We start from the raw sequence: 53,964 nt of genomic DNA on the forward strand, positions 1-53,964 counted from the left end.
CAAGCTCTTCCAGCATGCGGCGCATATGCTGGGCGGGCGTCACCATGAGGAGCGCATCGCCTTCAGCGGCCTCGGCAATATCGCCGGTCGCGCGGATTTCAGGGTCGAGCGGGATGCCGGGCAGGAAGGTCCGGTTCTCATGGGCGGTGTTGACCGCCTCGACCACCTCTGTCTCGCGTGCCCAGAGCACCACATTGCGGCCGGCCTTTACCGCCACCTGGGCCAGCGCTGTGCCCCAGGCGCCGCCGCCAATCACCGATATTCTTTCATATGTGGGACTCAAGATCGGTCTCCCGCCGGAAGGCTCATGCTGCAGGCGCTAACGATTGAACGATTCGTTGATTATTTACTCGGGCGCATTAAACTATCTGTATGAGCATTCAGGACGATACGCACCAGAAAATCCTCGACGCCGCCAAGCGGCGTTTCATGCATTACGGCTACACCAAGACGACAATGGCGGAGCTTGCCGTCGATTGCGACATGTCGCCCGGCAATCTCTACCGTTATTTCGCGGGAAAGCTCGACATTGCCGAGGCTATTTGCCGCGAGGCCTCGACCCAGACGGCAGAGGATCTGGGCCGCGTCCTCACCACGCCCAATCGTACCGCCTCGCAGCGGCTCCATGATTTCCTCTTCATGGATTTGCGTGAAACCTTCCACAAGCTGGAAGAAGACCCGAAAATCGTGGAAATGGCCCAGATCGTCACGTCCGAGCGGCCGGAATTCCACAATGAGGGGCTGAAGCGGGAGCGCGAGGTGCTGGCGCGCATCGTCGAGCTTGGCAATCTCTCCGGCGAGTTCAATGCGCCCGACCCGGAATTCGCCGCTGAGATGATCCAGGCGGCCACCCTCAAATTCTCCTATCCGCAGCTTTTCACCCGCCTGCCCCTGCCGAAACTCGAAAGGGAGCTTGAAGGCGTCTATCAGATACTTGTCGCCGGGCTTCGGGCCGGCTGCGCCTGTATCGACCCGGAAAAACAGGCCGTCATGGCTTGAATCGTTCCAGACTTATCCACAAGGCAATGTTTCTGTTGCGCTGCATCTGACCTCTAGATGCGGCGCATTTTTAATTCAAGTCATTGATAAAGCACAAATTTTCAAGGGGAATAAGGCATTCTGTGTTGCATTGCGGCAACATAAATCCTGAACGCTGAATATTTTTTGTTTTGTTCATTGTTTTTCGTTCAAGGCTCGCCTATCTCCAGCCTGTCAGCGGGAACCCCCGGAAAGCAGCCCCGCTGAGGCACAAGGAGACGAGCCATGACCAAGCTGAACACCAAGCTGACGAACCGCGTCCTGACCATCGCCGTGGCCGGCTATGCGGTCGCCTTCCTCGCCCAGATCGCGTCCCAATACGCGGTCTGAGCACCGGCGAGACCGAATTTCAGGCGGCAGCAGCCGCCATCCGAGAAGGATTATCGACATGACGCAGAACCGGAATTTCTTCCCCCTCGCGGAGCGCGTCGCCACCAAAGCCGCCGCCGCGTTGCTCGTGGTCTACACGATCGCATTGATCGTACAGACCTCGGGCGTCGCCCAGATCGTCTGAGCCGATCCGCACCAGGTTTTCTCGACCGGACTTCTTCCCTCCCCCTCGATGGAAGTCCGGCGATCCCCGAGCCCTCTCCCCCGGAGGGCGCTTGACCCCGCCGCCTCCCCCGCGGCGGGGTCCTTTTTTTCAGCTCAGGGCGAGGTGCTGGCGGGCAAAGCGGGTAATGTGGGTGATCGCCTCGCGGCCTTCGGGCAGCATGTCGGCATTGAGCTGCCAGACATGCCAGACCTTCGGCCAGACCTCGATCACAGCTTCGACGCCCGCCGCTCTCAGTTTCCCGGCCATGCGGGTCGCATCATCGCGCAGCATTTCGCGTTCGCCGACCTGGAAGAGGACCGGCGGGAAGCCCGCCACATCGCCGAAAAGCGGCGACAGGAAGGGCTCACGCTCGTCATGTCCGGCGTAATAGGCCGGTTTCAGCGTGTCGAACATTTCCTCGACGAACAGCGAATCGGCTTCCGCGTTTTCATGCCGTGAGGCGCCGCTGCCGGTCATGTCGGTCGCGGGCGAGAGGCAGACGAGAGCGGCCGGGAGGGGCACGCCTTCCGCCTTGAGGCGAAGCGCGAGCGCCAGCGTCAGGTTGCCGCCCGCCGAGTCGCCGCCGACGACAATGGATTTCGCGGCATAGCCCTTGTCGAGAAGTGCGCGGTAAGCGGCGACGCAATCATCGAGCCCGGCGGGGAAGGGATGTTCCGGCGCGAGGCGGTAGTCGATCGCATAGACGGGCACGCCGGTTTCCTTCGCAAGCCGCCAGGTGAGCGGGCGGTGCGTGCGGGGCGAGCCCGCGACGAAGCCGCCGCCATGGATATAGAGGAAGGCCTTTGAGGTGCTGGCGCCTTCCGCGGTGAGGCGCTCCGCGGGCACACCGCCCAGCGCGAGGTCTTCCACAGCAATGTCCGCGGGCAAGCGGGAGGTCCGCGCCTCCATCTGCTGCATCAGCGGCCGCAGCAATTGCACATCGGGGTTCTTGCGGAAGCGCCGCTTGATCTGCCAGCGGACCAGTTGGTTGAGGAGAACGAGCTGCAGGCTCATGGGCTTCCTTCCATCATGCTTTGACGCCGGCGCCCCTTGCGGGCGCGGCTTGCGGATCGAGCGGCCAGCGGGCGCGGGGCGCGGTGTCGATCGGGTCTGTGAGGCCGAGCGCCATGCGCTCCGCCCCCGCCCAGGCGATCATGGCGCCATTATCGGTGCAGAGCTTCAAGGGGGGGACAACAAATTCGTAGCCGAAGGCATGCGCCGAAACCATCAGCCGCTCGCGCAGCACCATATTGGCGGCCACACCGCCCGCCACGACGAGGCGGCGGTGACCGGGCGGGATCATGCCGTTGGCGGCGGCCATGGCGTTCTCGCAGCGGTCCGAGAGCACATCGGCGACCGCGATCTGGAAGGCGGCGGCGATATCGGCCTTGTCCTTGTCCGAGAGCGGTGCTTCGGCTTCCGCCAGCTGACGCACGGCGGTCTTGAGGCCTGAAAAGGAAAATTCGCAGCCCGCCCGGCCGAGCATGGGGCGCGGCAGGGCGAAGCGCGCGGCATCGCCCTCGCGCGCAATGCGCTCGACGGCGGGTCCGCCCGGATAGCCGAGCCCCATCAGCTTTGCCACCTTGTCGAATGCCTCGCCCACCGCGTCGTCGATGGTGGTGCCGAGGCGGCGATATCGGCCGACGCCCTCGACCACGAGGATCTGGCTGTGGCCGCCCGAAACGAGAAGCAGCAGATAGGGGAAGGGCAGGTCGTCCGTCAGTCTGGCGGTCAGCGCATGGCCTTCGAGGTGATTGACTGCGATGAAGGGAAGGCCGCGCGCCGCCGCGATGCCCTTTGCCGTCATCAGGCCGACGATCACGCCGCCGATGAGGCCCGGACCTGCGGTCGCCGCGATCCCGTCGAGATCGTCCCAATCCGTTCCGGCATCTTTCAGCGCGCGGGCGATGAGCCCGTCCAGATGTTCGACATGGGCGCGGGCGGCGATTTCCGGCACTACACCGCCGAAAGGCGCATGGGCCTCGATCTGGGAGAAGACGGCGTTGGAAAGGATCTCGCCCCTGCCGCCACCGGCCGGACGGCGCACGACCGCGGCTGCGGTTTCGTCGCAGCTTGTTTCGATGCCGAGAATGGTCAGGGGCCGGTTCATCGAGGCTTTTCCGCCGATTTTGCCCGGGAAATGCCGGGCTTTCCCTCTCCCCTTGCGGGCGAACGGGTTATAAGGAGCCCTAGGTACGAACCGCAGGCGGGAACTCCCGCTGGCATACAACTTCAGAGACCTTGAATGCAACGCCGCTACCGCATCGGAACCCGTGGCTCGAAGCTCGCACTTGTTCAGGCGAACGAGGTGGCGCGGCGGATCGCGCTTGCCGCCCATGCACCTGTGGACGAGGTGACGGAGATCGTCGTCATCAGCACGCAGGGCGACCGGGTGCAGGACCGCGCCTTGTCCGAGATCGGCGGCAAGGGGCTCTTCACGCAGGAAATCGAGGAGCAGCTTCTCGATGCGCGGATCGACGTCGCCGTCCATTCGATGAAGGACATGCCGACCGAGCTGCCGGACGGGCTCACGATCGATTGCCTGCTGGAGCGGGAAGACCCGCGCGATGCCTTCATCTCGTTGAAGGCGCCCTCGCTTGCGGCACTTCCTTCCGGCTCGAAAGTCGGCACCTCGTCGCTCCGCCGGGCGGCGCAACTCAAAGCGAAGCGGCCCGATCTCGAGGTGGTGCCGTTTCGCGGCAATGTCGACACGCGGCTGCAGAAGCTCGCCGATGGCGTCGCGGATGCAACCTTTCTTGCGGTCGCGGGGCTGAACCGCATGGGCCTGTCGGCACGCATCACCGCGCCCATCGCGCCGGAGGAGATGCTGCCTGCCGTTGCGCAGGGCGCGATCGGCATCGAGCGGCGCGAAGGCGACGACGAGGCCTTTCACCTGCTGCAGAAAATTCATGACGCGGAAACAGGCTTGCGCGTCGCGGCGGAGCGCGCGCTCCTTGCCGTTCTTGACGGCTCCTGCCGGACGCCGATTGCGGCGCTTGCGGAAATCTCGGGCGAGCGGATGCGGCTGCGCGGCATGGTGCTGACGCCGGATGGCAAGGAAGTCATTGAGACGGAGCGCGAGGGACTTGCGCAAGACGCGGTGGCGCTCGGGCAGGATGCGGGCGAGGAACTCAAATCCCGCGCGGGCCCGAATTTCTTTTCCGGTGTGTGAGTGAAATGCGGCTCCTCGTCACGCGGCCCGAACGGGAGAGCCAGGCGCTTGCCGCTGAGCTTCGTGCGCGCGGCCATGAAGTGACGATCGCGCCGCTGCTTTCAATCCGCTATCTTGATGGTGTCAGTTTGCCGAAGCGCGACTGGCAGGCGCTTCTGGTGACGAGCGCAAATGGCGCGCGGGCGCTCGGGCGGATCGCCGAGGCCGACTTGAAAAGGATTCCGGTGCTTGCGGTCGGCGAGGCCAGCGCGGCGGCGGCGCGTGCCGAAGGTTTCGCGAATGTCCGGGCAGCGGAAGGCGATGTCCACACGCTCGATGCGCTGGCCGCGCGCGTGCTCGACCCGGCGAAGGGCCCGCTCTTCCATGCGGCGGGAAGTGTTCTCGCCGGCGATCTGAAAGCGATGCTCGAGGCGCGCGGCTTCGAAGTGGAGCGGCTTGCACTTTACGAAGCGGAGAAACAGGATCTGCCGCAGGACGTGCTCGATGCGCTGAAGGACGGACAGATCGGCGGCGTGCTGTTCTTCTCGCCGCGCACGGCAGGGCAGTTTGCCGCGCTGATCCGGGCGGCGGGTCTGCCCTCGTCTCTTGGCGGGGTCACGGCCTATTGTCTTTCCGCGGCCGTGGCGGGCGAGCTTGCCGGGCTCGGCTTCCGCACGGTCCAGATCGCGGCGGAACCCTCGCTTAAGTCGCTCACGGCGCTTATTTCCGCCTGATTTTTCCCCGAAGTTCAGCCTGACCCGGCGCTTTGCCTTCTTTATAGTGTGGCCGAGCGGCGGACCCACCCCCCGGAAGGCCTTGCGATGAGCGATTCAGAGAACAGGAACGGCAACTCACCCGAAGAGGGCGAGGCCGAATATCTGAAACCGGAACCGGGCGCGCGCGACAGCCGCCCGCAGAGCAATCGCAAGGAGGCGCCGGTACTCGATGGTGTCGCCGAAGAAGTGGCGGATGAGGACAAGTCCGCGTCCGGCCAGAAGCCGGACGAGGCGAAGCCGGCGAACCGCACCATGCGCGGCAACTCGAACCTGCTTGTTGCCGGCGGTGCGGGCATTGGCGGTGCGGCGGCCATGCTGATCGGAATGTTCGCGCTCGGCGTGCTTCCGGCCGCAGAGCAGGATGACAGCCAGATCGCCGCGCTTTCCGAGCGCGTTGCGGAAATCGAGACATCGGGCGCTGCTGCCGCGCGGTCCGCCTCGGAACAGGCCGATCAATTGAGCCAGAGACTCGGCTCGCTCGAGGGTCAGCTTGCAGCCCTTGCCGAAGCGCCGGACAGTGCCGCGGCGACAAGCGAGCGCATCGACAATGTTGGCGGCGAGGTGAGCGATCTCAAATCGGTGCTTGGCGATACGCGCGAAAATGTAGCCTCGCTGCAGCAGGCGCTTTCCGCCCTTGAGGGGCGGTTGCCACCCGAGGGGCTCGGAGCGCGGGTGGAGGGTGTCGATGCGCTGGTGAAGGCGCTCGATATCCGTCTTGCGGCGCTGCTGCCGGAAGTCGAGAAAATGGAAGCGCGGGTGGCCGCGCTCGAGGAGAAGGAAGAAGACCCCGATGCGGCTGCGCGCGCCGCGCTCGGCCTTGCGCTCGCCAATCTCGCGCGCGCCGCCGAAAGCGCAGGCAGCTTCGAGACGGAACTTCTCGTCATGCGCCAGTTCCTTCCCGATCAGCCTGAACTTGCAGGGCTGACGGAAGCGGCAAGAGATGGCGTACCGACGCGCGCTGCGCTGGAAGCGCGCTTTCCTTCGCTGGCGCAATCGATATTCGATGCGGAGCGGCGCGCGGATGAAGACGGGCTCTGGGCGCGCTTCGTCGCCAATGCGAAATCGCTGGTGACGATCAGGCGCACGGGCGAAATTTCCGGCGACACGACGGAAGCGGTCGTCGCGCGCATGGAAGAACGTCTCAAGGTGCATGACCTTGGCGGCGCGGTGGCGCAAGCGGAAACGCTTGCCGGTCCGGCGGCGGAAGCGGCGGCGCCCTGGCTCGCCGATGCGAAGGCGCGGCTCGAAACCGACCGGCTGGTGCGCGAGCTGAGCGCGCGGCTTGCGGGCGAGCTTGCAGCGGCGAGGGGCTGACATGCTTCGTGCGCTTTACACATTTCTCATCATCGCGGTTCTGAGCGGCATCGCGATCTGGCTTGCCGACAATCCGGGCGAGCTTGTCATGCAGTGGCGCGGCTATGAGATCCGCACGAGCTTCGTGATCGGCGTGGCGGCGATGGCGCTTGCGGCCTTTCTCGCGCTCTTCGTCTACCGGATCGTGGTGAGTTTCATCGAAACACCGGCCAGCGTATCGGCCTTTCTCGAAAAGCGCCGCCAGCAGAAGGGTTTTCTCGCGCTGTCGCGCGGCATGGTGGCGGTCGCCGCCGGCGATGCGGGCGATGCGAAACGCTATGCCGCACAGGCACACAAGCTGCTCGATGCGCCGCCGCTGACGCTGCTCCTCGCCGCGCAGGCGGCACAGCTCGAAGGCGACGAGGCAGGCGCGACCGGATATTTCGAAGAGATGCTCGGTGCGCCGGAGACGGAGTTTCTGGGTCTTCGCGGTCTTTTCATCCAGGCGCGGCGCGCGGGCGACCGCGACAAGGCGCTTGGCCACGCAAGGCGCGCCTTCGAGCTGAGACCGCAGACGCCCTGGGCGGCGCAAGCCGTGTTCGAGATCGAGGCCGCGGAAGAAGACTGGGACGCTGCGCTGAAAACGCTAGACCGGACTGTCAGCGCGAAGCTCATGCCGCGCAACGATGCGCGCCGCCGCCGCGCCGTGCTGCTCGCGGCAAAGGCGATGACGGCGGAGGAAGCTGCGCGGATGCAGGCGGGCGAAGCGCGAGACGCCGCGCTTCAAGAGGCCGCGAAGCTTGCGGCGGAAGCCGTTTCGCTCGAACCGCAATTCGCGCCTGTGGTGGCCCTTGCCGCGCGGCTTCATGCAGAGACGGGAAAATTCCGCAAGGGCTTGAAACTGATCGAGGATGCCTGGCGAAGCGAACCGCATCCCGATCTCGCCGATGTCTGGCTCGACATGATCGAAGGCGAGACGGGCTATGACCGGTCGGCGCGGGCGGCAAGCCTCGCAGCGCGCAACCCCGATCACATCGAAAGCCATATTCTTGTGGCGCGGGGCGCCATCGGCGCGCGCGACTGGAAGGCGGCGCGGTCGGCGCTCTCGGCCTATGTGGGACCGGCGGCGAGCGAAGTGCCGACGCAGCGCATCTGTGAATTGATGGCCGAGATCGAGGAAGGCGAGTTCGGCGACCGGGGCGCGGCGCGCGGCTGGCTTGCCCGTGCGCTGCATGCGCCGGAAGACCCGCAATGGACGGGCACCGGCTACCGCGCGCATCGCTGGTCGCCGATCAATCCGGCGACGGGCGAGTTCGACGGGCTCAGCTGGATGGTTGTGGCGAGTGCGCCTTCGGCCACGCTGGCGGCTGCTGCGGTGCCTCATTCCGCGCCTGTCCCGGCGGTGGAGGCTGGAGAGGATGCCGTGTCCGAAGCCGAAACAGCCGTGGAGAAGCCGGGCGAGGTGCTTGTATTCCGGCCGCCGCTCCCCGATGATCCGGGGCCTGACGATGAGGCGGGTGATGGGGCCGGCGAGGCCCAGGGGGAACGCAAATGGTAAAACGTCTGCTGGCGGGCACGGTCACGCTGATCGTGCTGGCATTTCTGGTGATCGTCATTTCGGTCGTCCGCTTCGACGTGCCGCGCGAACAGCTTGTCGGCAAGTATGCGGGCGGCGCCTCGCAATTCGCGACGCTGCCTTCGGGCGCGAGTGCGCATGTCCGCGACGAGGGCAATGCGGATGGGCCGGTGCTTGTGCTCATTCACGGCTCGAATGCCTCGCTCCATACCTGGGAGCCCTGGGTGGCGGAACTCGGCGGCACATACCGGATCGTCAGCATGGACCTGCCGGGCCACGGGCTCACGGGCCGGGTGCCCGGCGACGATTATTCGCGCGAAGCAATGGCCGCTTTCGTGATCGAGATCATGGATGCGCTTGATATCGACCGTTTCGCGGTCGGCGGCAATTCGATGGGCGGTGGCGTCTCGGCCATGATCGCGCTTGAAAACCCTGAGCGCGTCTCTGCGCTGCTGCTTGTCAATTCGGCGGGTATTCCGGTCGAGCGCGATGCGAATGACGTGCCGCTTGCCTTCCGTCTCGCGGGCATGCCGGTCATCAGCAAGGTGATGCGCTATGTGCTGCCGCGCTCGGTGGTCGAGGAGGGGTTGAAGAAGGTCTTTGTCGATCAGTCGAAGGTGACGGACGATATGGTGGCGCGCTATCTCGACCTCGCCCTTCACGAAGGCAATCGCGACGCAACGCGGATCCGCTTCTCGCAGAATGCGGCGCGGGACGAGGCGGCCTTCGCGGCCCGGCTTGGCGAGATTTCGATGCCCACACTCATCATGTGGGGCGACCAGGACGGGTTGATCCCGGTGGCGGCCGCACATGAGTTCAAGGCGCGCATTCCCCATGCCGAACTCGTGATCTATGAAAATGTCGGCCATGTGCCGATGGAGGAAGTGCCGGAAGAGAGTGCTGCCGCCGTCGCCGCCTTCCTCGCCGGGGCGCTGGCACCTGCCGCCGGAGCGCCTGCCCCCGCCGAGGAGGCGCCGGCCGAGGCGGCAGAAGAAGAGGTTGGCGAGGAGGCCGGGGCCGAATAAGGCTCCGGCGCGGGTTTGCCCCTTTTCTCCCTGTTGCCAAAGGCATCAGGGCGGGGTATCTGAGGGGCCCTTGCGGACAGGCGCCTTGCCGCCTGTCCCGGCGCCGCTTTAGCTCAGTTGGTAGAGCACCTCATTCGTAATGAGGGGGTCAGGTGTTCGAGTCACCTAAGCGGCACCATTTTCAATCCATGAATCGCGATGTGTGCTGGTTTCGGGCCGCGGCGGACCTTAAAGTCCGCGCGGGCTCAGGGGCGGTTGCAGCCGGATGCCGGCTTGCCCTCGATGTGAGATGAGGTTTTCCGATGAGCGATATTCCGTCTGGCAAACTCGCAGGCTTCAAAGGCCGCATGGTGATGGTCGGCTTCGGGAGTATCGGGCAGGGCGTGCTGCCGCTGATCCTCCGGCACCTCGAGATCGCGCCGTCGCAAATCTCGATCGTCACGGCCGACGAGATGGGCCGCGAGGAAGCGGAAGCCTATGGCGTCTCGTTCACGGTGACGCCGCTCCGCCAGGGCAATTATCTCTCGGTTCTCGACCCGCTGCTTGGGTCCGGGGATTTTCTGGTCAACCTCTCGGTCGATGTGTCGAGCCTTGCGCTTGTCGAGTTCTGCCGCTCGAAGGGTGCGCTCTATCTCGACACCTGCATCGAGCCCTGGAGCGGGCAATATACCGACACCAAGCGCCCGCCCTCGCAGCGTTCGAACTATGCGCTGCGTGAAGCGGCGCTGGCGCTGAAGCGGAAATATGAGGGCGGGCCGACGGCGGTTCTCACGCATGGTGCCAATCCCGGCCTCGTCTCGCATTTCGTGAAGCAGGCGCTGATCGATATTGCGCGCGATACGGGCGTGAAGGCGGAGGTGCCGAAAAGCCGCGCCGAATGGGCATCTCTCGCGTCGCGGCTCGGCGTCAAGGTCATTCATGTCGCCGAGCGCGACACGCAGGTTTCGCCAATTCCTAAAGCGATCGGCGAATTCGTGAATACATGGTCGGTCGACGGCTTCGTCGGCGAAGGCTGCCAGCCGGCCGAGCTTGGCTGGGGCACACATGAGCGGCAGATGCCGCCCGACGGCCAGTCCCATGCCGAAGGCTCGCGCTGCGCGATCTATCTGACAAGGCCCGGCGCCTCGACCCGGGTCAGAAGCTGGACGCCGAATGAGGGCCCCTATCATGGCTGGCTCATCACGCATGGCGAGTCGATCTCGCTTGCCGACTATCTGACGGTGACGGAAGGCGGCACGGCGAAATACCGCCCGACCGTGCATTACGCCTATCACCCCTGCCATGTCGCCGTGCTGTCGCTGCATGAGCTGGCGGGCAAGAACTGGAAGATGCAGAAGCACAAGCGCCTGATGATGGATGAAATCTCGGAGGGCATGGACGAGCTTGGCGTGCTGCTGATGGGCCATGCGAAAGGCGCCTACTGGTATGGCTCGCAGCTCACCATCGAGGAGGCGCGGGCCTCGGCACCGCACAACAATGCGACGAGCCTTCAGGTAACGGTGGCGGTGCTGTCGGGCATCGTCTGGGCGCTGGAAAACCCGGACCGCTGGGTGACGGAGCCGGAAGAAATGGATTTCGAGCGCATTCTCGAGATCGCCCGGCCCTATCTTGGAAAGATGGTGGGGGCCTATAGCGACTGGACACCGCTCCTCGACCGCGGGCTGCTCTTCCCGGAGGTTATCGATGAGGACGATCCCTGGCAGTTCAGGAATTTCCGCGTCGTCTGAGGGCCGCTCTCATTTCATTTTGTAAACAGAAAGGCCGTGCCCCGCGGAGGGTACGGCCTTTCGCCTTTGGGTGGTCCGCCGCCTCTGTTCGTACTGGGGAAGGCAACCCTCAGCAGGCGTGGCGGCGGGCCGCCCTTAGAGTCTTGCCGCGTTTCCTGACGGCGAACCGGATTTCATTTCATCCGGCACTTCTCATCCGGCACTTCGCCTGGAATCGCTCTAGCGCTGCGGCACACCGCGATAGCGAAGGCCGGCGCGGTTCGCCTGCGGCTTGCCCTTCGGGGCGCCGGCGGAGTGATGGCTCGCGCCGCGATAGCTGAGGATTGTGTCCTTGGCGGGGGCTTCATGCTTGCCGCCCGCGTGATGCGCGCCCCTGTAGGTGAGATCGATCATGGTTCTGTTCCCTTGTGTCCGTTGGCCTTGTCTGCCTGTGCTGTACCCGTCTCTTGATGTTCAAAATGCGTAACATGTGTAAGTTTGTCAATACGCTCAAACGGAGCAGTTACACATTTTTTGGACAGGGCTCCGGGCGGCTGGTACAAAGGGTCAAATTCTTCGGTTTTCTGCCGCTTTTCGGGGTCTCAGGGCGCGGGCAAGCAGCAGGGCAGTATCGGCTGCGAGGTTGAATATGGAAAAACTTGACCAGCGAATTCAGCTCGTGGCGTCGGTCGAGTTCAACAATCTGGTGGACCGCTGGCGCCGCGAGCAGGCGGACCTTCCCTCCCGCTCGGAAGCCATCCGCCGCCTCGTCCTTCACGGTCTCGAATATGAAAAGAGCTATCCGATGCGCATGATCACCGCGATTATCCGGCCCCATAAATATGAGGAATTGCGCGACGCGCTGGTCGCCATCGGTATCGAGGGCATTACCGTGACCCAGGTGCAGGGCTTCGGCCGGCAGCGCGGCCATTCGGAAATCTACCGCGGCGCGGAATACCGGGTCATGGAAGTGCCGAAAGTGCGGATCGACGTCGCGGTGAGTGCGGAGCTCGTGGAGAAGGCCGTGCGCGAGATCGAGCGCGCCGCCCAGACCGGCAAGACCGGAGACGGCAAGATTTTCGTCCAGCCGCTCGAGCAGGTGGTGCGTATCCGAACCGGCGAAACCAATGAATCGGCCATTGGCTGACGCCGGAACTTCCTAAACGAAACAGTGATTTTCCCTAACGGCGCGTTTACCTGCCCGCAAGGAAGCGGCGGCTATCTTCCGTCAGGAAACTGGCAGAAAGACCGCAAATTCCGATGCTCGGGCAGAGACATTCAGCGCGCAGCCGCCGCAAATCGCTTCTGGCGGACTACTCGACCAATCTGGGCGAACTCATGTCGCGCCGGCAGTCGGAAGCCGCGTTGCGCTCCGCCAGGATCGAATCCGACATGGCGAGCCGCACCAAGTCCGAGTTCCTTGCCAATATGAGCCATGAGCTCAGAACGCCGCTTAACGCCATCATCGGCTTTTCGGAATTCATCCAGCACATCGCGGCAAGCGGCAAGCCGTCCGACAAGACGGTCGAATATGCCGAACATATCTCAGGCGCGGGACGCCATCTCCTCAACATCATCTCCGACATTCTTGACATTTCGAAAATCGAGAGCGGCACGTTCCAGCTGTCGCGCGAGGAATATGACCTGCGCGAACTGATCGATGCCTGCACGGTGCTGATCGAACCGCGCATCCGTGAAAAGCGGCAGGTGCTCGAGGTGAAGGCCGATCATGTGCTGCCGGCGGTGCCGGTCGATGTGCGCCGCATCAAGCAGGTGCTGCTCAACCTTCTCTCCAATGCACACAAATTCACGGGCGTGGGCGGACGTATCGTGCTTGTCGCGACGAGAACGCCGGATGGCGGCGCGACCATCGCCGTCGCCGATACCGGCATCGGCATGACGAAGGAACAGATGGACTATGCCATGACGCCGTTCGGCCAGGTGCAGTCGAGCTACGCACGCGGGCATGAGGGAACGGGCCTTGGCCTGCCGATTGCGGCGGCGCTGACGAAGCTGCATGGCGGCGAATTCCAGATTCACAGCGAACCGGGCAGGGGGACAACCGTGTTCTTCACCCTGCCGCCGGCGCGGCCCGGCACGGCCGGTTCGTATGACCGGGGCGAAAGATCATGACGACACCGCTCACAAAAGCGACCTCGAAGGTCGCCGAAGGACCGGAAGCGCCGCCCTTCATCGAGCGCCGGGGACTGCCGGCCGCACCGACGAAGCGCATTGCACATATCGTATCGGTATCCGGGTCGCAGGCGATCGCCGTTCTCGAACGGGATACGGGCGCCGATGCCGGTTTCCATCGCGTCGAGATCGGGCAGCTCGTCAAGATCCCGACACCAGACACGGCGGTCATCGGGCTCGTATCGGCGGTCAGTGCGCCTGCGCCCGCAAGCGGCGGCGGCATGGAAGATATCCGCCTCGTCGAACTCAATCTGGCCGGCGAAGTCGTCGAGGATCTCGCGACCCGGCGGCTCGCCTTCCGGCGCGGTGTGTCGCATCTGCCAGCCATCGGCGATGGCGTCATGGTTGCCGACAGGCACGATCTCACACGCGTCTACACCCAGCCCGATATTGCGACGGTCGAAGTCGGCTCGCTCTATCAGGATCCGGCGGTGCCGGCGCGCTTTATCGTGGACGATCTCCTCGCAAAGCATTTCGCCGTTGTGGGCACCACAGGCTGCGGCAAGTCCTGCGCCCTGACCGCGATCCTGCAGCGCGTGCTCGAGGCCCATGCCCATGCGCATATCGTCATGCTCGACGTGCATAATGAATATCCGACGGCCTTCGGCGAGCGCGCCGAACTGATCGATCCGGGCAATCTGCATCTGCCCTTCTGGCTGCTCAACTTTCAGGAACTTGCGGCGGCGCTGACCAGCGGCGATGCGCATCACGATGCCGAGGCCGAAATCCTGTCGGATGCGGTGGTGGCGGCGAAGCGGCGCTATTCCGATGCCTCGTCGAACCGTCAGCTTGCACGCCGTCCCGGCGATACGGGCGGCATGAGCGTCGACGCGCCGACACCTTTCCGGCTTTCCGATGTGCTGTCCTTTATCGACGACCAGCTCGGCAAGCTCGACCGCACACAGGCGACACTTCCCTATCGCCGCCTCAAGAACAGGATCGAGACGCTGGCAAGCGACCAGCGCTATTCCTTCATGTTCGGCAGCCTCACCGTCCAGGACACGATGACCGATATTCTCGGGCGTTTGTTCCGTGTACCGAATGATGGACGGCCGATCACGGTAATCGACCTGTCGACCGTGCCGCCGGAAATTCTCGACGTGGTGATTTCCGTGATCTCGCGCCTTGCCTTCGATCTTGCGGTCTGGAGCAAGGGCGGATTGCCGATGCTGCTTGTCTGCGAAGAGGCGCATCGCTATGCGCCGGCATCGGGCAACGGCTTCGAACCGACACGGCAGGCGCTGTCGCGTATCGCCAAGGAGGGCCGCAAATATGGCCTGTCGCTCGCGCTCGTCACCCAGCGTCCATCGGAACTCGATGCGACGATCCTCTCCCAGTGCAGCACCGTCGTCGCCATGCGTCTCTCGACGGAACGCGACCAGCAGGTGATGCGGGCCAATACGCATGACGGGGCGCTCGACCTTCTCGACTTCCTGCCGCTGCTCGGCGACCGGGAAGCCATCGTGCTCGGTCAGGGCGTCGCCATGCCGATGCGGATCAAGTTTGCCGATATCGCATCGAAGGGCGTGCCGCGCAACCACAATGGCGGTTTCTCGCAATCCTGGAGCAAGCCCAATCTCGACCGGGCGGGGCTCGAGGCCATCGTCTCGCGCTGGCGCCATTCCGGCCGCGAGCGCCATCAGGGCTGAGGGGTCCTTTTCCTTCTCGTTCTTGCCGGGCTCTGCCAAAAGCACATTGTCACCCCGGCACTCGTTGCCGGGCCCACTCGCCTATCCATTCAGTTTGACGTAGAGATCGTCCCATTCGGGATTGTCGATCTCGATCGCGCGAATTTTCCACGCGCGAGGCCATTCCTTCATCGTCTTCTCGCGCTGAATAGCGCGTTCTATCTCCTCATGTGGCTCTGTGTAGACGAGGCGATGGACTCGATATTTCTTCGTGAATTTGGATCCGATGCCTTCGCGATGTTCCCAGACGCGGCGGGCGAGATCGTTCGTCACGCCGATATAGAGCGTTCCGTGCTTGCGGCTGGCGAGTATGTAAACGAAGTAGCTCATCTGCCCGTGTCGGCGTGGATTGGGTCCCGGGGACAAGCCCCGGGATGACACCGAATGATACACTGATGGCGAAAATCGCGGTGGTATATGCAGCATGTTGCGGGCGCGCTATGTTGCGCGTTCTCTTTCGCCCATGCGAGGTTTGCCCATGTTCCGCCGCACCGTTCTTTCCCTTGCCCTGATCGCGCCTCTTCTTGCCGCCTGCGGCGAATCCTCGACGGCGGCGGGCGGGCTCGATATTCGCGATGCCTGGGCGCGGGCGAGCGCCACGCAGACAAGTGCTGCCTATCTCACCATCGGGAACAAGAGCGGCGAGGACGACACGCTCCTCGAAGTGCGCTCGCCGGCGGCCGAGCGCGTCGAGATCCACGACATGACGATGGAAGACATGGTCATGCGGATGCGCAGGCTCGACGACCTGCCGGTGGCGGCCGGCGAGAGCGTCGCGCTTGCCCCCGGCGGCAAGCACATCATGCTGATTGGCCTTTCCGCTCCGCTCGAAGAGGGCAGTTCGGTGCCGTTGACGCTGGTCTTTGAAAAGGCCGGCGAAATCGCGATCGAAGCCCCGGTGCGCGCTGCGGGCCACAGCGGGCATTGAGGGCGCTCGCTCTTTCCGTCATTGCCGGTCTATGTCAAAAACACTTTGTCACCCCGGCACTCGTTGCCGGGGCCCACTCGCCTAGCCATTCAGTTTGTCGTAGAGGTCGTCCCACTCGGGGTTATCGCGCTCAATAGTGCGGATTTTCCACGCGCGAGGCCATTCCTTCATCGTTCTCTCGCGCTGGATGGCGCGCTCGATCTCGTCGTAAGGCTCTGCGTAAACGAGCCGATGGACGCGATACTTCTTCGTGAATTTGGATCCGATGCCTTCACGATGCTCCCAGACACGGCGGGCGAGCTCGTTCGTAACGCCAATATAGAGCGTCCCGTGCTTGCGGTTGGCTGGCATGTAAACGAAGTAGCTCATCCGCTCGCATCGAAGTGGATTGGGTCCCGGGGACAAGCCCCGGGATGACATAGTGGAGTTATAGATGGGCTCCGGATCGAACCATCAAAAGACTGCACCCGGCAACTGATTCGGATGCGGAATTGTTGCGGCGCACATAGTCAGTGTGCGGTGCAACAATGTTAATGAAATTTGAACCAGGTCGCCGTAACGCATTACAGCCGTGTCATAATTGCCATACCCCCCGCGAATGTTGCATCCGGAGCCGGGCTCCGCATATGCGCAGCCTTGACTCAACCCCGCAATAAAGGTGGGCTAGCCGTTGAGGGATGCTGACTGGCCGGGGGGGAACAGTCGAATGCTTTCATATTCATATTCGTCCTACCTCCCGACCTGGCTGCAAAGTTAGTGAAGCCATCGAGGATCGAGGAGGATCGCTCTATGAAAAGAGGAAGCTTGCGCTCAGTGCTGCTCAGCAGCGCTGCGGCGACGATGCTGATCGCATCGGCAGGCACAGCAAACGCTATCGAATATAATTTCGGTAGCGTGCAGGTGTTTTTCGACACCACCATCAGTGCCGGCGTGTCGATGCGTACCGTCAACACCAACCATCTGTATCTGCCGACCTCGAATGGCGGCCCGGTGACGGATACGCCGGACAGCGAGATCATTGGTGCGCCAATCCTGACCGGCAATACGGCGCCGCTGCCGACCAACGCCAATCTGGCCGGCAACGACATCAATACCTGGTCGCCGAAGGTTGCTGGTTCGATCAACACGGATGACGGCCGCCTGAACTTCAATCGGGGCGACCTGATCGGCAATACCTACAAGATGACCAACGACCTTCAGGCGAAGTGGCAGAACTACACGTTCTTCACCCGCGTGAACTCGTATTACGATGCCGTGCTCAACAGCAGCAGCTCCTATGATCGTTCGCCGCTGGTTGACGGCAAGGCCGATGCAGCGCGCGACATTCGCCTGCTCGACCTTTATGTCTCGGGCGACTACGACGTTGGCGGTCTTCCGCTCAATGTCCGTCTCGGCAAGCAGGTCATCAGCTGGGGCGAATCGACCTTCCTGCTCAATGGCGTGAACTCGGCCAACCCGATCGACGTCAATGCGTTCCGCCGCCCCGGCGCGGAAATCAAGGAAGGCCTGATCCCGGTCTGGGCGATCGACGCGTCGATCGGTCTTCCCGGCAATCTCTCGCTTGAAGCCTTCTATCAGTTCAGGTGGGAGGGCTTCCAGCTCGACCGTCCCGGCACGCCCTTCTCGACGTCCGACGTGACGTCCATGGGCAGCGGCCCCGGCGGCAATTTCAACGCCGTGTCGTTCCTGACGGGCGGCCCCGGTTCCGGCATCTTCCGTAACTGCTCGAACCCGAATCCGATCAGCACGATGTTCGATGCCGCCTATAACGGCTCGGGCAACAATCTGCGCGATTGCGGTGCCGATGCTCTCGATTTCGGTGTCTTCAACTCGACGCAGGTCGGTGGCGGCGCCTGGGCAGGTCTCTCGGCCGGCAGCACGGAAGCGCTTCGTCTCGCCTATGGCGACTCGGGTATCGTTGCCCGCGACCAGGACCGCGAGCCGAGCAATAGCGGCCAGTACGGCATTGCCGCGCGCTGGTATTCGGAACAGCTGAACAATACCGAGTTCGGCTTCTACTTCATGAACTACCATTCGCGTCTGCCGATCGCGAGCGAACGTATCGCGATCGACTGGACCCAGGCGGAAGTCGGCACCTATTCGCTTGCCGGCCCGACGACGGGTCAGCAGAGCCGTCTGCTGCAGTACAACAGCTGTAACGCAGCCAATGGTGCTACGGCGGTTGTGACGCAGCCGAACGCTGCCCTTTTCGGCATGCCGCTCGGCCTCAGCACGGCGACGCTCGACACGCTCAACAGTGCGATCGTCACCGACCCGGATGGCGTTCTCGCCGCAGGTCTCGCCTATGCCGACCAGTTCTATGCAAATGCGCTGGTCACGCCGGTTGTCAACGCGCCTGCGGCCTCGCATTTCGCGGGCGGCATCGTCGGCACCGACCTCTCGACGGCGCCCGCCGTCGGCCCAGCCTTCGCCGGCATGGCCAACCCTGTCGTTCAGGCGAACTCGCTGCTGGCGCTCATGATCGCCAACTGCGCGCTCGTCGCCCAGCAGTCGACCTCGGTCGCTCCTGGTGCCGCTCCCTACATGGTGGTGGACGGTGCGGAAATCATGCTCGCCGCCGGACCGCAGGCGACCCCTGCGATCGGTCTCTACCTGGAATACCCTGAAGACATCCGCATGTATGGCTTCAGCTTCAACACCACGCTGGGCACCTGGGGTGTGCAGGGTGACGTGACCTATCGTCCGAACCAGCCGGTCCAGCTCGATACGGACCAGCTGACCATCAATGCGCTCCGCCGTGGCTGCGTCTTCGAGCAGATCACGGGTGGCGCGGTCGGTTCGGCCTTTGGTGCTCAGGACACCTACAGCGCGGCCGGTTGCGGCAGCGTTGCCAGCGGCACGCAGATCGACCTGCAGGGCTATGAGCGGACCGACATCTACACCGCTCAGGTGGGCACGACGGCGACCTATACGGCGTCGAACCCGCTGATCGGCTTCACCGGTGCCGATCTCGGCATCCTGGTGACGGAAGTCGGCATGATGTATGCGCCGGATGCGCCCAGCGCAGAAGCTACGGCGGCTCCCGGCCAGTGGCAGCGCCGCTGGCAGAACGTCTGCACCAGCGGTGGTACCGATCTTCCGCTCGCGGGCGCTCTCGGTCTTGCAACCCGCAATGGTTGCCGTCCGACCAGCGTGTCCTGGGGTTATGTCCTTCTCGGTCAGCTCCAGTACAACAACGCCTTCGGCACCGCCGTCACTCTGAACCCGACGGTGGCCTTCAGCCATGGCGTCTCCGGCAACAGCCCGGCGCCGCTCTCCAACTACCGCGAAGGTGCGAAGTCGGTGAGCCTCCAGCTCAACGGCTCCTACCAGCAGTGGCGCGGTGGTCTCTCCTACACGAACTTCTTCGGTCACGAGAAGTACCAGGGCTCTGGTGACATGGACTTCGTGTCGCTGAACATCTCCTACGCCTTCTGATCCGTCAGATCGCGTAGCGCGAAAAACAGGGCCCGGCAGCTTCGGCTGCCGGGCCTTTTCTTTTGCCCGCGCCGTTTCATGCTGCATCGCATCATTTTCACCAATCATCTGTAGGCGGATTATTCGGGAAATGGGCGCCTCGGGGCCCGGCAGCACCGACATTAAAAAGATTTAATGAAAACAAGGGACAAAGCGCCTGAAAATCGAGGGTAATAGAGGCGTTGAAGACACAGAATCGGCATCGCCGCGATTTGCGCCTCGAAGGCAATTTGCTATCATCTGCTTGAGTAAGGCGGGGAAACCGGCCTCGGTGAGCGATGCAAGAAAACGAGAAGCATCGACGCCGAATGCCTAGAGAAGAAATCCAGTGGAGGGAACGTATATGAAAAGGACGACCTTTTTGGTGTCCGCCCTTGCGATCAGCGCAATCGCCACAAGCGCGCTGGCCAAGGTTCCGGAAGCCCAGGTAAATCGTCTGGGTCAGGATCTGACCCCGATGGGCTCGGAAAAGGCCGGCGAGGGTGATATCCCCGCCTGGACCGGCGGTCTGCAGACCGTGCCGAGCAATGTCAGCTACAAGCCCGGCGACAAGCTCGCCAATCCGTTCGCCAGCGACCCGATCAAGTTCACGGTCACCGGCCAGAACATGGGCCAGTACGAAGCGCTGCTCACGCCCGGCTACAAGGCGATGCTGCAGACCTATCCTTCGTACAAGATGAACGTGTACGAAACGCGCCGCTCCTGCGCCTTCCCGGATCGCTACTATGAAGCGACCAAGCGCAATGCACAGGTCGGCGAACTCGTCGGCGGCGGTGCGGGCGTCAGCGAAGCCATTTTCGGCACGCCGTTCCCGATCGCGAACAACGCGCTCGAAATGATCTGGAACCACACGCTGCGTTACCGTTCGTTCAAGGCGGTTCGTCAGTTTGCTGCGGCGCCGGTCACGCGCGGCGGCGACTACACGCTGCAGATCGTGCAGGACGAAGCTATTCTCGCCTGGTCGGATCCGTCCAAGCAGCGCGCTGAAGACCTGAACAACATCTCGATCTACTACATCGCGAACACGATCGCTCCGGCCCGTGCCGCGGGTAACGTGATCCTGGTGTACGAAGCCCTGAACGCCCAGATCCAGCCCCGCCAGGCCTGGCAGTACAGCCCCGGTACGCGTCGCGTGCGCCGTGCGCCGAACATCGCCTACGACAATCCGGGCACGAACTCGGACGGTCTGTCCACGTCGGACGCCTTCGACGGCTATAACGGCGCGCCGGACCGCTACGACTGGTCGGTTCTGGGCAAGAATGTCCGCCTCGTCTCGGCAAACGCCTATGAAGGCGAGTCGACACCCTACCGCGACTATCTCCAGGCGGCTCACCTGAACCAGGACCGCGTGCGCTACGAAGCACGCCGCGTGTGGGAATTCGAAGCCAAGCTTCGCCCGAACACCCGCCACGTCTATTCGCGCCGCGTCTACCACAACGAGGAAGATGCGTGGCAGATGTCGACCGTCGAACTCTATGACGGCCGTGGCCAGCTCTGGCGCGTTCAGGAAATGCACCAGATCCAGCGCTACAACGTGCCGCTCTGCGGTTCGGCTGGCGAAATCGTGTACGACCTGCAGGCCGGCCGCTATCTGGCGCTCGCGATGCAGAACGAAGAGCCCCCGGTGAACTACTTCGCCGACGAGCTCGACCCGTCGCGCTACACGCCGAACTCGATCCGTCAGCTCGGCGTCCGCTAATCGCGGAATCAAGAATTGGCGAGGCCGGACCTGGAAACAGGTCCGGCCTTTTGCTTTTGGGGGTCGCGCCCGTTCTCTTAACCAAGTTTTCGACGCCGCCGAATCTCTTTTCCGCGGGCCAAGACGGCGCCGAAAAAATGCGCTATAAAATCAAAAAACCGTTATAACAAACCGCAAAACAGGGGGTTGCCGCCCGGCTGGCGGAGACCGGAAAACCGGTCCCGGACAAGCAGGCAGCGGCCGGAAATGCCCGAGTGCAGGAGCTCCAGTTCATGTCTTCGTCTAATCTTTCCGTCGTTTCCAGTTGGGCGCAGCGTCTGCGTCTTGTCTCGTTTGCCGCGCTTGGCGCGATCGCCCTTTCCTTCGGCCCGGCCCTGATGCCGGCAGCCGCCGAGGAAGATGCCGACGGCGGCCCCGAATACTCGATGAAATCGAACCTTGCAGCCGAGTCGCTTCTGCTCGATGCGACCTATGCCAATGGCAGGCTGATCGCTGTCGGCGAGTTCGGCCACATCGTTCTGTCCGATGACCGCGGCGCCACCTGGCGTCAGGCGGAGTCGGTGCCGACACAGGCGACGCTCACCGGCGTTACCTTTGTCGGCGAGAATGTCGGCTTTGCGGTCGGCCATGACGCAACCGTTCTGCGCACCACCGATGGCGGCGAGAACTGGGAGCTTGTCTATAACGACACCGAATCCGAAATGGCCTTCATGACGGTCTATTTCGAGAACGAAGACCGCGGCTTTGCGATGGGTGCCTTCTCCTTCATCGTCGAAACGACCGATGGCGGCGACACCTGGGAGGAGCGTTCGCTCAGCGAAGGTGTGCTTGACGACTTCCACCTGAACAAGCTGTTCTCCGCCAATAATGGCGACCTCTACGTCTCCGCCGAATTCGGCGTCGTCTACCGCTCACCGGACAATGGACGGACCTTCGAGCGCATCCAGACGCAGTATGAAGGCTCGTTCTGGGGCGGCTTCGGCATGTCCGACGGTTCGGTGATGGTGTTCGGCATGCGCGGCAATGCGTTCCGCTCCTATGACAACGGTCAGACCTGGGTCAAGGTCGACACCGGCACGGACAAGTCGATCGCCGGTGGCGTTCAGCTCGGCAACGGCAAGATCGTTCTTGTCGGCCTGCAGGGCTATGTCGGCTACAGCGAAGACAACGGCAAGTCCTTTGTCGAAGTGACGCGCGCCGACCGTCTCGGCTATGCCGCCGTTACCGACGGACCGGAAGGCCAGATCGTCGTGTTCGGCGAGCCCGGTGCCAAGCTGATGCCGGACGATATGGAAAAGGCACGCGAGCAGGTTGGCGCGCGCATCAGCATCACGCATATGGACAGCGACAGCTGATCTTTTCCGAACAAGGCAAATCGCGAAGAGCCCCGGACCGCAAGGCCGGGGCTCTTTCCTTTGCGGAAAGGGCGCGTCACAATCGCTTCCAAAGGCCGGATCACAAGGCCGGGGTTTCAAGGGAGGACGTTATGGCAGAAGAGGTCGATTTCGGCCGTTACACGCGCATCAAGGCAGGCCGCAAGGGCCGGGTGCTCACGCTGGCGCTCAGCAATCCGGCCTTGATGAATGCGGTCGATGGCGAGATGCATCGCGAACTCTCGCGCATCTTTCTCGATGCCGCCGACGATCCCCTGTCCGACATCGTGGTACTCACGGGTGACGGCGCGGCCTTTTCGGCGGGCGGCGATCTCAACTGGATGAAGCGCGGTTTCGAGGCAGGCGAGAAGGGGCCGGATGCGGCGGAGGCAAAGCGCATCGTCTTTTCGCTGCTCGATCTCGAAAAGCCGATCATCGCCAAGGTGCGCGGGCCCGCCGTTGGGCTCGGCGCAACCATCGCGCTCATGTGCGACGTGATCTTTGCGAGCGACAATGCGCGCTTTGCCGATCCGCATGTGCGTGCCGGCATCGTCGCGGGCGATGGCGGGGCAATCATCTGGCCGCAGCTTGTCGGCTATGCACGCGCGAAGGAGTACCTCATGACGGGAGACCCGGTGCCGGCGGCCGAAGCCGAGCGCATCGGCCTCATCAATCATGTCGTGCCCGATGCCGAACTCGATGCCCGCGTGGAAGCCTTCGCGGACAAGCTCGCAGGCGGCGCCATCCAGGCGATCAAATATTCCAAGGTCTCCGTCAACATCGGATTGAAGCAGCTCGCGCACACAATCCTCGACACGTCGATCGGCTACGAGATGCTGACCTTCACGACCGACGATCACAAGGAAGCGGTCCGCTCCTTCCTCGAGAAGCGCAAGCCCGCTTTCACGGGACGCTGAAAGATGGATGCCGCCATGACGGATATGCCGCTCAATTTCGATGAACCCGAGCATGTGCGCATGCTGCGCGAGACGACACGCCGCTTCGTCGAGGCGGAGATGCCGCGCGAGAAGGCGCGCGAGTGGGATCGTGGCAACATCTATCCCGCTGGGGTGATGAAGAAGCTCGGTGAGATGGGCATGATGGGCCTCACCGTGGAAGAACGCTTCGGCGGGGCGGGCGTCGACATCTATGCGACAATGGCGGTGATCGAGGAAATTGCGAAGCGCTCGGTCGCGGTTGCCTGCCCCTATATCATGGCGGTCTGCTATGCGGGCATGAATCTCGGCGAGAGCGCGAGCGAGGAACAGAAGCAGGAGCTGCTGCCGAAGGTCGCGTCCGGCAATCTTCTTTTTGCCTATGGGCTTTCCGAGCCCAATGTCGGTGGCGATCTTGCCACCGTCGAAACGACGGCGCGGCGCGAGGGCGACGAGCTTGTCGTCAACGGCACCAAGCGCTGGTGTACGGGCGCGCATATCGCCGACTACATCTTCTGCCTGCTGCGGACCGGGCCGAAGGAAGAGAAGTACAAGAACCTCTCCATCGTGCTGATCCCGCCGACGCTGCCCGGAATCACCATCATGCCGCTCGGCCATCTCGGCATTCGCGGCGTCGAGACGAAGGATGTGATCTTCGAGGACGTGCGGGTACCCGCCGCGAATATTCTCGGCGGCGAGGCGATGTGGAACAAGGGCTGGAATCAGCTTGCGGGACGCGCACTCGAAGTGGAAAAGCTCGAACTTTCCGCCTGCGCGCTTGGGCTTGCGGAAGCGGCGCTCGCCGATGCCTGGCGCTATGCGGAAGAGCGGGTGCAATTCGGCCGCGCCATTGCCGGTCATCAGGCCGTGCGGCACACGCTTGCCGAAGCGCAGACGAAGGTGCGCGCCATGCGGCTCATGCTCTACAGCGCCGCCTGGCTTGCAGATCAGGGGCGCCCCTGCTCGATCGAGACGTCGATGGCGAAGCTGTTTTGCTGCGAGGCCGCGGCCGAAGTGACGCAGATGTGTATGCGCGTCACAGGCGCCTATGGGCTTTCCGACCAGATGGACATGGAGCGCTACATGCGCGACGCGGTGAGCCTGCCCATCGTCGGCGGCTCGTCCAACATGCAGAAGAACAATATCGCGAACCGGCTGAAGCTCGGCGCCTGAACAACAGGAGGGCGGCATGACCGCAACGGATACGGCGAAGAAAACGAATGCGGATCTCCTCGCGGCGGCAGAAAAATTCGCGCCCGAGATAGCGGCGCGCGCCGCCGAGATCGAGGCAAACCGCTTCCTGCCGCAAGACCTTGCCACCCGCTTTGCGGAAGCCGGGCTCTACCGGCTCTGCGTGCCTGCCGAATATGGCGGGCTGGAAAGCCATCCGGGCGAACTTGTGAAAGTGGTCGAACGGATCGCGCAAGCCGATGGCTCGGCGGCCTGGTGCGTCTTTATCGGCGCGACATCCGGCCTCGTTGCCGCTTTCCTCGAGCCTTCGGAAGCGGCGCATGTTTTCGGCAATCCGCTGACCATCACGGCGGGCGTCTTCGCGCCGCGCGGCAAGGCGGTGCGCGCGAATGAGGGCGGTGTCGAGGGCTACCGCGTCACGGGGCGCTGGCAATGGGGCTCGGGCTCGCGCAATGCACAGTGGATTTCCGGCGGCTGCATGATCCTTGGCGAAGATGGAAAGCCTGAAATGGCCGCCGAAGGCATCCCGCAGAACCGCATGATGATCTTCGAGGCCGGGCAGGTGCATCTCCACGACACATGGGATGTCTCCGGCCTTTGCGGCACGGGCAGCACGGATTTCGAGGTGAAGAATCTCTTTGTGCCGGCCTCGCGCGCGGTGAGCCTCGTCAGCGACAAGCCGCTCAAGCGCCCGCTCTACTGCTTCCCGACTTTCGGGCTTCTCGGCATCGGCATTGCCGCCGTGTCGCTCGGTCTTGCACGCGGCGCGATCGATACGCTTGTCGATCTCGCGGGTGGAAAGACGCCGCAGGGCTCGTCGAAGCCGCTGGCGCTGCGCGCCAAGGCGCATCTCGATGTGTCGGAAGCGGAAGCGCTGACGCGGTCGGGCCGCGCCTATCTCATGGAAGCGATCGAGGCGGCCTGGGAGGCGGCGACGAAGAATGGCGAGATCACGGTCGCGCATCGCCGCGATCTGCGCATCGCGACGACCCATGCCGTGCGCTCGGCGGCGAAGGCCGTCGATCTCATGTACACGCTGGCGGGCGGCAGCTCCGTCTATCGCAATTCTCCGCTGCAGCGCCAGTTCCGCGACGTCCATGTCGCCACCCAGCACATGATGGTGTCGGACGCGACCTATGAACTGACGGGACGGCTGCTGCTCGGCGTACCTACCAATACGGCGATGCTCTGACGCGCCTCGGAGTTTCAAAACTGCAAACAGAAAGACAGACATGACAAAGGAAAGAAAAGGCCGCGTCGAAGGCAAGATGGCCTTCATCACCGGCGGCGCGCAGGGGCTCGGCAAGGCATCGGCCATCATGCTCGCGCGCGAGGGCGCGAAGGTGACGCTCGCCGATATCAACGAAAAGGGTGCGGCGGAAGTTGCCGCCGAGATCAATGCGGAATGCCCCGGTATGGCCTTTGCCGTCGGCCTTGACGTGACGCGCGAGGACCAGTGGAAAGATGCGCTGGCCGAAGCGGACAAGGCGATGGGCGGCATCAATGTGCTTTTCAACAATGCCGGTATCGGTGGCGGCACGACGGTCGAGGACACCGATTTCGAGACCTTCAAGAAGGTGCAGGCGGTCGATGTCGATTCCGTCTTTCTCGGTTGCAAATATTCGATCCCCTATATGGTGCCCCATGCGCCCGGCTCTATCATCAATACATCTTCCATTGCAGGGCTGATCGCGGGCCATAACATGGCGGCCTATAATGCGGCGAAGGCGGGCGTCTGGCTGCTGTCGAAGTCCGTCGCGCTTCATTGCGCCAAGCGCGGCTATCGCATCCGCTCGAACTCGATCCATCCGACCTTCATCGACACGCCGATCCTGGATGGCATGGCGCGGGGCATGTCGAAGGAGGAGCTGGTGAAGAAGCTCGCCAAGCAGGTGCCGCTCGGCATTGTCGGCGAACCGGACGATGTCGCCTATTGCGTGCTCTATCTTGCGTCGGACGAATCGAAGTTCATCACCGGTGCGGAAATCAAGATCGACGGCGGCATCAGTGCCATGTGAGACCCGCGGGGGGCCTTGCGCCAGCGGGGGGGCGGCCCCACATTGATGCTCGCATGGGTCGCCGCATTCTCTTCGTTCTCCATCAGGAGAGGTCCAGTCCCGGCCGGGTCGGCCAGGCGCTGATCCGGCGCGGCTGCGAGCTCGATATCCGCCGCCCGGCGCTGGGCGACCCGCTGCCCGCCGATATGGCCGGTCATGATGCGGCGGTGATATTCGGCGGGCCGATGAGCGCCAATGACGAGCTTGCCTTCATCAAGGCGGAGACGGAATGGATCGGCATTCCGTTGAAGGAGGAAAAGCCCTTTCTCGGCATCTGTCTTGGCGGGCAGATGATGGCGCGGCATCTGGGTGCCCGGGTCTATTCGCATCCGCAAGAGCGCGTCGAGGCGGGCTATTACCCGATCAGGCCGACGGCGGATGGCCGTCATCTCTTCGACGATCCGCAGCATGTCTATCAGTGGCATCGGCAGGGCTTCGACCTGCCCTCGGGGGCGGTGCAGCTTGCCGAGGGCGGGGATTTCCCGGTTCAGGCCATGCGTTATGGCAAGGCTGCCTATGGGCTGCAGTTTCACCCCGAGCTCACCACGCCGATGATGGATGCCTGGCTCGAATTCGGGAAGGAGCGGCTCAACAGGCCGGGCGCGCAGCCCGCCGAGCTTCACCGGCAGGGGCGTGCCGAGCATGATGCAACGCTGCGGGCCTGGCTCGAGCGATTTTTCGACCACTGGCTGCCTGCGGAAGCGGAGAAGGACTGATTTTCGGGGCGGGCGGGCATCCGGGAAATGGTGGAGCCGAGCGGGATCGAACCGCTGACCTCCTCATTGCGAACGAGGCGCTCTCCCAACTGAGCTACGGCCCCGGAGCCCTGCGCTTTCCAGCGCCGGAGGCCGCTTATTAGGCGGCGGCGGAGCGGGTGTCAAGAGAGGCTTGGGCGGGCGGGAAAGCTCTCCTTGAACCGGCTCTCCCCGGCGGTTACATCTCTAGGGGCCGGTCCGACCGGCCATCCGTTTCCGGCCGGGTTCCGGCCGTCCGCGTGAGCCGCCCTTCCCGAAAACAAGCAACCGGCGAACCCCCATGATTGCCCTTCTGAACCTCCTCGTCACCCTGATCTCGATCTATGTCTGGGTCCTCATCATCGGCGTGGTGCTGAGCTGGCTCATCGCCTTCAATGTCGTGAACACGCAGAACCGTTTCGTCTATATGGTCGCGGACACGATCAACCGGCTGACGGAACCGGCGCTCCGGCCGATCCGCAATTTCCTGCCCAACCTCGGCGGCATCGATATTTCTCCGGTGATCCTCATTCTGCTGCTCTTCTTCCTGCAGAATCTCCTCACCTATGACGTGCCCATCTGGTTCGGCCTAAGGTAAGGAAAGGCCCAGATGCCCTTCCGGGCCGTGCCGGGCGGCGTTTCGCTGCGGCTCAGGGTTACGCCGCGTGGCGGGGCCGACAGGGTCGAGGGGCTTGGCGCCGATGCAGATGGCGCACGCCATCTCAGGCTCCGCGTGTCTGCCATTGCCGAAAAGGGCAAGGCCAATGAGGCGGTGCTGAAGCTTCTGGCAAAGAGCACCGGTCTGCCGCGCTCTTCCCTTTCCATCGCTTCGGGCGAAACGGGCCGCACCAAGGCGGTGCTGGTGGCGGGCGAGCCCGAGGCACTTCTTGCACGGCTCGGCGCATGGCTGGCATCTTTGCCTGAACGGGGCGATTGAGCCATTGCCGGGCCTTGTCCGGCGCGGGTGGTCCTTATTATAGTGCGGCCTACCCCGCGTGACTGGCGAGAATAAGGTGGTGAACCACCGTGGAGCGCGGGCCGGACCCTGCCGCTCGCCTGGGCACTCAATCCAGATCAAGAGGTGCCCTCATGACCAAGGCTTCCATCATCGACGGCAAGACCATTTCGGGCGAATTGCGCGCGCGCGTTGCCGCCGAGGTCGCGCGGCTGAAGCGTGAACGCGGGCTGACGCCGGGACTTGCCGTCATTCTCGTCGGCAATGATCCGGCAAGCGAGGTCTATGTCCGCAACAAGGGGATCGCGACAAAGGAAGCGGGCATGAACTCCTACGAGTATCGCCTGCCTGCGGAAACGAGCGAGGCGGACCTGCTCGCGAAAGTCGCCGAGCTCAATGCCAACCCTGCCGTACACGGATTTCTGGTGCAGTTCCCGGTTCCGGACCATATCAGCCAGCAGAATGTGATCGATGCGATCGATCCGTCCAAGGATGCCGACGGGCTTCACCCGCTCAATGCCGGTCGGCTCGCGAGCGGCTTGCCCGCGATGGTGCCTGCAACGCCGGAAGGCTGCCTCATCATGGCGAAGAAGGCGGGCGGCAATCTTTCAGGCAAACATGCGGTCGTGATCGGCCGCTCCAATCTCGTCGGCAAGCCGGTCGCGCAATTGCTGCTGAAGGAAAACTGCACCGTCACCATCGCGCATAGCCGTTCGCACGATCTTCCCGCCATCGCGCGGGAGGCGGATATTCTCGTCGCAGCCGTCGGCCGTCCCAACATGGTGAAGCGCGACTGGGTGAAGCCTGGTGCCATCGTCATCGATGTCGGCATCAACCGTGTGCCCGCACCCGAAAAGGGTGAAGGCAAGACGAAGCTCGTCGGCGATGTCGATTTCACGGATGTGTCGGACGTCGCGGGCGCCATCACGCCGGTGCCGGGCGGTGTCGGCCTGATGACGGTTGCCTGCCTGCTGCGCAATACGGTGATTGCAGCCTGCCGGGGTCACGGCATCGAACTGCCGGAGGATTTCTGAGCGATGGAAATGCGCCGCCTCGGAAACTTGTGGCCTGTAAGCGCGCTGACGCTCGGCGGCGGCGGGCTCGGCCAGATATGGGGCGAGACATCGCGCGACGAAGCGGTGGCAACGCTCTTTGAGGCCGTCGAATGCGGCATCAACCTGATCGACCTTGCACCGCTTTACGGGCGCGGCGAGGCGGAATCCGTGGCGGGCGAGGCTTTTGGCGGCAAATGGCCGTCGCATCTTCGCGTCACCACCAAATGCATGATCGGCGAACGGCATTATGCCGAAATTGCGGCGCGGCTGGAAAAATCCGTCCTGCGCAGTCTCGAAACGATGCGGCGCGAGCAGGTGGACATATTCTTCCTTCACTCGAATATCTGTCCGGACGGCTACGAATATGCGCTCGATCCTGCCTATCCTAATTATGGCGCTGTGCGCGAAAGCGTGTTCTTCGGCGAGGTGGTGCCCACTTTCGAGAAGCTGAAGGCGCGAGGGCTCATCGGCGCCTGGGGTATCACGGGCACGGGCCTGCCGCGCAGTATCATGGAGGTGCTTCGCGGCGAACCGAAGCCCGCCGTGGTGCAGGCGGTGACGAATCTCATGGATTCGCCGGGCGGGATGCGCCGCTATGAGGAGCCGGCCGAGCCTCGCAACATCGTCCGTACGGCAAAGAACAATGATGTCGGCGTGATGGGCATTCGCGCCGTGCAGGCGGGCGCGCTTACCGCAAAGATCGACCGGATGCTCGCCCCGGACGATCCCGAAATGCGTGACTATGAAAAGGCGGCGCCTTTCCGCAAGCTCGCGAGTGAACTTGGTGAAGACCCGGCGATCCTCGCCCATCGTTATGCGCTCTGGATGGAAGGCGTCGATACGCTGGTGCTCGGCGTGAAGAACCGCGACGAATTGCGTGCGGCCGTCGCGGCAGCCGCGCGCGGACCTCTTGAGCAAGATGCGCGCAAGCGGATCGATGCACTTCGTCTGAACTTCCAGTTTCCGCGCATACCGATCGACGGCGAGGGTACGCTCTAGATGTCCGCCAGGCAGCGTCTGACCCGAATTCTTTGCGGCGCCGTCCTCGCCACGATTTCCGGGCTCCTGCTGTCTCCACCGGCGGGGGCGCAGGATCCCTCAGGCGGCATGATCGACTGGCCGAGAGACGAGATGGCGTCAGCGCTCGATCATTTCGTCGCGGAGCGCATGGAAGCCCTTTCCGTGCCGGGCGTTGCCATTGCCATTGTCGCCGACGGCGAAATCGTTTTCGAGCAAGGCTATGGCGTTGCCGATGCGAGCGGCGAGCAGCCTGTCACCGGGCATACGATGTTCGAGGTGGGCGGCATCGGCCTTTCGCTGCAGGCATTTGCGGCTATGCAGATGGTGCAGGAAGGAAAGCTCGCACTCGATGAACCGCTATCGCGCGCCATTTCGGAGCGCTGGGTGCCCAACCGCGCCGCGTCCGACGCGATCACGCTACGCCATGTGCTGATGCATCGCTCGGGCCTGTCGGACCGGGTGCGCCTCGGCTCACGATCGGTCGCCTTCGAGCCGGGCAGCGACTATCGAGCGGGCGGCATGGGCTTCGTCTATCTAGCGCATGTGATGGCAGTAGTGGAAGGCAAAGCCTTCGACCGGCTGATGCGCGAGCGCCTGTTCCAGCCGCTCGGCATGTCGTCCTCCGGCTATGTCATTCCAGACGGGCTTGCCGACGAGGTCGCGCGCGGGCATGACGCTCTCTGGGTGCCGATCACGGCCTTTGCCGGGCCGATGGTTGCGATCTTTCTTGTGGGTTTCCTGCTGACGCTGCTGGTTATGCGTCTCGGCTTTCACCGGCTGAAACTCAAACCGTTCGACCTCGTGCCGGCGGCGTTTCTTGCGCCAGTCGGAGCGAGCATCTTTCTCTATTACATGCAGGGCGGCTGGGCGCTGCTCTTCAGTATCGGATATTTCCTTGTCTGGATCGCGGGCGTGTTGCTCCTCACCGCTGCCATCCAGTATGCGCGCTTCATTCTCGGGCAGGGCGCGCAGGACGGTGTGATCTCGCGCAACAGCATGAGGCGCGAAGCCTTCAGCCCTCTATCCTTCACGCTTGTCGTGATCGCGAGCCTCTTTTTCATGTCGACGCAGGTGCCGCTGCCGGCGCGCGATGGCAGCGACTTCAATGCCGCGCTGTCGCTCCGCTCAAGCGCACATGACCTTGCGCGCTTTGCGGCGGGTTTCATCAATGGCGAGCTGATCGGCGTCTCGGCACGCGCGCGGATGGTCGATGAACGGATAGAGGTGAGCGGCCCGGTCGGCGACAGGGCAGGCACCGGCCTCGGTTTCTACACGCGCGAGCGCATGGACGGGCTCACCATCTGGCAGCCGAGTGCGAATATCGGCTTGCGCGGCCTCATCGTGATCGAGCCCGCACGGCGAAGCGCAGTGGTGGTGCTGACAAATTCGGACAGCGGCAAGGTGCTGATGCAGGAAGTGGCCGGCCATGTGCTTGGCGTCGAGACGCCGTGGAAGCGGCCTTGAGGTTTATCAGCCCGCCTTCTTCGCGGCCTCGATGCCTTCGCGGATGATCTGACGGGCGGCGTCCGCATCCTTCCAGCCTTCGATCTTCACCCATTTGCCTTCCTCGAGATCCTTGTAGTGCTCGAAGAAATGGGTGATGCGCTGGATCAGGATGTCCGGCAGGTCGGTATAATTCTGCACATTCTTGTAATAGGGATTGAGCTTCTCGACCGGCACGGCGAGAACCTTCTCGTCCTGTCCCGCCTCGTCATGCATCATGAGGACGCCGATGGGGCGCGAGCGGATGACGGCACCGGGCACGACCGGAATGCGGCTCACGACGAGCACGTCCACCGGGTCGCCATCCTGCGAGAGCGTATGCGGCACAAAGCCGTAATTGCAGGGATACTGCATGGCCGTGTGCATGAAGCGGTCGACGAAGAGCGTGCCCGACTCCTTGTCGAGCTCATACTTCACCGGATGGCCGCCATGCGGCACTTCCACGATGACATTGATGTCGTCCGGCGGGTTCTTGCCGACCGGGATGGCATCTATACGCATTACTTCGATACTCTCTTGTTACGGGCGGCGAGAAGGCGCAGGCGCAGCGCATTGAGCTTGATGAAGCCCGCAGCGTCCTTCTGGTCATAGGCGCCGGCATCGTCCTCGAATGTCACATGGGCTTCGGAATAGAGCGAGTAAGGCGAGTTGCGGCCGACGACAGTGGCCGAGCCCTTGTAGAGCTTCAGGCGCACCGTTCCCGTTACCATTTCCTGGCTCTTGTCGATCAGCGCCTGGAGCATCTCGCGCTCGGGGCTCCACCAGAAGCCGTTATAGATGAGCTCGGCATAGCGCGGCATGAGCTCGTCCTTCAGATGCGCGGCACCGCGGTCGAGCGTGATCGACTCGATGCCGCGATGCGCAACGAGCAGCACCGTGCCGCCCGGCGTTTCATAGATGCCGCGCGACTTCATGCCGACATAGCGGTTCTCGACGAGATCAAGACGGCCGATGCCGTTCGCGCTGCCCAGTTCGTTGAGTTTCGTAAGCAGCGTTGCCGGACTCATCTTGACGCCATCGATGGAGACGGCGTCGCCTTTTTCGAAGCCGACTTCGATATAGGTCGGGCGGTCGGGCGCTTCTTCCGGCGAGACGGAGCGGGAATAGACATATTCCGGCGCTTCCTCGGCGGGGTTTTCCAGCACCTTGCCTTCGGCGGAGATGTGCAGCAGGTTCGCGTCGACCGAGAAGGGCGCGTCGCCGCGCTTGTCCTTCGCAATCGGGATCTGGTGCTTCTCGGCAAATTCGATGAGCTTCGTGCGCGAGGTCAGGTCCCATTCGCGCCAGGGAGCGATCACCTTGATGCCGGGGTTCAGCGCATAGTAGCCAAGCTCGAAGCGGACCTGATCGTTGCCCTTGCCGGTGGCGCCGTGGCAGACGGCGTCGGCACCGGTTTCGGCAGCAATCTCGATCTGGCGCCTCGCGATCAGCGGCCGCGCAATCGAGGTGCCGAGCAGATAGACGCCTTCATAAAGCGCGTTCGCGCGGAACATCGGGAAGACATAGTCGCGGACGAAGGTTTCGCGCAGATCCTCGATATAGATTTCCTTGATGCCGAGCATCTCGGCTTTCTTGCGCGCTGGCTCCAGTTCCTCGCCCTGGCCCAGATCGGCGGTGAAGGTCACCACCTCGCAGCCATAGGTTTCCTGCAGCCATTTCAGGATGATCGAGGTGTCGAGGCCGCCAGAATAGGCCAGGACCACCTTTTTCACGGATTTGTCGGCGCTCATGTCGTCACCTTTGGGAGGGGTCGATTTTGCGGCGCACTATAGGGAAATCCGCCCTTGCGGCAAGGGGAGGGACGCGAAGCGGGACGGGGCGCCCATTCGCTGCCATAATTGCGCGGAATCAGGCCAATTCGGGGGCTCCCATGCAATCGTCCACCATCCTGCTCATTCTTGTCGGGGTCGCGATTATCGGCGGCTATGCCTGGTATGTGAGCCTCATCACGCGGCGGAACGAGGTGCGCGAGGCGATGGGCTCGATCGACGTCCAGCTTCGCAAGCGCTTCGATCTCTTGCCCAATATCGTGGCGCTGGCGCAGAAATTCATGACGCATGAGCGCGAGCTGCTGGAAGGCCTGACGGCACTCCGGGCGAAAGTTGCCGCGCCCTATTCGAAGGACGACCCGGCCCAGGTCGCGGCCCATCTCGATGCTTCGCGCTCGCTCGAGACCGGCATGATGCGGCTCTTCGCGGTGGCCGAGAACTACCCCGAGCTTCGCTCCGCCGAAACGGTGACGCGGGCGCAGGCGACTTTCGAGGAAGTGGAGGGCAATATCGCGGCTGCCCGGCGCTTCTACAATTCGGCGGTGACGCGGCTCAACAATGCGGTTGAGATTTTTCCCGGCTCCGTCATCGCGCGGCTGGCGAATGTGCAGCCTTTCCCCTTCTACGAGGTGGAAGATGCGGCGGCGCGGCAGCCCGTCGATGTCAACAAGCTGATGGCCTGAGGCATCCGTGACGGATCTCGCGGCGGATTTCGACGGTTTCTACGAGCGCGAGATCGCGCCGTGGATCGAGGAGAAGGAGGCGGAGCGGAAGGCGCTTGCATCGCGCGCTACAAGGCGGGCCGTCCCCCTTTTCGCCGCCGGCGCCTTTCTGTTCGTGCTGGTTTCCGCCCTGATGGACGACACAGGCTGGCGCGATCTGGCCTATTTCGTTTCCTTTGCCGTCATGGGCACAGGCGCGCTGCAATACACGCCCGTTGTCATTTGGGGCCGTGCCTTCGCCGAAGAACTCTCGGAAAAGATATTCGGACATTTCGGCTATCGCTATGCGCCGGATGCGCCGCCCGGTTTTCTGGACGCCTTCGAGCGTTGCCATCTGCTTCCCGGCTACAGCCGCAAGAAGCTTGAAGACCATGTCTCGGGCGAGGTGAACGGCGTCCCCTTCGAGCTGGCCGAGGCCTTTCTCGAAAAGCGGGTCCGGCGCGACAAGCGCGACGACTATGAAACGGTCTTTCGCGGGATCGTGGCGCGCTACCGCTTTCCGAAGCGTTTCTCGGGGCGGACGATCCTGCGCAGCGATCAGGGGCTTTTGAATGCGCTCGCGCATTCAGGTGTATCCGGCGAGCGAGTACGGCTCGAAGACCCGCGCTTCGAAAAGCATTTCGAGGTCTTTTCGAACGACCAGGTGGAGGCGCGCTATCTGCTCACACCCGCCTTCATGGAGCGGCTTTCGAATCTGAAAGAGAACATGCAGGAGCCGCTGCAAGCCGCCTTCGAGGGGGACGATCTCCTCATCGCCATTGACGGGCGGCGCGGCTATTTCTCGCAACCTCCCATCTGGAAGGATCTGCGCGGAAGCGGTCACATTCGCCGCTTCGTCGAGGACATTGCGCTGATCCGCAGCATTGCCGGGACGCTGAAGCTCGATGCGGAGACGAGGGTGTGATGGCGCGAGCTCCGCTGACACTTTCCGCGTTTTGAGGAATTTCTCGACGAGGAGCTTGCTCCCTGGGCCAGAGCGCGGGACAGGGCGCGCGATCAAATCCGTGTCCGGTCACTGCGCCGCGCGGCGCTGCCAATGCTGGGCGCCATTCTCATGTTTGCCGCAGCGGTCGACCTCAAGTCACCCCTATTTTCGCTAGTGGCCATGTTCGGTGTTCCGGCTTTGGCAATCTGGGCCATTTTCCGTTTTGTGCCGTCGCTTTTCTCCGATGAGAATTTCGCAAGGGAACTGCTGGAGAAAGTCTACGGCTTTTTCGGGCTCAGTCAGGTGACGCCGTCGCGTAGTGGCTTTCTCGACATGTTCTATTCGCTCGCGCTGACGCCGGGCTGTCTATGAACTTCACTTCAATGCCGAGGGTGCATTGAAGGGCATTCCTTGCGGGATATTACAGGGGACGCAGAAAAAGCCGCGTGGAGAGGGGGCGGGGCTTGGCGTTCTCTTCGTTTCCTTTGCCTTTCCCAAGGCATTCAGCGGGGTCACATCCGTCCTTCCCGATCGTGGCGGGTCGGTCAATTTCGTCCGTCCCCGTCCTTTCGCCGAGGGGGAGGAGGTCGTGAGGGTGCGCCTTGAAGATGCGGCGTTCGAGTCGTCATTCGAGGTTTTTTCCAGCGATCAGACATCGGCGCGCTATTTGCTCACGCCGCGCTTCATGGAGCGCCTGCTCGATCTGCGCCGCCGGCTCGGGCGCGAGATAAGGGTGGGGTTCGCGGGCGGAAAGCTCTATCTGCTCTTCGAAAGCGAGTATCCCCATCAGAAGGGACGTTTCGATATGGAGGGGGGATGGGCCTGTCTGCGTCTCCTTGGCGCCGATCTCCTCCGGGTGGGCGATCTTGTGGAGGTGCTTGCTCTCGATGCGGAGACGAGGGTGTAGACCTCGCAACGGGACTTGCGCGGATTGGCTCTGGTGCGCGCTGCCATGCGCGCGCAATCTGGTGCATCTGCATCGGGAGGGCGCCCATGGAAATCGAGTTCTGGTACGAGTTCGCAAGCACCTATTCCTATCCAGCGGCAATGCGCGTGGAGAGCGCCGCAAAGGCGGCGGGCGTCACGCTCCGCTGGCGCCCCTTCCTGCTTGGGCCGATCTTCGGGGCGCAGGGCTGGAATGACAGCCCCTTTAACATCTATCCCGCCAAGGGAAAATATATGTGGTGCGACATGGCGCGCATCTGCGAGGGGGCGGGCCTTACGCTGAAGGCGCCGGTGCGCTTTCCGCAGAACGGATTGAAGGCGGCCCGGCTCGCGCTGCTCGGGCAGGATGAGGCCTGGGGGGCGGCATTCACGCGCCGCGTCTATCTCGCGAATTTCGCGGAGCAGAAAGACATATCGGACGAGTGTGTGCTTGCCGGCATTCTCTCCTCGCTCGGCCTCGATGCAGGGGAACTGATCGCGCGCTCGAATGCGCCGGAGAACAAGGACAGGCTCAAGGTGCAAACGGAGGAAGCGATCGCGCGCGGGATATTCGGCGCGCCGAGTTTTCTTGCGGGCGATGAGCTTTTCTGGGGGAATGACCGGCTCGAAGCGGCGCTTGAGTGGGCGAAGCGCTAGCGCGCCCTGAAGCGTTCGGGCAGTTCGGCTTCGGGGATCAGGAGGTCGTCCAGAACATCGAGCCAGATTTCCTCGATGAGCTCGGCCTTGCCCTCGCGCTGCGGGATGGCGCGGTCCGGGTCTTTCGAATAGTCGGCAAAGGCCTTGTCGCGCGCTGCTCTCGAGGGCCAGCGCGCATAGGCGACGAAGTCGCCATTCTCCGCCCGGTGGAGCCGCGATCCGCCGCCGCCATGCCGCGCCATGATATCTTCGGTGATCTCGTGCCAGCGCCGTGCGAAGTATTCTTCGTCTTCCGGCTTCACGCGCCAGCGATAGATGGCGGCTTTCATGGCCTCAGGCCTCCGCCTGTGCTTCCCTGAATCTCTCGCTCGCGCGCTTCTTCACCGTCTCGCTTTTCAATTGTCCGCAGGCGGCCATGATGTCCCGGCCTCGCGGGGTGCGGACGGGACTCGCATAGCCGGCGCGGTTCACGAAGTCGGCGAATTTCTCGATCTGCGCCCAGTCGGAGCATTCGTAAGGCGAGCCCGGCCAGGGATTGAAGGGGATCAGATTGATCTTCGCCGGAATGCCTTTCAGGAGCCGCACGAGTTCCTTCGCATCCTCGATCGAATCGTTCACGCCTTTCAGCATCACATATTCGAAGGTGATGCGCCGCGCGTTCGAGAGGCCTGGATAATTCCGGCAGGCGTCGAGCAGTTCACGGATCGGATATTTCTTGTTCAAGGGCACCAGCTTGTTGCGCGTCTCGTCGTTCACGGCATGGAGCGAGATCGCGAGCATGCAGCCGATATCGGCGCCCGCCTTCTCGATCATCGGCACGACGCCGGAAGTCGAGAGCGTGATGCGGCGCTTCGAGAGTGAAATGCCTTCGCCGTCCGAAATCACATCGAGCGCATCGCGTACATTGTCAAAATTGTAGAGCGGCTCGCCCATGCCCATCATCACGATATTGGTGATGAGGCGGTCGTCGGAATTGCGATTGGAGTCCGGCCATTCGCCCAGCGCGTCGCGCGCGATCAGCACCTGGCCGACGATTTCGCCTGCGGTGAGGTTGCGCACTAGTTTCTGCGTGCCGGTGTGGCAGAAGGTGCAGGTGAGCGTGCAGCCGACCTGTGAGGAGACGCAGAGCGTGCCGCGCCCTTCTTCCGGGATATAGACCGTCTCGATTTCCGGGCCGGGCACGCCCGGCACACCCGAAGGAAGGCGGAGCAGCCATTTCCGCGTGCCGTCGACCGATTTCTGTTCGGTGACTATTTCGAGGCGCGAAATGTCAAAGGCGTTGCCAAGCGTCTCGCGCAGGTCTTTCGAGAGCGTCGTCATGCGGCTGAAATCGGTGAAGCCGCTCTTGTAGAGCCCGTTCCAGACCTGGCCCGCGCGCATGCGCAGCTGCTTCTCGGGCAGGCCCGCCGATTTCAGCGCGTCCATGAGCTTCTGCCGCGTCAGCCCGACAAGGCCGGGCTTCGCGCGCGCGGGTGCCGCCGCCGGGGAGGCAGCGCCGCGTTTATCATGCGCAATGTCGAGTGCCGTCATGGCCCATACCTGAAAGCCGCAAGACCGCGCCCGCATGAGCGGGCCCGGCCAATCGAGGCTTCTCTTATCATAAAGAGCCGAGGGGGCACCAACAGGTGTGCAATCCAGCAGACAAAACGGCGGAAATCCCGGAGATTTCCGCCCTGCCAGACCCTATTTGCAGGTCTCGTCGATCTTGTTGAGCGCCGCCGAGGAGCCCTTCAGCGAATAGGTGTCGGTGGTCAGCGTGTCGCGCTGCGAGGTGCCGCGAATTTCCATCGAGCTGCCGGAACGGAGCGCACGGACCATTTTGGCCTCGTCGGACGGGTTTTCGAGCCAGGCCCAGAAGCGGTGTTCGCCGCCCTGCTGCACGCCCGAGAACATCTGGAAGCGGTCGCCGCCGATCTGGGCGAAGGGCCGGCTCGTGTCCTTGAAGGGATAGCCGATCCGCATGCTGATCTCGTTCTTCGTGTTCCGCGCCGGGCGGTGCGTCACCATGAAATAGATGTCGCCGCGATTTGCACCCGAGGGTGCCGATTTCGTGGGCGTGGTCATGGCGTAGCACATGCGCTCATTGCCTGAGCCATAGCTATAGGCCGACCAGTCGTCATAGCGGCCAAGGAGTTTCGGCGCTTCCTGGGCAGACGCCGTGGCGGCGAGGCCGGTCACGGCAAAGGTCAGTCCCAGAGCGGCGATGGCCATCTTGAAAGGCGAGGAAAGAAACGGACGTCTCGGCATGTTCTCCAACTCTTCTCAGCCAGCACTTTTTCAGTTTGGGCAGCCTGTATCGTCCGGCCCGGGATTCGCGCCTGACCATACCGGCACACGGCCCCGATTTCCAGACGCCGCCGCCCGCAAGTCCCCTTGCCGGGCCGTTTTCCGGCCCGTATCGGGTCCGAATTTGCGGGCGCCTTGTGGCGGAAGCATGGCACGGGACGGGAACGGGACGCCAATCTGGCGAATATCGGCCTCATCGTGCTAAGGGAATGGCAGCGATATTTCCGAAACGCGATCCAAAAAAAGGGGAGACGACCATGAAAGCAGTGCTTTGCAAGGAATACGGGCCGCCCGACAGCCTCGTGATCGAGGAGGTGCCGAGCCCCGAGCCCAAAAAGGGCGAGGTGGTGCTCGAGGTCCATGCCGCAGCGGTGAATTTCCCGGACGTCCTCATCATCGAGAACAAGTACCAGTTCAAGCCGCCGCTGCCCTTCTCGCCGGGCGGCGAGGTCTCCGGCAAGGTCATCAAGGTCGGCGAGGGCGTCGACAAGGTGAAGGTCGGCGACCGCGTGATCGGCTCCTGCGGCTGGGGCGGTTTCTCGGAAGAGATCGCGCTCGATCAGGCCCGCGTGACGCCGATCCCCGACGAGATGGATTATGTGACGGCCTCGGCCTTCCTCATGACCTATGGCACCTCGCATCATGCGCTGAAGGATCGGGCGAACCTGAAGCCCGGCGAGACGCTGCTGGTGCTGGGTGCTGCGGGTGGCGTCGGCCTTGCCGCCGTCGAACTGGGCAAGGCGATGGGCGCGCGCGTGATTGCGGCCGCCTCGTCGGAAGACAAGCTTGCCGTCTGCAAGGATCATGGCGCGGATGAGACGATCCTCTATCCGGCGGGCGTGCTCGACAAGGACGCGCAGAAGGCGCTGACCGACCGCATCAAGGAACTGACGGGCGGGCAGGGCGCCGATGTCGTTTACGATCCGGTGGGCGGCGACTATTCGGAAGCCGCGCTTCGCGCGACGAACTGGGAAGGCCGTTTCCTCGTGGTCGGTTTTGCCGCCGGCCCGATCCCGAAAATTCCGCTCAATCTTGCGCTCCTCAAGGGCTGCCAGATCGTCGGCGTGTTCTGGGGCGCTTTCACCGGCCGCGAGCCCAAGCGCCATCAGGAAAACCTGAAAGAGCTGATGACCTGGTTCAAGCAGGGCAAGCTCAAGCCGCATGTCTCCAAGACCTACAAGTTCGAGGAAGCGGCGCAGGCGCTGAAGGACATGGCGGCGCGCAAGGTGAAGGGCAAGATCGTCATCGTTCCCTCGCGCTAGAGAACGATGAAGCAGGGGGCGATTGAATGAGACGGGGATTGGTGACGCTCGGCATCGGCTTCGGCGTTGCCGTCCTCGCGCTCTTTGCGTTTCTCATCTATGTGCTGCTCGCTTCCGGCGAGCCGAAATACTGGGAAGGCGAGATCGCCGCTTTCGAGCGGCGAGACGTCTCCAACCCGCCACCGGAAAATGCGGTGCTCTTTGTCGGCGGCCGCGACGTGCGGCTCTGGGAGCGGCTTACCGAAGACATGGCGCCGGTGCCCGTCATCCAGCGCGGCTTTGGCGGCGCGCAGCTCAAGCATATCGATCACTACCGCGCTCGCATCATCCATCCCTACAGGCCGCGTGCCATCGTCATCATGGCGGGCGATGCCGATCTTGCCGATGTGCGCGGGCGGCGGCCGGAAGATGTGCTCGACGATTTCCGCACGCTCGTGCTTTCGCTGCGCGCGGAAAACCTCAATGTGCCGGTCTATTTCGTATCGATCCGCCCTTCGCCTGCACGCAAGGAACGCTGGTACGGCGCGCTTCGCGCCAATCAGCTGATCGCCGATTATGTCAGCGGCGAGCGCGGCATGTATTTCATAGACGTGACGCCGGGCATGTTCGGCGAAGACGGCAATATCAGGAAGGATCTCTTTCGCTGGGACGGTCTGTCGCTCAATGCGAAGGGTTACGACGTGCTGACCGAAGCGATCAGGCCGGTGCTGGTCGAGGCGGGCTATGGCGGCTTGCGGTCGAGCCGGTAGAATAAATTCAGAAAAGAACAGGGAGAGAGACGATGGAAAACTTTTCGAAGGAGACGAAGGCGGGGATGCTGCAGGGCAGCTTTGACGCAAAGTTCAAGCCGGTGGTCGACGCCTTTGTCGAGAATTTCGAAAAGCACGACGAGGTGGGTGCGAATGTCGCGATCACGCTCGAGGGCAAGACGGTCGTCGATCTCTGGGGCGGAAAGAAAGCCCGGGATGGCGAGGCGTGGGAGAAGGATACGGTCTCGATCGTCTTTTCATGCACCAAGGGTGCTACCTCGCTCTGTGCGCATATGCTCGCCGATCGCGGCAAGCTCGATCTCGATGCGAAGGTCGCCGACTACTGGCCGGAATATGCGAAGAACGGCAAGGAAGAGACGCTCGTCTCCATGATGCTCGATCATTCGGCAGGCCAGCCGCATCTGCGTACGCGGCTGAAGGACGGCGCCTATTACGATTACGACTACATGGTGAAGCTGCTCGAGGAGGAAGAGCCCTTCTGGAAGCCCGGCACGCGCAATGGCTATCACGGCGTCACGCTCGCCTGGACAGTGGGCGAGCTTGTGCATCGCGCGAGCGGCAAACGGACGGGCAGGTTCTTTGCGGAAGAAGTCGCAAAGCCGCTCGGTGTCGATTTCTGGATCGGAACGCCCGAAGAGATCGAGCCGCGCATCGCGCCGATGATTTTCGCCGAGCCCGATCCTGCCGCGGCCAATTCCAAATTCACGCAGGCGCTGATGACGGACCCATCGAGCCCCGCGCATCTCTTCCTGCTCAATGGCGGCAATGTCGATTTCAATTCGCGCGCCTGCCATGCCGCCGAAATCGGTTCCGGCAATGGCATCTCGAACGGCCGCGGGCTTGCCGGCATGTATCAGCCGCTTGCCAATGGCGGCGGCAATCTCGTCGGCCCGGACACGCTTGCCCGCATGGGCCGCGTCGCGATGGCGACGCATGAGGATGCGACGCTTCTGATCCCGTCGCGTTTTGCGCTCGGCTACATGAAGTCGATGGACAATCGAAAGCTGAAGAACGAGCCGAACTCGTCCTGCATCATGGGCGATGCGGCTTTCGGCCATGTCGGCATGGGCGGTTCCATCGGCTTTGCCGATCCGGAAGCCCGCATGAGCTTCGGCTACAACATGAACCGGATGGGGGCGGGCATCCTGCTCAACAATCGCGGGCAGGCGCTGGTCGATGCGGCCTATCGCTCGCTCGGCTACCGCTCCAATGCGAGCGGCGTCTGGGTGGCGTGAGGCTTCAGCCTTTTGCCGGATCGTCTTTCGCGGGGGGCATTCCAAGCGCCTCCCGCGCGGCCTTGCGGTGGCGCGGTTTCATGTAGGACGAAACGAGGCCCAAGGCCGCCATCATCACGGTCGCATCGTCGGTGAAGCCGAAAACGGCGACGAAGTCGGGTATCAAGTCGACCGGCGTCACGAAATAGGCGAGTGCGGCGAGAAGCATGGCGCGCACACGGGTCGGCGTGTCGGGATCGCGGGCGCAGAACCAGGCGGCGGCGGCTTCCTCGGCGAAGGGCACATGGCCTGCCACCTTCAGCAGTTTCTTCCAGAAACCGTCCGAAACCGTCTTCTCGTTGCGGGCGATGACGGCGGGCAATTGATGCTTCGGGTCGAGAAGCTCGCTTTCGGCGCCTTCAGCGCCCGGTTGTCCCGGTGATATGGGCATGAAAATGCCTCCGCTCCTCGCGTTCCGTGCCCCCGCCCGCTGCAACAGCAAGATGGGGGCAGGAGGGCGGCCTTGCAAGCCAAGGCGACGTTGCGTCAATGGCGAGCGTGGCGGCGAGCGTGGCCAAATGCCTTGATTGAAAGAGATTTTTGGCTCGCTCTTTGGCCCCCGAATTTGTTAAATCGGCGCCAATCGGGCGCGGTCCCCACGCCCGCAGACAGGGAAACGCTGGGCCTTCCGGCCCATGCAGAGAAGGAATCAAGCCATGAAACTCGACAGCAGCATCAGCGCCATCATCACGGGCGGCGCTTCGGGCCTCGGCGCCGCGACCGCGCGCCGTCTCGCCAAGGAAGGCGTGAAGATCGGCATTTTCGATCTTCAGGAAGAAAAGGGCGAGGCGCTCGCCAAGGAACTCGGCGGCGTCTTCGCGAAGGTCAATGTGACCGACGAAGCCAGCGTCGATGCGGGCTTTGAAAAGGTCCGCGCCGCGATCGGCCAGGAGCGCATCCTCATCAACTGCGCCGGCACGGGTAACGCGATCAAGACCGCGTCGAAGAACAAGGAGACGGGCAAGCCGGAACACTTCCCGCTCGACAAGTTCAACCTCATCATCCAGATCAACCTCGTCGGCACGTTCCGCTGCATCGCGAAGTCGGCCGCCGGCATGCTCACGCTCGACCCGCTGCCGGATGGTGACCGCGGTGCGATCGTGAACACGGGCTCCGTCGCCGCGCAGGACGGCCAGATCGGCCAGGCCGCCTATTCGGCCTCGAAGGCCGGCGTTGTCGGCATGACGCTCCCCATCGCGCGCGACCTCAGCCGCGAAGGCATCCGCATCAACACGATCCTGCCGGGTATCTTCGACACGCCGCTGCTCGCCGGCGCGCCGGAAAAGGTGCGTCAGGCGCTTGGTGCGCAGGTGCCGTTCCCGGCCCGTCTCGGCAACCCGGAGGAGTATGCCTCGCTCGCGCTCGAAATGGTCCGCAACGGCTATTTCAACGGTGAGACGGTCCGTCTCGACGGCGCGATCCGCATGGCGCCGCGCTGAGTTTTCAATTATTGAAAACCGAAAGCCCCGGTGGAAACACCGGGGCTTTTTCTTTTGCAGCGTCGGAAAGTTTATTTCTTCGCAGCCTTTCCCGCTTTCCCCGCCCATTTGTCCATGAGCGTGGCAAGCGCCACATCCTTCTCCGACAGCCCGCCCGCATCATGCGTCGTCAGCACGACATCGACGCGGTTCCAGACATTCGCCCATTCGGGGTGGTGGTCGGCCTTTTCGGCGGCGAGCGCGACGCGCGTCATGAAGGCGAAGGCCTCGTTGAAATCCTTGAACTTGTAGCTTTTCCCGATGGCGTCGCGGCCCCTGACCTTGGCCCAGCCCTTGAGCCCCTTCAGCGCCTTTTTGCGCGCCTTGCCCGTCAGCTTTCCGCTCATATCCCAATCTCCCTGGCCACATGGTTTGCGGCCAGAGCCTCGCGCTCTTAAGCTTCATGTGCAAGAGGAATGAGGCAAATGGACTGGAACGACATCAAGGCGCCGACGCTGGAAGATTTCGAGACGATTGCGGACGAGGCTTTTGCCCGGTTGCCGGAAGGTTTCCGCGCGCGCTGCGAAGGGCTCATCATCCGCATTGAGGATTTTCCCGATGACGAGGTCGCCACCGAAATGGGGCTTGAAAGCCCGTTCGAGCTGCTCGGTCTCTATCAGGGCATTTCCCATGTCGAACGCTCGGTGATGGAACCCGTCCACATGCCCGACATGGTGTTTCTCTATCGCCGCCCGCTTCTCGACTACTGGTCGGAATATGACGAGACGCTCGGCCATCTCATCACCCATGTGCTGGTGCATGAGATCGGGCACCATCTGGGGCTCTCCGACGACGACATGCATGCGATCGAGGATGCGGCGGGAAGAGGCTAGTCTTCCACCGCCCAGTCGAAATCGGGATAGCGCCGCTCGATCACATAGGGCCCGCCGCCGGTCGCGCCCTTGGCCGAGAAAAGCGTGAACTGCTCCACGGTGAAGGCGGGCGCCGCGAAAGGCGAATGGGCGCGGATGAAGCTGTAGACCTCGCCCGTCTCGACGCGGCCAAGCCGTGCAATCGTCACATGGGGGGTGAAGTTTCGCGTCTCGGGTTTCAGGCCCGCGCGCCGCGCCGCGCTTTCATGGCGGCCCTGCAGAATGCGAAGCGGCTCGGAGGGTTTCACGCCCGCCCATAGAGTGTGCGGGCGCGCGCCGCCGAACTCGCCGAGTCCTTCGAGTTCCACCTCGAAGGGGGCGACGGGAATGTCCTCCAGCGCCGCGGCGAATTCATCCGCCACGTCTTCGGGTATGTCGCCTGCGAAGCGCAGTGTGATGTGGAAGTCCGGCCGCTCGATCCAGCGCGCGCCATCGATCCCCTGCTGCAGCGGTAAAAGCTTTTCCGCCACTTCGTCGGGAATTTCCAGCGCAGTGAAGATGCGGATCATGGGGTGTCAGTTCACCATTCAAAACTGTCATGCCCGGGCTTGACCCGGGCACCCAGTGCGTCGACTGACGAGTGTGCGGCTCTGGATTGCCGGGTCAAGCCCGGCAATGACAAACGGAACAAGAACCTCAAGGCGCCGGGTTGGGCTGGTCGAGATGGGCGGCCTCGATGTCCTTTTCGAGTTCTTCCGTCCATTTCACGTTCACGCTCGTCACGGCGAGCTTCAATTGCTCCATCGTCGTCGCGCCGATGATGTTCGACGTGACGAAAGGCCGTGTCGTCACGAACTGGTTGGCCATTTGCGAGGCGTCGAGGCCGTGCTTCTTCGCGATGGCGAGATAGGCTTCGATGGCACGGTTCGTCTGCGCGCTTTCATAGCGCTGCAGGCGGTTGAAGAGCTGCTTGCGTGAGCCCTGCGGCAGCGCGCCGTTCTGGTACTTGCCGGTGAGATAGCCCTGTGCCAGCGGCGAATAGGCAAGAAGGCCGACGCCGTCGCGATGGGCGATTTCCGAGCCGCCAAGCTCGAAGGTGCGGTTCAGGAGGTTATAGGCATTTTGGATCGACTGGACGCGGGGCAGGCCCTTCGTGTCCGCCTGATGGAGAAACTTCATCGTGCCCCAGGGCGTCTCGTTGGAGAGGCCGATATGGCGCACCTTGCCGGATTTCACGATGCCGTCGAGCGTTTCGAGGATTTCCTCGATCGGATGCGTCGTCCCCTCGATATGCTTGTAGCCGAGGCCGCCGAAGAGATTTATCGGCCGGTCCGGCCAGTGAAGCTGGTAGAGGTCGATATAATCCGTCTGCAGACGTTTGAGACTCTTGTTCACCGCCTCTTCGATCTGCGCCTTGCTCTGCTCGGTCCCTGCACCATTGTCGCGGAGCCAGTTCATGGGGCTGCGGCCCGCTACCTTGGTCGCAAGGATCACCTTGTCGCGGTTCTTGCGCGCCTTGAACCAGTTGCCGATGATGGTTTCGGTCGCGCCTTGCGTTTGCGGCTTCGGCGGTACGGCATACATTTCGGACGTGTCGAAGAAGTTGATGCCCTGAGCGATGGCATAATCCATCTGCTCATGGCCCTGGCCTTCAGTGTTCTGTTCGCCCCATGTCATGGTGCCAAGGCAGATCGAGCTCACCTTGATGCCGGTGCGCCCCAGTTCGCGATATTCCATTTGGCCCCCCGAAGGAATTTTGATGTTCTTCTGAGACAATAATGTCATTGCCGGACCTGATCCGGCAATCCATTGCGGCGCCTTGCTGCGTGGTTCTGGACCCCCGGGGTCAAGCCCGGGGGTGGCAAGAAATGAGAAAAGACAGGCGGATGCCGCCTCCTATCCGCCTTTCCGCTCGCGGGCTTCCGCGATCAGCATTTTGACCTTCGGCAGAATGCGCTCGACGATGACGCCAATGCCCTCCGCCGTCGGATGGATGCCGTCCGCGAGATTGAGCCTGCGCTCGCCCGCCACCCCGTCGAGGAAGAAGGGGTAGAGGATCAGGCCCTCGCTTTCGGCGAGATCGGGATAGATCGAGTTGAAGCTTTCACCGTAGTCGCGGCCGAGATTGGGCGGGGCGAGCATGCCGGCAAGCAGCACGGGCAGGCCGCGATCCTTCAGCCGGGAGACGATTTCCGAAAGATTCTTCCTTGTCAGCGCCGGATCGATGGCGCGCAGCGCATCATTCGCGCCAAGTTCGACAATGACGGCATCGGCTTCCGGCCCCACGGCCCAGTCGAGCCTCGCCAGCCCGCCCGAGCTTGTGTCGCCGGAGACGCCCGCATTCACCACGGTCACATTCTCGTGACCGGCGTCTCTCAGCGCCTTTTCGAGCTGGTGGGTGAAACCTTCATCCGGCCCGAGCATATAGCCGGCTGTCAGGCTGTCGCCGAGCGCGACGATGGTGAGGCGATCATTGGCGGCATTGGCCGCGAAGGGGGCCGCCGAGAGCGAAAGAAGAAGGGCGAGGCTTGCGAAAAACTTGCAAAGCGGCGCCGGGAGGCCATATCGCATAGTATAACTTGCCTTTTATGTCTGCGTGCCGGTCAAGCGCTCGCGCTTTCCCGATCCGTTTCAGCCCCCGCCGCGTATCCAGAACGCTACCACGCCCGCCAATTATCTAGGTCAGAACTTGCCCGAAACAATCATCGAACTCGACAGCGTGAAACTCAGCCTGCCCAGCGCGGCCGGTCCGGTCAACATTCTCAAGGGGATCGACCTCAGGATTGCCAAGGGCGAGACGGCAGGTCTTGTCGGTCCGTCGGGTTCGGGCAAGTCGACGCTGCTCATGGTCCTTGCAGGTCTCGAGCGTCCGAGTTCGGGCCGGGTCGTCTGTGCGGGGGCGGATTTCACGGCGCTCGGCGAAGACGATCTGGCGCGCTTCCGCCGCGATCACATCGGCATCGTGTTCCAGTCCTTCCACCTCATCCCCACCATGACGGCGCTCGAGAATGTGGCGATCCCGCTCGAATTCGCTGGCCGCGCGGATGCCATCGACCGGGCGGAGGAAGAGCTGAAACTCGTCGGCCTCGGCCACAGGCTCACGCATTATCCGGGGCAATTATCGGGCGGCGAGCAGCAGCGCGTGGCGCTTGCCCGCGCCGTTGCGGGCGACCCGGACATTCTGCTGGCGGACGAGCCGACCGGCAATCTCGACCAGTCGACGGGCCACGAGATCATCGAACTTATGTTCGATCTTCATGCCCGCAAGAATGCGACGCTCGTCCTCATCACGCATGACGAGGCACTTGCAGCGCGCTGTCACCGGATCGTGCGGCTCCGCGACGGCCTTGTGGAGACTATCGAGGAGGGGGCGCTCGCATGAGCGGCAGCGCCACCTCGCTCGCGCTTGCCGCCCGTCTTGCGCGGCGGGAGCTTCGCGGCGGCATCAAGGGGTTTCGCGTTTTCATTGCCTGTCTTGCGCTTGGCGTGGCGGCGATTGCCGGTGTCGGTTCAGTCTCGGCGGCGCTGACGCGCGGGCTTGCCGAAGGCGGGCAGGATATTCTGGGCGGCGATGTCAGCATCCGTCTCATTCACCGCGAAGCAAGTGCGGAGGAGCGCGCCTATCTCGGCGAGCGCGCCGCCGTGTCCGGCTCGGCGGAAATGCGCGGCATGGCGCGCAATGCGGCGGCGGATGCCGCGCGCGGCCAGACGCTTGTCGAACTGAAAGCGGTCGACGATGCCTATCCGCTTTACGGCGCGATGGAACTTTCGCCCGCCATTCCCTTCGATGAGGCGATTGCCATTCGGGGTGGCGTGCCGGGGCTCGTGGTCGAGCCAAATCTCCTGTCGCGGCTGGGCGTTGCGGTCGGCGATCACGTCCGCATCGGCGATACGGATTTCGAGCTTCGCGCGACGATCATCCGCGAGCCGGATCGAGTTTCTGACGGTTTCGCGCTCGGTCCGCGCGCGATGATTTCCTGGGAGGCGCTTTCCGGCACCGGCCTCGTACAGCCGGGCAGTCTCATTCAGTATCACTATCGCATCAGACTTCCCGACGCCGCGCGCAGCAATGCCGATATTTCGGCCTGGGTTGCAGACCTCAATGCGCGCTTTCCCGATGCCGGCTGGCGCGTGACGGACCGCAGCGACAGCGCGCCCGGCGTGCGCCGCTTCGTCGAGCGCGTGGCGCTCTTTCTATCGCTTGTCGGGCTCACCGCGCTGGTCGTCGGCGGTGTCGGTGTCGCCAATGCCGTCAAATCCTATCTCGACGGCAAACGGGCCACGATCGCGATCTTCAAATGCCTCGGCGCGCCGGGCGCGCTGATCTTCCGGCTCTATCTGTTGCAGGTCATGGCGCTTGCGATGGTCGGTGTTGCAATCGGTCTTGTGATCGGCGGCGCGGCACCGTTCATCGTGGATGCGGTTGCCGGCGACATGATCCCCATTCCGGCCGAACTCGGGCTTTACGGCGGACCGCTCCTGCTTGCGGCGGCCTATGGTGGGCTGACTGCGCTCGCCTTTGCGATCTGGCCGCTGGCGCGCGCGCGTGAGGTTCCGGCGACAAGCCTCTTCCGCGATCTCGTTGCGCCGCTGCGGCGTTTCCCGCGGCCCGTCTATGTGGCGGCGACGGCGGCGGCGCTTGCCCTTCTCGCCGGACTTGCCATTGCGCTCGCGGAGGAGCGCCTCTTCGCGCTCTGGTTCGTCATGGGTGCATCCGGTGTCTTCATCGTGCTCTGGGCGGCGGCGCAGGGCATCATGGCGCTGGCGGCGCGCGCACCGCGCGTTCGCTCGCCGGAACTCAGGCTGGCGCTTGCGAATATTCACAGGCCCGGCGCGCCGACTTCCGCCGTCGTTCTGTCGCTCGGCCTCGGTCTCACGCTTCTTGTCACCGTCTCGCTCATCAATGGCAATCTCACCGGCGAGATCGCGGGCGATCTGCCGGACCGGGCGCCCGCCTTCTTCTTCGTCGATGTGCAGCCCGATCAGATCGACGCACTGGAAAGCCTCGTCACCTCGCGCGACGATGTGTCGGGTTTCAACCGTGTGCCCATGCTGCGCGGCAAGATCGCCTCGGTGAACGGCGTGCCGTCGGAAGAACTGACCGTGGCGCAGGAGGCGCAATGGGCGCTTCGCGGCGATCGCGGCATCACCTATTCGGCGGCGCTGCCGGAAGGCTCGAAGCTGGTCCGCGGCACATGGTGGCCGGAGGATTATGCAGGCCCGCCGCTCGTGTCCTTTTCCGAGGAACTGGCGCAGGGCTTTGGCGTCGGCGTCGGCGACCGAATCGCGATCAACGTGCTCGGCCGCGAGATCGAGGCGAAGATCGCAAATACGCGCCTGATCGAATGGACCAACCTCGGCATCAATTTCGTGCTGGTCTTTTCGCCGGGGCTCCTGTCGGCCGCGCCGCATACGGTGCTCGCGACGGTCGAGATGAATGGCGGGCCGCTCGCCGAAGAGGCGCTTGAGCGCGATGTGACGTCCGAGTTCCCGAACATCACCTCGGTGCGTGTCCGCGAGGCGCTGGAGGCGGTGAATTCGCTGCTCGAAAATTTTGCGATGGCGGTTCGTGCGACCGGCGCGGTCACGCTTGCCGCCGGTGTTCTCGTTCTCGCGGGCGCGATGGCGGCAGGGTTTCATTCCCGTGTCCGCGACGCCGTTGTGCTGAAGGTGCTTGGCGCCACGCGGGCGCGCATACTCGGCGTCTATATCCGCGAATATGCGGCGCTCGGCCTTGCGACAGCGCTTGTCGCGGGGCTGGCGGGCACCGTGGCGGCCTGGGTGGTCATCACCATGCTGATGGAGCTTCCCTGGCGCTTCCTGCCGGGCACACTCGCCCTCACCATCCTGCTCGCCACGCTCGTCACGGTCGGGCTCGGGCTGATGGGCACATGGCGCGCCCTCTCGGTGCCGTCCGCGCCGGTTCTCCGGGTCGACTGACAGGACGATTTCTCAGGCTTTCCCGCAGGTTAAGCCTTTGTGACAAATCCGGTTTTACTTGAAATCGGGGCGCCATCCGCCAATATACGTCCAAGCACACGCAGGAGGGTGCAGATTTATGGCGAATTACGATCAGGAACGGCTCCATCAGACCCGGCTCGGCGCATCGGCGGACATGTCGATCGACCAGGGGCTGCGGAGCTACATGCTCAGTGTCTACAACTATATGGCGGGTGCCCTCGCCCTCACCGGGCTGGTCGCCTATTTCGCATATGCCGCTGCCGTTCAGGAAACGGCAGCTGGTCCGGTTCTCACGAGCTTCGGCGAAACGCTCTATGCGAGCCCGCTGCGCTGGGTCGTCATGCTGGCGCCGCTCGCCTTCATTCTCGTGTTGAGCTTCGGCGTCCACAAGCTCAGCCTCGCCGCGACGCAGATGGTCTTCTGGACCTTCGCCTCGGTGATGGGCCTTTCGCTCTCCTCGATCTTCCTCGTCTTCACGGGCGAGAGCATCACCACCACCTTCTTCGTGACGGCGGCTGCCTTCGGCTCGCTCAGCCTTTACGGCTACACGACGAAGCGCGATCTCTCCGGCATGGGCTCGTTCCTCTTCATGGGCCTGATCGGCATCATCATCGCGATGGTGGTCAATCTGTTCCTTGGCAGCTCGGCGCTGCAGTTCGCGATCTCGGTGCTTGGCGTGCTGATCTTCGCGGGCCTCACCGCCTATGACACGCAGCGCATCAAGGGCATGTATTACGAAGGCGACAGCGTGGCTGCCGCCGGCAAGAAGGCCGTGATGGGCGCGCTCTCGCTCTATCTCGACTTCATCAACATGTTCATGTTCCTGCTGCAGTTCCTCGGCCAGCAGCGCAACTGAGGCGCGGAACAGGCGTAAAACAGAAGCCCCGGCAGAAATGCCGGGGCTTTTTGCTTTCAAGCGGGATTTCAGGCGTCGATCAGGCGGAGTGCGCGCTTCTCGAAGATTTTCAGCACCTGCTTCAGCTCATGGCCGCGCTTCAGGATCTGGCCGCCCGGCGCGATCACGGCATAGGCGCCCTGGCGGCGGGCGAGCTTCGGACGCTTCTCGATCCGGTATAGCGGCATCTCGCTCGCGCGCCGGAAGACGGAAAAGACCGCCACATCCTTGTGGGCACCCATCGCGTAATCGCGCCATTCGCCTTCCGCGACCTTCCGGCCATAGACGGAGAGGATGGCGTCGAGTTCGGCGCGGTCGAAAAAGACTTCAGGTTCCCTCGGGCGTTTCGGCGCCATGTCCGGCACGGAAGTCGCGATGAGCGTCAGCCTGTCGACCGTTGTCTTGCGTGATTCCTGCTCGGCGCTGTCACTCATCCGGTGCCGCTCCCCCATGCGCTTTCCAGCCGCTCGGACGCCTTGCCGGGCGGCGATTGAAAAAGCATGGCACATGGCACCCGAAGCGTCATCCGATTGTTACAAAACTTCAAGGTTTCTGCGGCTTTCAAAGAAAAATCGGGGTGACGCGAAAATCATAATATCGCCTTTTTTCAGCCCTTGGAGAGCCACACTGCCCCTCCATATTTTTATCGTTGCCTCATTGGCCCGGTTCCTTGCGACGTTCCGGTTTCATCAGCCCCCCAGCCCCACCGGGATAGATTGGGGGAGCCGGGCCAACCCCTTCCCCCCTCGGGGTGGGGCAACAAAAAGAGATCAGTCAAGTGCTGCAGCCGCCCGGGACCCCCCCTCCCGGGCGGCATTTTTTGTCCCCCGCGTGGGGGCGGGAAAATGAAACATCTTTCACTTGAAGGACTTGGCGGCGTGGCCTACACCAGATTTCCGCCTCGGGGAGTGGCGGAAAATTGGAGCGGCAAGACGAACCGACAGAGTTTGCGGCAGCCGCTCCGGGGAGATAGATCATCAGCGTTTCCGGTACTCACATGACGAATGAAAACCGTCCGGCGCCGGCTGGCGGCGACCCCATGATCGTCATCGACAATCTCACCAAGCGGTTCGGCCCCTTCACCGCGGTCGACAATATCGGCTTCTCGGTGGCGCGCGGCGAAGTGCTCGGCTTTCTCGGGCCGAATGGCGCGGGCAAGTCGACCACCATGAAGATGATTACCGGCTTCCTTGCGCCGACCTCCGGTACGGCGCGGATCTGCGGCCATGACATTCTCGTGGCGCCGCTCGCCGCACAGAGGGAAATCGGCTATCTGCCGGAAGGCGCGCCCGCCTATGGCGACATGACGGCGCTCGGCTTCCTGCGGTTCATCGCGCGCGTGCGCCGCCTTTCGGGCAGCGCGGCAAGCGAGGCGATCGACCGCGCGGTCGAGGCGACCGAACTTGGCGGCGTTCTCGAACAGCCGATCGACACGCTTTCCAAGGGCTTCCGCCGCCGCGTCGGCCTTGCCCAGGCGATCCTGCACAATCCGCCCGTCCTCATCATGGACGAGCCGACGGATGGCCTCGACCCCAATCAGAAATTCGAAGTGCGCAAGCTGATCGGGCGCATGGCGAAAGACAAGGCCATCGTCATTTCCACGCATATTCTCGAAGAAGTGGACGCGATCTGCACCCGCGCCCTCATCATCGACCGGGGCCGCGTCGTCGCCGACGGAACGCCCGGCGCCTTGATGGCGCGGTCGCGCTACCACAATGCCGTCTCGCTCACGCTTTCCGGGCAGAGCACGGTCGCGATTGCCGAGAAATTGCGCAACCTGCCGGGCATTTCCACCATCGAAGTGACGCCGCGCGGCGAGGAGACGACCTTCACGCTCTTTCCCGAAAGCGCGTCGGAAAGCGACACGATGCTGGTCGACGCCGTGGCGCGGCTGGCGCGCGAGGAGAACTGGCCGGTGCGCGCGCTTTATGGCGAGCCCGGCCGCCTCGACGAAGTGTTCCGCAGCCTGACGCGCTCCGACACGGTGAAGGGGGGTGCGGCAGCATGAACGAACTTCTCGCCATATTCCGCCGCGAACTGGCAGGCTATTTCGCGACGCCGCTCGCCTTTATCTTCATCGTGATCTTCCTCTTCACGATGGGCGCCTTCACCTTCTACCTCGGCGGTTATTACGAAAGCGGTCAGGCGGACCTGACGATCTTCTTCAATTTCCATCCCTGGCTCTATCTCTTCCTGATCCCGGCGATCTCGATGCGGCTCTGGGCGGAAGAACGGCGCACGGGTTCGATAGAGCTTCTGCTCTCGCTTCCCGTGCCTCTCTGGGCGGCGGTGCTCGGCAAGTTTCTGGCCGCCTGGGCTTT

General features: G+C 63.2%; 57 protein-coding genes, 2 tRNA genes and 1 riboswitch (2 of these 60 cut by a window edge). Of the genes, 41 read left to right on the forward strand and 18 right to left on the reverse strand.

Annotation, left to right across the window (positions count from 1 at the left end; genetic code table 11):
* Positions 1–283: the beginning of an NAD(P)H-dependent glycerol-3-phosphate dehydrogenase gene (locus ACK4FH_RS04985; protein WP_409811519.1), read on the reverse strand. 719 nt of this gene lie to the left of the window's left edge; the window shows 283 of its 1,002 coding nt (coding positions 1–283); its start codon is at positions 281–283; its stop codon lies beyond the left edge, outside the window.
* Between the two features lie 89 nt (positions 284–372).
* On the opposite strand from ACK4FH_RS04985, the gene ACK4FH_RS04990 reads away from it, so the two are divergent.
* Together ACK4FH_RS04990 and ACK4FH_RS04995 are read left to right on the forward strand one after the other, a co-directional pair.
* Positions 373–999 (forward strand): TetR/AcrR family transcriptional regulator, encoded by a 627-nt coding sequence (locus ACK4FH_RS04990; protein ID WP_409811521.1) that lies wholly within the window; start codon positions 373–375, stop codon positions 997–999.
* Positions 1,000–1,426: 427 nt separating this feature from the next.
* Positions 1,427–1,552 carry a hypothetical protein gene (locus ACK4FH_RS04995; RefSeq protein ID WP_409811522.1) on the forward strand — a complete coding sequence of 42 codons (126 nt, stop codon included), beginning with the start codon at positions 1,427–1,429 and terminating at the stop codon, positions 1,550–1,552.
* Positions 1,553–1,681: 129 nt separating this feature from the next.
* Here ACK4FH_RS04995 and ACK4FH_RS05000 read toward each other — a convergent pair whose 3' ends face one another.
* Both ACK4FH_RS05000 and tsaD read right to left on the reverse strand, forming a co-directional pair.
* Complete coding sequence (locus tag ACK4FH_RS05000) at positions 1,682–2,587, reverse strand: alpha/beta hydrolase (RefSeq protein ID WP_409811524.1); 906 nt, start codon at positions 2,585–2,587, stop codon at positions 1,682–1,684.
* 13 nt (positions 2,588–2,600) lie between these two features.
* Positions 2,601–3,671: a tRNA (adenosine(37)-N6)-threonylcarbamoyltransferase complex transferase subunit TsaD gene (gene tsaD, locus ACK4FH_RS05005; protein WP_409815158.1), complete on the reverse strand. Its 1,071-nt coding sequence runs from the start codon at positions 3,669–3,671 to the stop codon at positions 2,601–2,603.
* Between the two features lie 147 nt (positions 3,672–3,818).
* Between tsaD and hemC the strand changes: the two genes are divergently transcribed.
* The 7 genes from hemC (at position 3,819) to ACK4FH_RS05040 (ending at position 11,121) form a co-directional block, all read left to right on the forward strand.
* A complete protein-coding gene (hemC, locus tag ACK4FH_RS05010) occupies positions 3,819–4,745 on the forward strand; it encodes a hydroxymethylbilane synthase (RefSeq protein WP_409811525.1) in 927 nt (308 codons plus the stop codon).
* 5 nt (positions 4,746–4,750) lie between these two features.
* Complete coding sequence (locus tag ACK4FH_RS05015; RefSeq protein ID WP_409811527.1) at positions 4,751–5,458, forward strand: uroporphyrinogen-III synthase; 708 nt, start codon at positions 4,751–4,753, stop codon at positions 5,456–5,458.
* Between the two features lie 87 nt (positions 5,459–5,545).
* Positions 5,546–6,814: a COG4223 family protein gene (locus ACK4FH_RS05020; RefSeq protein WP_409811529.1), complete on the forward strand. Its 1,269-nt coding sequence runs from the start codon at positions 5,546–5,548 to the stop codon at positions 6,812–6,814.
* Between the two features lies 1 nt (position 6,815).
* Positions 6,816–8,351: a heme biosynthesis protein HemY gene (locus tag ACK4FH_RS05025; protein ID WP_409811531.1), complete on the forward strand. Its 1,536-nt coding sequence runs from the start codon at positions 6,816–6,818 to the stop codon at positions 8,349–8,351.
* Positions 8,345–9,394: an alpha/beta fold hydrolase gene (locus ACK4FH_RS05030; RefSeq protein ID WP_409811533.1), complete on the forward strand. Its 1,050-nt coding sequence runs from the start codon at positions 8,345–8,347 to the stop codon at positions 9,392–9,394. Before ACK4FH_RS05025 ends, ACK4FH_RS05030 begins: the two co-directional genes overlap by 7 nt.
* A gap of 102 nt (positions 9,395–9,496) precedes the next feature.
* Positions 9,497–9,572 (forward strand) — tRNA-Thr (locus tag ACK4FH_RS05035).
* 124 nt (positions 9,573–9,696) lie between these two features.
* Positions 9,697–11,121, forward strand: coding sequence for a homospermidine synthase (locus ACK4FH_RS05040; RefSeq protein WP_409811534.1), 1,425 nt, complete (start codon positions 9,697–9,699; stop codon positions 11,119–11,121).
* A gap of 219 nt (positions 11,122–11,340) precedes the next feature.
* Here the strand turns inward: ACK4FH_RS05040 and ACK4FH_RS05045 are convergent, their stop codons facing one another.
* The gene (locus tag ACK4FH_RS05045) at positions 11,341–11,514 is read right to left on the reverse strand and encodes a DUF4278 domain-containing protein (RefSeq protein WP_409811536.1); all 174 of its coding nucleotides are present in this window, start codon (positions 11,512–11,514) and stop codon (positions 11,341–11,343) included.
* A 391-nt stretch (positions 11,515–11,905) separates the two neighbouring features.
* On the opposite strand from ACK4FH_RS05045, the gene ACK4FH_RS05050 reads away from it, so the two are divergent.
* The 3 genes from ACK4FH_RS05050 (at position 11,906) to ACK4FH_RS05060 (ending at position 14,942) form a co-directional block, all read left to right on the forward strand.
* A complete protein-coding gene (locus ACK4FH_RS05050) occupies positions 11,906–12,247 on the forward strand; it encodes a P-II family nitrogen regulator (RefSeq protein ID WP_409815161.1) in 342 nt (113 codons plus the stop codon).
* 113 nt (positions 12,248–12,360) lie between these two features.
* Positions 12,361–13,233 carry a sensor histidine kinase gene (locus tag ACK4FH_RS05055; RefSeq protein ID WP_409811538.1) on the forward strand — a complete coding sequence of 291 codons (873 nt, stop codon included), beginning with the start codon at positions 12,361–12,363 and terminating at the stop codon, positions 13,231–13,233.
* A complete protein-coding gene (locus ACK4FH_RS05060; RefSeq protein WP_409811540.1) occupies positions 13,230–14,942 on the forward strand; it encodes an ATP-binding protein in 1,713 nt (570 codons plus the stop codon). The genes ACK4FH_RS05055 and ACK4FH_RS05060 overlap by 4 nt, the downstream gene beginning before the upstream one ends.
* 81 nt (positions 14,943–15,023) lie before the next feature.
* Here the strand turns inward: ACK4FH_RS05060 and ACK4FH_RS05065 are convergent, their stop codons facing one another.
* Positions 15,024–15,311, reverse strand: coding sequence for a GIY-YIG nuclease family protein (locus tag ACK4FH_RS05065; protein ID WP_409811542.1), 288 nt, complete (start codon positions 15,309–15,311; stop codon positions 15,024–15,026).
* Between the two features lie 148 nt (positions 15,312–15,459).
* Between ACK4FH_RS05065 and ACK4FH_RS05070 the strand changes: the two genes are divergently transcribed.
* On the forward strand, positions 15,460–15,909 hold the full coding sequence (locus ACK4FH_RS05070; RefSeq protein ID WP_409811543.1) for a copper chaperone PCu(A)C: 450 nt from the start codon (positions 15,460–15,462) through the stop codon (positions 15,907–15,909).
* Between the two features lie 81 nt (positions 15,910–15,990).
* On the opposite strand, the gene ACK4FH_RS05075 is transcribed toward ACK4FH_RS05070, so the two are convergent.
* Complete coding sequence (locus ACK4FH_RS05075) at positions 15,991–16,278, reverse strand: GIY-YIG nuclease family protein (RefSeq protein ID WP_409811545.1); 288 nt, start codon at positions 16,276–16,278, stop codon at positions 15,991–15,993.
* A gap of 420 nt (positions 16,279–16,698) precedes the next feature.
* Here ACK4FH_RS05075 and ACK4FH_RS05080 point away from each other — a divergent pair, with 420 nt between their 5' ends.
* From ACK4FH_RS05080 to ACK4FH_RS05115, 8 genes are all read left to right on the forward strand, one after another.
* A complete protein-coding gene (locus ACK4FH_RS05080; protein ID WP_409811546.1) occupies positions 16,699–19,347 on the forward strand; it encodes a DUF1302 family protein in 2,649 nt (882 codons plus the stop codon).
* A 382-nt stretch (positions 19,348–19,729) separates the two neighbouring features.
* Positions 19,730–21,085, forward strand: a complete 1,356-nt coding sequence (locus tag ACK4FH_RS05085) for a DUF1329 domain-containing protein (protein WP_409811547.1) — start codon at positions 19,730–19,732, stop codon at positions 21,083–21,085.
* 272 nt (positions 21,086–21,357) lie between these two features.
* Positions 21,358–22,440 carry a WD40/YVTN/BNR-like repeat-containing protein gene (locus ACK4FH_RS05090; RefSeq protein WP_409811548.1) on the forward strand — a complete coding sequence of 361 codons (1,083 nt, stop codon included), beginning with the start codon at positions 21,358–21,360 and terminating at the stop codon, positions 22,438–22,440.
* A gap of 131 nt (positions 22,441–22,571) precedes the next feature.
* Positions 22,572–23,375, forward strand: a complete 804-nt coding sequence (locus tag ACK4FH_RS05095) for an enoyl-CoA hydratase/isomerase family protein (RefSeq protein WP_409811550.1) — start codon at positions 22,572–22,574, stop codon at positions 23,373–23,375.
* A 15-nt stretch (positions 23,376–23,390) separates the two neighbouring features.
* Positions 23,391–24,566 carry an acyl-CoA dehydrogenase family protein gene (locus ACK4FH_RS05100; RefSeq protein ID WP_409811552.1) on the forward strand — a complete coding sequence of 392 codons (1,176 nt, stop codon included), beginning with the start codon at positions 23,391–23,393 and terminating at the stop codon, positions 24,564–24,566.
* 16 nt (positions 24,567–24,582) lie between these two features.
* The gene (locus ACK4FH_RS05105; RefSeq protein ID WP_409811554.1) at positions 24,583–25,776 is read left to right on the forward strand and encodes an acyl-CoA dehydrogenase family protein; all 1,194 of its coding nucleotides are present in this window, start codon (positions 24,583–24,585) and stop codon (positions 25,774–25,776) included.
* Positions 25,777–25,816: 40 nt separating this feature from the next.
* Positions 25,817–26,602, forward strand: a complete 786-nt coding sequence (locus tag ACK4FH_RS05110; protein ID WP_409811556.1) for an SDR family oxidoreductase — start codon at positions 25,817–25,819, stop codon at positions 26,600–26,602.
* A gap of 53 nt (positions 26,603–26,655) precedes the next feature.
* The gene (locus ACK4FH_RS05115) at positions 26,656–27,357 is read left to right on the forward strand and encodes a glutamine amidotransferase (RefSeq protein WP_409811558.1); all 702 of its coding nucleotides are present in this window, start codon (positions 26,656–26,658) and stop codon (positions 27,355–27,357) included.
* Between the two features lie 28 nt (positions 27,358–27,385).
* On the opposite strand, the gene ACK4FH_RS05120 is transcribed toward ACK4FH_RS05115, so the two are convergent.
* A tRNA-Ala gene (locus ACK4FH_RS05120) sits at positions 27,386–27,461 on the reverse strand.
* Between the two features lie 215 nt (positions 27,462–27,676).
* On the opposite strand from ACK4FH_RS05120, the gene ACK4FH_RS05125 reads away from it, so the two are divergent.
* The 5 genes from ACK4FH_RS05125 (at position 27,677) to ACK4FH_RS05145 (ending at position 31,869) form a co-directional block, all read left to right on the forward strand.
* Positions 27,677–27,973 (forward strand): YggT family protein, encoded by a 297-nt coding sequence (locus ACK4FH_RS05125; RefSeq protein WP_409811560.1) that lies wholly within the window; start codon positions 27,677–27,679, stop codon positions 27,971–27,973.
* A 12-nt stretch (positions 27,974–27,985) separates the two neighbouring features.
* Positions 27,986–28,312, forward strand: coding sequence for a DUF167 family protein (locus ACK4FH_RS05130; protein ID WP_409811562.1), 327 nt, complete (start codon positions 27,986–27,988; stop codon positions 28,310–28,312).
* Between the two features lie 48 nt (positions 28,313–28,360).
* Positions 28,361–28,444, forward strand: a riboswitch (ZMP/ZTP riboswitch).
* A gap of 20 nt (positions 28,445–28,464) precedes the next feature.
* Positions 28,465–29,364: a bifunctional methylenetetrahydrofolate dehydrogenase/methenyltetrahydrofolate cyclohydrolase FolD gene (gene folD / locus ACK4FH_RS05135; RefSeq protein WP_409811564.1), complete on the forward strand. Its 900-nt coding sequence runs from the start codon at positions 28,465–28,467 to the stop codon at positions 29,362–29,364.
* 3 nt (positions 29,365–29,367) lie between these two features.
* A complete protein-coding gene (locus ACK4FH_RS05140; protein WP_409811566.1) occupies positions 29,368–30,384 on the forward strand; it encodes an aldo/keto reductase in 1,017 nt (338 codons plus the stop codon).
* Positions 30,385–31,869, forward strand: coding sequence for a serine hydrolase domain-containing protein (locus ACK4FH_RS05145; RefSeq protein WP_409811568.1), 1,485 nt, complete (start codon positions 30,385–30,387; stop codon positions 31,867–31,869). It abuts the gene before it with no gap.
* Positions 31,870–31,875: 6 nt separating this feature from the next.
* Here ACK4FH_RS05145 and ppa read toward each other — a convergent pair whose 3' ends face one another.
* On the reverse strand, positions 31,876–32,409 hold the full coding sequence (gene ppa, locus ACK4FH_RS05150; RefSeq protein ID WP_409811569.1) for an inorganic diphosphatase: 534 nt from the start codon (positions 32,407–32,409) through the stop codon (positions 31,876–31,878).
* Positions 32,409–33,638: an argininosuccinate synthase gene (locus ACK4FH_RS05155; protein WP_409811571.1), complete on the reverse strand. Its 1,230-nt coding sequence runs from the start codon at positions 33,636–33,638 to the stop codon at positions 32,409–32,411. Before ACK4FH_RS05155 ends, ppa begins: the two co-directional genes overlap by 1 nt.
* A 140-nt stretch (positions 33,639–33,778) precedes the next feature.
* Between ACK4FH_RS05155 and ACK4FH_RS05160 the strand changes: the two genes are divergently transcribed.
* The 5 genes from ACK4FH_RS05160 to ACK4FH_RS05180 all read left to right on the forward strand — a co-directional run bounded on the left by ACK4FH_RS05160 (position 33,779) and on the right by ACK4FH_RS05180 (position 36,905).
* On the forward strand, positions 33,779–34,360 hold the full coding sequence (locus ACK4FH_RS05160; protein WP_409811572.1) for a LemA family protein: 582 nt from the start codon (positions 33,779–33,781) through the stop codon (positions 34,358–34,360).
* Positions 34,361–34,367: 7 nt separating this feature from the next.
* Positions 34,368–35,303: a DUF3137 domain-containing protein gene (locus tag ACK4FH_RS05165; RefSeq protein ID WP_409811573.1), complete on the forward strand. Its 936-nt coding sequence runs from the start codon at positions 34,368–34,370 to the stop codon at positions 35,301–35,303.
* Positions 35,304–35,435: 132 nt separating this feature from the next.
* Positions 35,436–35,696, forward strand: coding sequence for a hypothetical protein (locus ACK4FH_RS05170; RefSeq protein WP_409811574.1), 261 nt, complete (start codon positions 35,436–35,438; stop codon positions 35,694–35,696).
* A gap of 25 nt (positions 35,697–35,721) precedes the next feature.
* Positions 35,722–36,231: a DUF3137 domain-containing protein gene (locus tag ACK4FH_RS05175; RefSeq protein WP_409811575.1), complete on the forward strand. Its 510-nt coding sequence runs from the start codon at positions 35,722–35,724 to the stop codon at positions 36,229–36,231.
* 86 nt (positions 36,232–36,317) lie between these two features.
* Positions 36,318–36,905, forward strand: coding sequence for a 2-hydroxychromene-2-carboxylate isomerase (locus ACK4FH_RS05180; protein ID WP_409811576.1), 588 nt, complete (start codon positions 36,318–36,320; stop codon positions 36,903–36,905).
* Here the strand turns inward: ACK4FH_RS05180 and ACK4FH_RS05185 are convergent.
* The 3 genes from ACK4FH_RS05185 to ACK4FH_RS05195 form a co-directional block, all read right to left on the reverse strand.
* A complete protein-coding gene (locus ACK4FH_RS05185) occupies positions 36,902–37,234 on the reverse strand; it encodes an antibiotic biosynthesis monooxygenase (protein WP_409811578.1) in 333 nt (110 codons plus the stop codon). The two genes, ACK4FH_RS05180 and ACK4FH_RS05185, sit on opposite strands and share 4 nt — an antisense overlap.
* Before the next feature lie 4 nt (positions 37,235–37,238).
* Positions 37,239–38,435 (reverse strand): 23S rRNA (adenine(2503)-C(2))-methyltransferase RlmN, encoded by a 1,197-nt coding sequence (gene rlmN / locus ACK4FH_RS05190; RefSeq protein ID WP_409811579.1) that lies wholly within the window; start codon positions 38,433–38,435, stop codon positions 37,239–37,241.
* Positions 38,436–38,588: 153 nt separating this feature from the next.
* Positions 38,589–39,152, reverse strand: coding sequence for a hypothetical protein (locus ACK4FH_RS05195; protein ID WP_409811581.1), 564 nt, complete (start codon positions 39,150–39,152; stop codon positions 38,589–38,591).
* A gap of 296 nt (positions 39,153–39,448) precedes the next feature.
* Here ACK4FH_RS05195 and ACK4FH_RS05200 point away from each other — a divergent pair, with 296 nt between their 5' ends.
* The 3 genes from ACK4FH_RS05200 to ACK4FH_RS05210 are packed head-to-tail and all read left to right on the forward strand — an operon-like array spanning position 39,449 to position 42,458.
* On the forward strand, positions 39,449–40,453 hold the full coding sequence (locus tag ACK4FH_RS05200) for an NADPH:quinone oxidoreductase family protein (protein ID WP_409811583.1): 1,005 nt from the start codon (positions 39,449–39,451) through the stop codon (positions 40,451–40,453).
* A gap of 26 nt (positions 40,454–40,479) precedes the next feature.
* Positions 40,480–41,202 (forward strand): GDSL-type esterase/lipase family protein, encoded by a 723-nt coding sequence (locus tag ACK4FH_RS05205; protein ID WP_409811584.1) that lies wholly within the window; start codon positions 40,480–40,482, stop codon positions 41,200–41,202.
* A gap of 32 nt (positions 41,203–41,234) precedes the next feature.
* Positions 41,235–42,458, forward strand: coding sequence for a serine hydrolase domain-containing protein (locus ACK4FH_RS05210; RefSeq protein ID WP_409811585.1), 1,224 nt, complete (start codon positions 41,235–41,237; stop codon positions 42,456–42,458).
* Positions 42,459–42,462: 4 nt separating this feature from the next.
* On the opposite strand, the gene ACK4FH_RS05215 is transcribed toward ACK4FH_RS05210, so the two are convergent.
* On the reverse strand, positions 42,463–42,888 hold the full coding sequence (locus ACK4FH_RS05215; protein ID WP_409811586.1) for a YkvA family protein: 426 nt from the start codon (positions 42,886–42,888) through the stop codon (positions 42,463–42,465).
* A 265-nt stretch (positions 42,889–43,153) separates the two neighbouring features.
* On the opposite strand from ACK4FH_RS05215, the gene ACK4FH_RS05220 reads away from it, so the two are divergent.
* On the forward strand, positions 43,154–43,936 hold the full coding sequence (locus ACK4FH_RS05220) for an SDR family NAD(P)-dependent oxidoreductase (protein ID WP_409811587.1): 783 nt from the start codon (positions 43,154–43,156) through the stop codon (positions 43,934–43,936).
* 71 nt (positions 43,937–44,007) lie between these two features.
* Here the strand turns inward: ACK4FH_RS05220 and ACK4FH_RS05225 are convergent, their stop codons facing one another.
* The gene (locus tag ACK4FH_RS05225; RefSeq protein ID WP_409811588.1) at positions 44,008–44,322 is read right to left on the reverse strand and encodes a 4a-hydroxytetrahydrobiopterin dehydratase; all 315 of its coding nucleotides are present in this window, start codon (positions 44,320–44,322) and stop codon (positions 44,008–44,010) included.
* A 78-nt stretch (positions 44,323–44,400) separates the two neighbouring features.
* On the opposite strand from ACK4FH_RS05225, the gene ACK4FH_RS05230 reads away from it, so the two are divergent.
* Entirely contained in the window at positions 44,401–44,808 is a 408-nt protein-coding gene (locus ACK4FH_RS05230; protein ID WP_409811589.1) for a metallopeptidase family protein, read from the forward strand.
* Here the strand turns inward: ACK4FH_RS05230 and thpR are convergent.
* The 3 genes from thpR to ACK4FH_RS05245 all read right to left on the reverse strand — a co-directional run bounded on the left by thpR (position 44,805) and on the right by ACK4FH_RS05245 (position 47,358).
* On the reverse strand, positions 44,805–45,356 hold the full coding sequence (gene thpR, locus ACK4FH_RS05235) for an RNA 2',3'-cyclic phosphodiesterase (protein ID WP_409811591.1): 552 nt from the start codon (positions 45,354–45,356) through the stop codon (positions 44,805–44,807). The two genes, ACK4FH_RS05230 and thpR, sit on opposite strands and share 4 nt — an antisense overlap.
* A gap of 127 nt (positions 45,357–45,483) precedes the next feature.
* Positions 45,484–46,524: an NADP(H)-dependent aldo-keto reductase gene (locus ACK4FH_RS05240; protein ID WP_409811593.1), complete on the reverse strand. Its 1,041-nt coding sequence runs from the start codon at positions 46,522–46,524 to the stop codon at positions 45,484–45,486.
* Positions 46,525–46,683: 159 nt separating this feature from the next.
* On the reverse strand, positions 46,684–47,358 hold the full coding sequence (locus ACK4FH_RS05245; RefSeq protein WP_409811595.1) for an arylesterase: 675 nt from the start codon (positions 47,356–47,358) through the stop codon (positions 46,684–46,686).
* Between the two features lie 118 nt (positions 47,359–47,476).
* Here ACK4FH_RS05245 and ACK4FH_RS05250 point away from each other — a divergent pair, with 118 nt between their 5' ends.
* The 3 genes from ACK4FH_RS05250 (at position 47,477) to ACK4FH_RS05260 (ending at position 51,604) form a co-directional block, all read left to right on the forward strand.
* Positions 47,477–48,169, forward strand: coding sequence for an ABC transporter ATP-binding protein (locus ACK4FH_RS05250; protein WP_409811596.1), 693 nt, complete (start codon positions 47,477–47,479; stop codon positions 48,167–48,169).
* Entirely contained in the window at positions 48,166–50,727 is a 2,562-nt protein-coding gene (locus ACK4FH_RS05255; protein ID WP_409811598.1) for an ABC transporter permease, read from the forward strand. The genes ACK4FH_RS05250 and ACK4FH_RS05255 overlap by 4 nt, the downstream gene beginning before the upstream one ends.
* 118 nt (positions 50,728–50,845) lie before the next feature.
* Complete coding sequence (locus ACK4FH_RS05260; protein ID WP_409811600.1) at positions 50,846–51,604, forward strand: Bax inhibitor-1/YccA family protein; 759 nt, start codon at positions 50,846–50,848, stop codon at positions 51,602–51,604.
* Between the two features lie 68 nt (positions 51,605–51,672).
* Here ACK4FH_RS05260 and ACK4FH_RS05265 read toward each other — a convergent pair whose 3' ends face one another.
* Positions 51,673–51,999: a DUF2794 domain-containing protein gene (locus ACK4FH_RS05265; RefSeq protein ID WP_409815164.1), complete on the reverse strand. Its 327-nt coding sequence runs from the start codon at positions 51,997–51,999 to the stop codon at positions 51,673–51,675.
* Between the two features lie 641 nt (positions 52,000–52,640).
* Here ACK4FH_RS05265 and ACK4FH_RS05270 point away from each other — a divergent pair.
* Both ACK4FH_RS05270 and ACK4FH_RS05275 read left to right on the forward strand, forming a co-directional pair.
* Positions 52,641–53,651: an ABC transporter ATP-binding protein gene (locus tag ACK4FH_RS05270; RefSeq protein ID WP_409811601.1), complete on the forward strand. Its 1,011-nt coding sequence runs from the start codon at positions 52,641–52,643 to the stop codon at positions 53,649–53,651.
* Positions 53,648–53,964, forward strand: partial view of an ABC transporter permease subunit gene (locus tag ACK4FH_RS05275; RefSeq protein WP_409811603.1) — the start only. Its footprint extends 418 nt past the window's final position; the window shows 317 of its 735 coding nt (coding positions 1–317); the start codon lies at positions 53,648–53,650; its stop codon lies beyond the right edge, outside the window. Before ACK4FH_RS05270 ends, ACK4FH_RS05275 begins: the two co-directional genes overlap by 4 nt.

The organism is Parvibaculum sp., from assembly GCF_046297875.1.
In the GTDB taxonomy this organism is placed as follows: domain Bacteria; phylum Pseudomonadota; class Alphaproteobacteria; order Parvibaculales; family Parvibaculaceae; genus Parvibaculum.

What these genes read in the sequence shown, in the direction of transcription:
- ACK4FH_RS05130 (WP_409811562.1), top strand. Translation starts at nt 27,986, where the DNA reads ATGCCCTTCCGGGCCGTGCCGGGCGGCGTTTCGCTGCGGCTCAGGGTT.
- ACK4FH_RS05100 (WP_409811552.1), top strand. Translation starts at nt 23,391, where the DNA reads ATGACGGATATGCCGCTCAATTTCGATGAACCCGAGCATGTGCGCATG.
- ACK4FH_RS05195 (WP_409811581.1), bottom strand. Translation starts at nt 39,152, where the DNA reads ATGCCGAGACGTCCGTTTCTTTCCTCGCCTTTCAAGATGGCCATCGCC.
- ACK4FH_RS05180 (WP_409811576.1), top strand. Translation starts at nt 36,318, where the DNA reads ATGGAAATCGAGTTCTGGTACGAGTTCGCAAGCACCTATTCCTATCCA.
- ACK4FH_RS04990 (WP_409811521.1), top strand. Translation starts at nt 373, where the DNA reads ATGAGCATTCAGGACGATACGCACCAGAAAATCCTCGACGCCGCCAAG.
- ACK4FH_RS05020 (WP_409811529.1), top strand. Translation starts at nt 5,546, where the DNA reads ATGAGCGATTCAGAGAACAGGAACGGCAACTCACCCGAAGAGGGCGAG.
- ACK4FH_RS05000 (WP_409811524.1), bottom strand. Translation starts at nt 2,587, where the DNA reads ATGAGCCTGCAGCTCGTTCTCCTCAACCAACTGGTCCGCTGGCAGATC.
- ACK4FH_RS05200 (WP_409811583.1), top strand. Translation starts at nt 39,449, where the DNA reads ATGAAAGCAGTGCTTTGCAAGGAATACGGGCCGCCCGACAGCCTCGTG.
- ACK4FH_RS05125 (WP_409811560.1), top strand. Translation starts at nt 27,677, where the DNA reads ATGATTGCCCTTCTGAACCTCCTCGTCACCCTGATCTCGATCTATGTC.
- ACK4FH_RS05220 (WP_409811587.1), top strand. Translation starts at nt 43,154, where the DNA reads ATGAAACTCGACAGCAGCATCAGCGCCATCATCACGGGCGGCGCTTCG.
- ACK4FH_RS05095 (WP_409811550.1), top strand. Translation starts at nt 22,572, where the DNA reads ATGGCAGAAGAGGTCGATTTCGGCCGTTACACGCGCATCAAGGCAGGC.
- thpR (WP_409811591.1), bottom strand. Translation starts at nt 45,356, where the DNA reads ATGATCCGCATCTTCACTGCGCTGGAAATTCCCGACGAAGTGGCGGAA.
- ACK4FH_RS05025 (WP_409811531.1), top strand. Translation starts at nt 6,816, where the DNA reads ATGCTTCGTGCGCTTTACACATTTCTCATCATCGCGGTTCTGAGCGGC.
- ACK4FH_RS05240 (WP_409811593.1), bottom strand. Translation starts at nt 46,524, where the DNA reads ATGGAATATCGCGAACTGGGGCGCACCGGCATCAAGGTGAGCTCGATC.
- ACK4FH_RS04995 (WP_409811522.1), top strand. Translation starts at nt 1,427, where the DNA reads ATGACGCAGAACCGGAATTTCTTCCCCCTCGCGGAGCGCGTCGCCACC.
- ACK4FH_RS05215 (WP_409811586.1), bottom strand. Translation starts at nt 42,888, where the DNA reads ATGCCCATATCACCGGGACAACCGGGCGCTGAAGGCGCCGAAAGCGAG.
- ACK4FH_RS05045 (WP_409811536.1), bottom strand. Translation starts at nt 11,514, where the DNA reads ATGATCGATCTCACCTACAGGGGCGCGCATCACGCGGGCGGCAAGCAT.
- ACK4FH_RS05185 (WP_409811578.1), bottom strand. Translation starts at nt 37,234, where the DNA reads ATGAAAGCCGCCATCTATCGCTGGCGCGTGAAGCCGGAAGACGAAGAA.
- ACK4FH_RS05075 (WP_409811545.1), bottom strand. Translation starts at nt 16,278, where the DNA reads ATGAGCTACTTCGTTTACATGCCAGCCAACCGCAAGCACGGGACGCTC.
- ACK4FH_RS05060 (WP_409811540.1), top strand. Translation starts at nt 13,230, where the DNA reads ATGACGACACCGCTCACAAAAGCGACCTCGAAGGTCGCCGAAGGACCG.
- ACK4FH_RS05260 (WP_409811600.1), top strand. Translation starts at nt 50,846, where the DNA reads ATGGCGAATTACGATCAGGAACGGCTCCATCAGACCCGGCTCGGCGCA.
- ppa (WP_409811569.1), bottom strand. Translation starts at nt 32,409, where the DNA reads ATGCGTATAGATGCCATCCCGGTCGGCAAGAACCCGCCGGACGACATC.
- ACK4FH_RS05050 (WP_409815161.1), top strand. Translation starts at nt 11,906, where the DNA reads ATGCGCATGATCACCGCGATTATCCGGCCCCATAAATATGAGGAATTG.
- ACK4FH_RS05110 (WP_409811556.1), top strand. Translation starts at nt 25,817, where the DNA reads ATGACAAAGGAAAGAAAAGGCCGCGTCGAAGGCAAGATGGCCTTCATC.
- ACK4FH_RS05065 (WP_409811542.1), bottom strand. Translation starts at nt 15,311, where the DNA reads ATGAGCTACTTCGTTTACATACTCGCCAGCCGCAAGCACGGAACGCTC.
- ACK4FH_RS05040 (WP_409811534.1), top strand. Translation starts at nt 9,697, where the DNA reads ATGAGCGATATTCCGTCTGGCAAACTCGCAGGCTTCAAAGGCCGCATG.
- ACK4FH_RS05205 (WP_409811584.1), top strand. Translation starts at nt 40,480, where the DNA reads ATGAGACGGGGATTGGTGACGCTCGGCATCGGCTTCGGCGTTGCCGTC.
- ACK4FH_RS05170 (WP_409811574.1), top strand. Translation starts at nt 35,436, where the DNA reads ATGCTGGGCGCCATTCTCATGTTTGCCGCAGCGGTCGACCTCAAGTCA.
- ACK4FH_RS05160 (WP_409811572.1), top strand. Translation starts at nt 33,779, where the DNA reads ATGCAATCGTCCACCATCCTGCTCATTCTTGTCGGGGTCGCGATTATC.
- ACK4FH_RS05015 (WP_409811527.1), top strand. Translation starts at nt 4,751, where the DNA reads ATGCGGCTCCTCGTCACGCGGCCCGAACGGGAGAGCCAGGCGCTTGCC.
- ACK4FH_RS05270 (WP_409811601.1), top strand. Translation starts at nt 52,641, where the DNA reads ATGACGAATGAAAACCGTCCGGCGCCGGCTGGCGGCGACCCCATGATC.
- rlmN (WP_409811579.1), bottom strand. Translation starts at nt 38,435, where the DNA reads ATGACGGCACTCGACATTGCGCATGATAAACGCGGCGCTGCCTCCCCG.
- ACK4FH_RS05105 (WP_409811554.1), top strand. Translation starts at nt 24,583, where the DNA reads ATGACCGCAACGGATACGGCGAAGAAAACGAATGCGGATCTCCTCGCG.
- ACK4FH_RS05210 (WP_409811585.1), top strand. Translation starts at nt 41,235, where the DNA reads ATGGAAAACTTTTCGAAGGAGACGAAGGCGGGGATGCTGCAGGGCAGC.
- ACK4FH_RS05080 (WP_409811546.1), top strand. Translation starts at nt 16,699, where the DNA reads ATGAAAAGAGGAAGCTTGCGCTCAGTGCTGCTCAGCAGCGCTGCGGCG.
- ACK4FH_RS05140 (WP_409811566.1), top strand. Translation starts at nt 29,368, where the DNA reads ATGGAAATGCGCCGCCTCGGAAACTTGTGGCCTGTAAGCGCGCTGACG.
- ACK4FH_RS05225 (WP_409811588.1), bottom strand. Translation starts at nt 44,322, where the DNA reads ATGAGCGGAAAGCTGACGGGCAAGGCGCGCAAAAAGGCGCTGAAGGGG.
- ACK4FH_RS05245 (WP_409811595.1), bottom strand. Translation starts at nt 47,358, where the DNA reads ATGCGATATGGCCTCCCGGCGCCGCTTTGCAAGTTTTTCGCAAGCCTC.
- ACK4FH_RS05230 (WP_409811589.1), top strand. Translation starts at nt 44,401, where the DNA reads ATGGACTGGAACGACATCAAGGCGCCGACGCTGGAAGATTTCGAGACG.
- folD (WP_409811564.1), top strand. Translation starts at nt 28,465, where the DNA reads ATGACCAAGGCTTCCATCATCGACGGCAAGACCATTTCGGGCGAATTG.
- ACK4FH_RS05070 (WP_409811543.1), top strand. Translation starts at nt 15,460, where the DNA reads ATGTTCCGCCGCACCGTTCTTTCCCTTGCCCTGATCGCGCCTCTTCTT.
- hemC (WP_409811525.1), top strand. Translation starts at nt 3,819, where the DNA reads ATGCAACGCCGCTACCGCATCGGAACCCGTGGCTCGAAGCTCGCACTT.
- ACK4FH_RS05115 (WP_409811558.1), top strand. Translation starts at nt 26,656, where the DNA reads ATGGGTCGCCGCATTCTCTTCGTTCTCCATCAGGAGAGGTCCAGTCCC.
- ACK4FH_RS05265 (WP_409815164.1), bottom strand. Translation starts at nt 51,999, where the DNA reads ATGGCGCCGAAACGCCCGAGGGAACCTGAAGTCTTTTTCGACCGCGCC.
- ACK4FH_RS05090 (WP_409811548.1), top strand. Translation starts at nt 21,358, where the DNA reads ATGTCTTCGTCTAATCTTTCCGTCGTTTCCAGTTGGGCGCAGCGTCTG.
- ACK4FH_RS05255 (WP_409811598.1), top strand. Translation starts at nt 48,166, where the DNA reads ATGAGCGGCAGCGCCACCTCGCTCGCGCTTGCCGCCCGTCTTGCGCGG.
- ACK4FH_RS05030 (WP_409811533.1), top strand. Translation starts at nt 8,345, where the DNA reads ATGGTAAAACGTCTGCTGGCGGGCACGGTCACGCTGATCGTGCTGGCA.
- ACK4FH_RS05085 (WP_409811547.1), top strand. Translation starts at nt 19,730, where the DNA reads ATGAAAAGGACGACCTTTTTGGTGTCCGCCCTTGCGATCAGCGCAATC.
- ACK4FH_RS05145 (WP_409811568.1), top strand. Translation starts at nt 30,385, where the DNA reads ATGTCCGCCAGGCAGCGTCTGACCCGAATTCTTTGCGGCGCCGTCCTC.
- ACK4FH_RS05155 (WP_409811571.1), bottom strand. Translation starts at nt 33,638, where the DNA reads ATGAGCGCCGACAAATCCGTGAAAAAGGTGGTCCTGGCCTATTCTGGC.
- ACK4FH_RS05055 (WP_409811538.1), top strand. Translation starts at nt 12,361, where the DNA reads ATGCTCGGGCAGAGACATTCAGCGCGCAGCCGCCGCAAATCGCTTCTG.